Source organism: Olsenella uli, from assembly GCF_016900775.1.
GTDB lineage: Bacteria > Actinomycetota > Coriobacteriia > Coriobacteriales > Atopobiaceae > Thermophilibacter > Thermophilibacter uli_A.
The window spans coordinates 56,370-112,305 of the sequence record NZ_JACJKN010000002.1 but is presented as its reverse complement, the minus strand read 5'-3'; the positions used below and the strand labels follow the sequence as shown (position 1 = coordinate 112,305).

Below are 55,936 nucleotides of genomic sequence, written 5' to 3'. Positions count from 1 at the left end.
GTCGTAGACCTCCTTCTTCTGGTCCGCGATCTCCAGGAAGCGCTGGTAGACCTCATCGAACTCCTCGTCGGCGAAGGTGTAGCCGAGCTCGGCCAGGCGGTGGCGCAGCGCGGCGTGGCCGGAGCGGGCGGAGAGGATGATCTCGGAGCCGGCGGCGCCCACGTCGGCGGGGTCGATGATCTCGTAGGTGTTGCGGGCCTTGAGGACGCCGTCCTGGTGGATGCCCGAGGAGTGCGCGAAGGCGTTGGCGCCCACGATGGCCTTGTTGGCCTGGACGCTCATGCCCGTGATGCGGCTGACGAGGTGGCTCGCGCGCGTGAGCTCCTGGGTCACGATGTCGGTGTGGGCGTCCAGCTCCTCGCCGTGCATCTTGATCGCCATGACGACCTCCTCGAGCGCGGTGTTGCCGGCGCGCTCGCCCAGGCCGTTGATCGTGCACTCGATCTGGCGGGCGCCGTTCTTGACGCCCTGGAGGGCAAGCGCCGTGGCCATGCCCAGGTCGTTGTGCGTGTGCACGGAGATGATGACGTCCTCGATGCCGATGACGTTGTCCGCGAGGCCCTTGATGCGCTGTCCGAAGTCCTCGGGCAGCTGGTAGCCCGTGGTGTCCGGGATGTTCACGACGGTGGCGCCGGCCTTCACGACGGCCTGGATCACGCGCTCGAGGAAGGCCTGGTCGGCGCGGCCCGCGTCCTCGGCGTAGAACTCGACGTCCTCGACGTAGCGCTTGGCGTACTCCACGCAGTGGATGGCGCGCTCCACGCACTCGTCCTCGGTGATGCGCAGCTTGTCGCGCAGGTGGGAGGGCGAGACGCCGATGCCGGTGTGGATGCGCGGGCGCTTGGCGCACTTGAGCGCCTCGGCCGCGCGGTCGATGTCCTTCTCCACGGCGCGCGTGAGGCCGCAGACCACGCAGTCGTCGCCCGCCAGCCGGCCGATCTCCTGCACGGAGCGGAAGTCGCCCGGGCTGGAGATGGGGAAGCCCGCCTCGATGACGTCCACGCCCATGCGGATGAGCTGCTGGGCAATGACGAGCTTCTCCTCGGTGTTCATGGAGGCGCCGGGGCTCTGCTCGCCGTCGCGCAGGGTGGTGTCAAAGATGTGAATCTTCCTGGTCATGTGGGTGCCTTTCTCCTATGCCTTCGTGGGGAGGGCCGCGGGGCGGCGGGGCGGCGCACAAAAAGTGCCCCGTCCCCCTCAGGGCGACGGCGGCACGGCGGGCGCGCGCAGGGGTGTGCTAACCCTAGCGCGCGCTGGTTAGGTCGAGTAGGTTGGCCTTGGCAAGCAGGAGGTCCCGGCTGCCGAGAAGCACGAGCGCGGACGTGCGCTCGGTGACTCGAATGACAGCAGCCCCATGCCGTACCATTGCCGGACCCCCTTGACGGTCGCGCACCCCCAGCGGGTGCGATACGCCGCACTATGCCACAGATGACCCTACGGCCCCCAGAAGGATTCGGAGCCGAAACAATTGATTCCGCGGGCGGCGCGCGGCGGCGGACGGGCGGCGGGTTCTTCTCGCCATGCGCGCCGCTCCCCTCCCCTCTCTCAAGGTTGTGCGAACACACGCGGCGGGGCTCGCCATCTGACGCCAGACGGAGTACCCTGAGCGGGTCAGGACACCCCTGCCAGGGAGGAACCCATGTATCGCCTCATCGCCGCCGACCTCGACGAGACGCTGCTCGACTCCGGCCATCACGTGCCCGAGCGCGTCCGCGCCGCCATCTCCGCCGCCCGCGAGCGCGGGGCGCGCTTCGTCCCCGCGACGGGACGCCCCTTCGCCTCGGTGTCCGGGACGCTCGAGGAGCTGGGGCTGCTCGGTGCGCCCGGAGAGTACGTCCTCTCCTTCAACGGCGGCGTCATCACCGAGAACTCGCAGCTCAGGCCCCTTACCAGCTGCGGCCTTGACCCGGTGCGCGCCGAGGAGCTCTACCGCTACGGCGTCCAGAGCGGCTTCTGCATGCACCTCTACACGCTCGACCACGTCTACGTGCGCAACTTCCTCCCCGAGGAGCGCGCCTACATCGAGGGGCGCATGAACATCGTGGAGACGGACGAGAAGGACCTGGGCTTTCTCTCCCAGACCGGGGAGAGCGTCGTCAAGCTCCTCTTCATGAGCCTCGACATGGACCTCCTTCGCCAGACCGAGCGCGAGCTCGCGGAGATGGGGCTCACCGAGGGGCTTGAGGTCGTCTACTCGTCAAACCGCTACCTTGAGTTCAACGCCCCAGGCATCAGCAAGGGCATCGGGCTTCTCGAGCTCGCGCGGATGCTCGGCGTCCCTCCCGAGGAGACGATGGCCATCGGCGACAGCTCGAACGACATATCGATGATTCGCGCCGCGGGGCTCGGCGTCGCCGTGGCAAACGCGACGGACGAGGCCAAGGCGGCCGCAGACTACGTTTGCCGAGACGACAACGATGCAGGTGGCGTGGCCGAGGCGATCGAGAAGTTCATCCTTCGCGCAGGGCTATAGTTCAGGGACACGCCCCCGGAGCCTGCCAGCGCTCACTTTTCTGGCGCGCGCCGCCCCGTCAGCTGCCGGTATTCTGCCCCCCTATCCCCTCTTTGTGGGAGGGGGGCATCCCCTTTTCTCCTCCCCGTGTGGGACTTAACATCATTTTGTTAATTGTTTGCTCATCTTGATTATTTAAGTTTCCATAGCTTTTATACCGTTAACAGAAAACTACTTAAATCCATATATTGCATCTGTATCATATACAGCGCTACATAGAGCGCGAACGGAGGAGGGGTCATGCGACTTGCCGCCCATGCCGAGCTCTTCTCGCTGGGAGGTATTCCCCTCGTGGGGAACCTCAGCACGGGAGGCGTCATCGGGCTGACCGCCGCCGGGGAGGCGCTCTGCAGGGAGCTGGCGGTTCGCGAGGTGGACGCTGGCGAGGTGCCCGCCGAGTGCGCGGTGCTCGCGGAGCGCCTGCGGCACGGGGGATACCTCCTCCCCGGAGGGCCTCTCGCGCCGGGGCGCGCACGCGTACGGTCCGCATACCTGCACGTGACGCAACGCTGCAACCTCCGCTGCCGGTTCTGCTACTCGGAGGGCGACGACAGGAACCTCCTGCCCGACCCGCCGGCCGAGAGCCTGGCCCGGGCGATTGGCCTTCTCGCCTCCCTCGGCGTGGCACGCCTCGTCATCTCGGGGGGCGAGCCCTTCCTCCGGGACGACCTGCCCGGCATCGCCGGCGCCGCCAGCTCCGCGGGAATCGGGGAGGTCATCGTCCTTACCAACGGACTCCTCGTTACCGAGAAGAACGTCGAGCCGCTCGCGGGGACCGTGAGCTGCATCGGCGTCGCGTTCGACGGGTGCTCGCAGGGCTCCGTCGCCCACCTGCGCGGGCGGCAGAGCTTCGAGCGCCTCGCGTCCGCGGTCGAGACGATTCGCGCCGCGGGAATTGCGGCCCGGGTCCTCCCAACAATTCACGGGAGAAACCTCGACGACATGGATAGCTACCGAGACGTTGCCCGCAGGCTGGACGCAAGCGTTGGGTTCAGCCTGCTCACCGCCCCTTCAGAGGAGCTCGGCGACTACGCGATCGGCGATGCCCGCCTCGCCGAGCTGGGGAGAGCCGCCGCCGACACGGGGTTCGACTACGGGGACGACCTGCCAGGGGGCGGCGCGCTTGGCGTCCGCAGGTCCTGCGGGGCGGGCGTGCGCACGCTCAGCGTGGCCGCGGACGGGACGGCCTACCCCTGTCACCTGCTGCACGACCGCCGGCTGGCCATGGGCAACGCCTACGCGGACGACGCCGAGAAGATCCTGGGCGGAAAGGTCGCGCGCCTGTTTGCCGAGCTTGACGCCAGGGCCTTCGATCGCTGTGACGCCTGCAGCCGGCGCCCGACGTGCGGCGGAGGGTGCCGCGCGCGGGCGCTCATGTCCACGGGGAGCCTTACCGGGTGCGACCCGTACTGCGCGCTCTCGAGCGCGTACTACGACCGCCTCGGCGAGCACCTGCGGCAACGATTCTCCGAGGGGAGGTGATGCGGATGCTGTTTGAGATCGAGGGGCGCAATGGTTTCTGTGTTGATATCAATGGAATCGTAATTGGCATTTAGGAGTAATGACATGCCTGAAAGAATCAAGAGAGAGTACCGGCTGGCGCGCATTTTCTCAACAGTCGGAGCGGTCTTCCTATATCTACTCTTCATATATTGTCTAATCGCCCTTATACTGTTAGCCGCGGTTTTGGCATTGCATCACCCGACGACCCCCACCCGGAGCCTGTTTCCAGCACTAGCCCTGATGTCCCATGTCTCAACCGCGGGCGCCGTGCTGTTCATGGCAGAGTTCCTGCGGAGATTCCGAAAGGCAGGGTCTCCCTTCAGCTCCAGGCAATCGCTCAGGTTGTCGGGCGCGGCCGCATTGCTCGTGGTGAGGACTCTCATTGACCAGCTCGTGCCTACGTTTGATCCAATTGCCACTTCCGCTGGCGCCGTGATAGTCCCTCAATCGGGGCTTGACCTCAAGGTCATCGTGATGATTGTCTTTCTCATCTGCCTTGCGATGGTTGTTCGGTATGGAGATGCCCTCAAGGAAGACTCCGACGCTTTCGTTTGATATCCTTAGACGAAATGAATGCCGTTCCGGAGGTGAAAGTTGCCTATTGTCATGAGGCTCGATCGGGTCATGGCCGAGAGAAAGATCACGTCGACGGAGCTTGCCAAGAGAGTTGGCACCTCCACCGTCAACCTTTCCAACATCAAGAACGGCCACATCAGGGGTATGCGCTTCTCCACGCTCGAAGCCCTCTGCCAGGTCCTCAACTGCAAGCCGGGAGACATCATCGACTACATGACCCCCGAGGAGGAGCAGGCCGAGCGCACCCTCGGCGAGATTCGCGAGAGAAACTACGAGAAGCGAGGCTAGCGGTCAGCCACCCTCCTTGCTCCGGCATGCCACGCACCGCACCGCGCCGCTCGCACACCCTCGGCGAGCGAACGCGGTGCGGCACTTCGTTCTTCTCGGCAGCCCCTCTGCGGGCCGACGCGGCGCCTACTCCCAGGCAGCCCGCCCCATGAGGCGGAAGCGCTCGATCATCTCGCCCGTCATGCTCGCGCGGTCGCCCGTGCGCTCCGGCGGAATCTCGTCGCGCCTGAACCAGCGGGCCTCCTTGAGCTCAGAGTGGTCCACACGCAGCGCGTCGTCGCCGTCCACCTCGCACCAGAAGCCCGCCATGAGCGTATCGGTGAAGCTCCAGGGCTGGCTCTTGTAGAAGCGCAGGTTCTTGACGGAGAGCCCGACCTCCTCCCTGACCTCGCGCCGCACGGTGTCCTCGAGCGGCTCGCCTATCTCGGTGAATCCCGCGACGAGCGCCCAGAGCGCGGTCGTGCGCCCGGCATAGCGCGTGAGCACGATCCGGTCGTCCGCGGGCTCCGCGCCCCGGCTCACCACGGCGCAGATGACGCCCGGGCAGATCTTGGGGTACACGATCCGGGCGCACGCGGGGCACACGATCTCCCGGCTTTTTGGCGCGAGCTCCGTCGGCGCGCCGCAGCGGCCGCAGTAGCGGTTCTCGCGATACCAGCGGTCCAGCTGGGAGGCCGTCGCCGCGGCAAAGAGCAGGTGCTGGGGCTCCGCGCGGCGCAGCCAGTTGACGGACTCGTACGTGAAGCCCGCCGGCGCCGCCACCCGCTCGTCAAGGGCCAGGAAGAACCGCTCGTCGCCAAGCGAGAAGAGATACGTCATGTGGGAGGGCCTGCGCGGGTAGTCGCCCAGGCGCGGGAGCTCTATCTCCTCCCCCGCGTCGCCCGCATCGGCGTCGGTGCCGCCCACGTGGGTGACGCGCGTGAGGCAGCCGCCCTCGCGGAAGTGCAGGACGTAGGAGTCCCCCTCCGGCTCGTGCGGCTCGAAGTGGTTGTCGTAGGCGTGCTCGGCGCCAAACTCCTGGATCATGGGCCCTCCCGTCGCTCGCGGACGCGTACAGGATAGCCCTGGCGCGCGTCGAGAAAAACGGGGTTGTGGCAGCCGACGGCGAATCCACGTTGTCGATGTGGGGGCTATGGCAGCGGCGACGGGACGCGACCTGCGGTTCTTCTCGCCCCTGTTGTGGAAAAGGGGGTCATGGCAGCGCAAAAACTGCCATGACCCCGCATTTGGCAACGCGATTCCTCGCGCTCCTGCCAGAACCCCGCAAGGCGCAACGCACGCTGCGCCCCGGCGTCATCCCTGCGCGCGACGCCTCACGCCGAGCTCGCTCACGAGCACGGCCACGAAGATCGTGCCAAAGCCGAGCGCGATCCGCGGCGTCACGAGCTCGCCGTAGAAGAGCACGCTCGCCACCACGGCAAAGACGCTCTCCAGCGAGAGCAGGAGCGACGCCTGCGCGGGCGGCACGTGCGCCTGCCCGAGGTTCTGGAACACCATGCACACGCACGACGACAGCAGCACTAGGTACGCGAGCGAGAACCAGGTGTCCGGGGAGGCAAAGACCGCCGGCGCGGGCGGCGCCTCGAGCGCGAGCGCCGTTCCGAGCGCGACCACGGCGCTCACGGCGAGCTGCACCACCGTGAGCGTCATCACGTCGTGCGCGGACGAGAAGCGCGCCACGAGCACGATGTGCACGGCGAAGAGCACCGCCGCCACGAGCGTCATCCAGTCGCCGCCGCTCATGATGAGCGAGAGGTCGTCGCCGAGCGCGACCAGCCCCACGCCCACGATGGCGAGGACCGCCGCGAGCACGTTGCCCCCGTCGGGTCGCCGGCGCGTGACCAGCCAGTTGATGAACGGCGTCATCACGCAATAGATGGCCGTGAGGAAGGCGTTTCTGCCCGGCGTGGTGTCATCGAGGCCGATGTTCTGCACCACGAAGGCGGCGCCGGACGCCAGGCCCAAGATCGCGCCCATGGCGAGGTGGCTGCCGTCGAGGTTGTCCCGCAGGCGCCGCCAGAAGAGCGCGCCCACGATGACGGCCGACGCGGCAAAGCGTATGCCCATGAGCCACGCGGGCGGGATGCTGTCCAGCGTGTCCTTCATCACCACGAACGAGCCGCCCCAGATGGCGGCGCAGGCGGCGAGGGAGAGCTTCCAGGCCCACTGGGGCACCGCGGCCTCCCCATGCCGCGCGCCCGGGCCGATGTTCTTCTCGGTATCCATGGTGGGAAAGTATAGCGCCGCCCTCGCCGCTCGCGCCGTCGCGCTCACCAAGTGGAAACGGATAGGATCGTGCGATTCTGGTTATACATATAACGATGTCCATACTACAAAGGAGCTACAGATGACCAGCTATGCCATTCGCGTCGACGAGGACCTTAAGGCCGGGGCCTCCGAGGTCGCCAAGAGCTTCGGCCTGGACCTCGCGTCGGTGACGCGCGCGTTCTGGACCTACATGGTCCGCACCGGGTCCATCCCCATCACCTTTGACGGCGAGCAGCCCAACGAGGAGTCCCTCGAGGCCATCCGCGAGACGGAGGAGATCTTTGCGGCCCACGCACGCGGGGAGATCAAGGGCTACGACTCTGCGGCCGAGATGTTCGCGGCGCTGGAGGCTTAGATGGCTCAGCTGCGACCCGACTACACTCCCAAGTTCCAGCGGGACTACAAGCGACTCCTCAAGAGTGGAACGGGCATGGCGCCGCTGAAGGAGGTCATCGACCTCATCCTCTCCAACACCCTCGCCGCGCGGCAGGAGCTCGTCCGCAGGCACAACATGCACCGGCTCGCCGGGCAGTGGGCGGGCTCCAACGAGTGCCACGTCTGCAACGCCGGGGACTGGCTGCTCGTATGGGCCGTGCAGGGCAACCTCGCCGTCTTCCAGCGCACGGGCACGCACCGGGAGATCTTCCGCTAGGCGCCCGCACGCGGCGGGAGGGCGCGCGGGGCGAGAAGAACGTCCGCCCGCGGCAGATTCGTGACGCTGCGCTCCTCTCGCCCTGCCGTTTTGCCGTAAACTTAGGTACGGGCTGCCCATTGGGCCGCCGCATGGCTCTGGCCGGTCTGAGGGGACCGGTTCGTTCGCGCCGGGGCATGGCACCGGCAGGAGATTCATGGAGAGGAGCACTACATGCAGTATTCCGCAGAAGTCGAGAATATGTGCCCCGTTGCCAAGGGCGCATATCACGGCCCCGCGCCCATTCCCGAGGAGGGCAAGTGGGTCCAGGCCAAGGAGATCAAGGACATCTCCGGCCTCACGCACGGCGTGGGCTGGTGCGCGCCCCAGCAGGGTGCCTGCAAGCTCACCCTTAACGTCAAGGAGGGCGTCATCGAGGAGTGCCTCGTCGAGACCCTCGGCTGCTCCGGCATGACCCACTCCGCCGCCATGGCCTCCGAGATCCTCCCCGGCAAGACCATCCTCGAGGCCCTGAACACCGACCTCGTCTGCGACGCCATCAACGTCGCCATGCGCGAGCTCTTCCTCCAGATCGTCTACGGCCGCTCCCAGACCGCCTTCTCCGAGGACGGCCTGCCCGTGGGCGCCTCCCTCGACGACCTCGGCAAGGGCCTGCGCACGCAGGTCGGCACCATGTTCGGCACCAAGGCCAAGGGCGCCCGCTACCTCGAGCTCGCCCAGGGCTACGTCACCCGCATGGCGCTCAACGACAAGAACGAGATCATCGCCTTCGAGTTCCTGAACCTCGGCAAGTTCACCGAGGCCCTCAAGGCCGGCAAGACCCCCGAGGACGCCATCGCCGGCGCCATGGGCCACTACGGCCAGTGGGAGAACGCCGCCAAGTACATCGACCCCAGGACGGACGAGGAGACCCACACGGTCGCCAACGTCTTCCCCGTTCACGAGTAGAAAGGGAGGGAAAACCAAATGGCAGTTTCGTTTGAGGGCTATGAGCGCCGCATCGACAAGATCAACAAGGTGCTCGCTGAGAACGGCATCTCCTCCCTCGAGGAAGCCGAGCAGATCTGCCTCGACAAGGGCGTGAACCCGCGCGAGATCGTCGAGGGCGTCCAGTCCATCGCGTTCGAGAACGCCAAGTGGGCCTACGTCTGCGGCTGCGCCATCGCCATCAAGAAGGGCGCCAAGAGCGCCTCTGAGGCCGCCGCCATGATTGGCGAGGGCCTCCAGGCCTTCTGCGTCCCCGGCTCCGTGGCCGAGGACCGCAAGGTCGGCAAGGGCCACGGCGACCTGGGCGCCATGCTTCTCGGTGACGACACCGAGTGCTTCGCGTTCCTGGCCGGCCACGAGTCCTTCGCGGCCGCCGAGGGCGCCATCGGCATCGCGCTCAACGCCAACAAGGCCCGCAAGAAGCCGCTGCGCGTCATCCTGAACGGCCTCGGCAAGGATGCCGCCCAAATCATCGCCCGCATCAACGGCTTCACCTATGTGAAGACCCAGTTCGACTACTTCACCGGCGAGCTCAACATCGTCGAGAAGATCGCCTACTCCGACGGCCCGCGCGCCGAGGTCAACTGCTACGGCGCCGACGACGTCCGCGAGGGCGTGGCCATCATGTGGCACGAGAACGTCGACATCTCCATCACCGGCAACTCCACCAACCCGACGCGCTTCCAGCACCCCGTCGCTGGCACCTACTTCAAGGAGCGCGTGCTCGCCGGCAAGAAGTACTTCTCCGTCGCCTCCGGCGGCGGCACCGGCCGCACCCTGCACCCGGACAACATGGCCGCCGGCCCCGCCTCCTACGGCATGACCGACACCATGGGCCGCATGCACTCCAGCGCCCAGTTCGCCGGCTCCTCCTCGGTGCCCGCCCACGTGGACATGATGGGCCTCATCGGCATGGGCAACAACCCCATGGTCGGTGCGACCGTCGCCTGCGCCGTCGCCGTCAACGCCGCGCTCAACGAGTAGCCGACCTGACAAAGGTGACAGGGTAGTTTGTCACTTTTTCGGGCCGCTGTCCCCCGGGACAGCGGCCCGTTTCCTGACAAAGGTGACAGGGTCATTTGTCAGGTTCTTCTCGCCCGCTCGAGAGGACATAGGCTATGGTTCCGCGACCCACGCCCGTCAGGCGCTCAATCCTTCGTATTGAGAAGCCCCTCTCGCTCAGCAGCCTGATTGCCGCGTTTCTCCGCGCCCGCGAAAGCCCCTTAACGTCTCCCGGCGCCCCCAGGCCGGCCGCGGCAAGCACCTCCGTCGCAACGCGGAGCCCCGCGCCCTCGTCAAGCCCGCGGACATGCCCTGGCACATAGACCGAGCCGCCGCCATCCGCGCACAGCTCGATGAACCCCCTGGGGCCCTGGACCATCTCAAGCACCAGCTCCGTCCTCGCCAGGCCGGGCGTGCCCAGATATTCCCGATAGCTGCTCCATCGGTACTCCCCCGCGGCGCACACGCCCGCCCGCTCGGGGTTCAGGTGCACGTAGCGCACGGCGGCGAGCAGGTAGCCCTCGCTCTCTATCGGCTCGCTGTAGAAGCGCTCCTGAAAGACATGGCCGACATGCCCGGTCCGCTCGTTGAAGTAGCGCGCATAGCGGGCCAGCAGCGACCTCATGCCGTCGCTCAGCCCGCCCTCCGCGTCTTCGAGGATCAGATGGACATGGTTTTCCATGAGGCACCAGGCAATGACGCCCATGCCAACCGCCGCCGTGCTTTCGCCGAGCATGCGGACAAACACAGAGCGATCGTCATCGCCCTCAAAGATGATCTGCTTGCCGTTGCCTCGCGCAACAACGTGGTAGTACCCCGACTCCGATCCCATCCGCGGCGGCCTCATGGCGGCTCTCCCTCCCCTTTGAGATGGAGCCATCATCACATGAGATGCACCATGTGAATTAAATTCGCAGTGTTTATTATTAAAACTCTATGCAGCTTTCTGTCAGCTCACCGTCAGTTTCCTGACAAATTCCCCTGACACCTTTGTCAGGTGGTATCGATTTCGGTGAACGGCGTTGCGGGGGCCGGCCGTTGTGGTACAGTACCCGCTTGATCTGAATTCACCCACGGACTTGGGAGGATTGAAGACATGGACGCAACCGATCTCGACCTCGCTCGCGCGTTGCTCATCGCCAACAAGGACGCCACGCTCGTGGCCGTTCGCAGGGATGACATCATCGTCTGCCGCGAGCGCGGCGTGAAGCCGCTCCTCAAGATGATCGCCGATGGCCGCAGCCTCAGGGGCTTCTCCGTCGCCGACAAGGTCGTGGGCAAGGCCCCGGCGCTGCTCTACGCCGTGCTCGGCCCGGAGGCCGTCTTCTCCCCCGTCATGTCCTGGACCGGCCGCGCCGTCCTTCTCGCCGCGGGCATCTTCATCAGCCATGACGTCCTCGTGCCCCACATCAGCAACCGTGCCAAGAGCGGCCAGTGCCCCATGGACGAGTCCGTCACCAACGTCTGGGAGCCCTACGAGGCCGTCAGCGTGCTCGAGGAGCGGGCGCGCCAGATGGCGCTCACGGCGTAGCGGCCAGCACCCTCTAAAAACGCATGCGCGGGGCGAGAAGAACGGTCTTCTCGCCCCGCGTTTTATGACAAACGACCCTGACACCTTTGTCAGGTTAGAGGCCCATCTCGGCCTTGAGGCGGGCGAGCTCGTCGTCCACGGCGGCATCGTCGACAGCGCCGGCGTACTTCTCCGCAAGGCTCTCCGCGTCGTCTGCGGGCTCGGAGCTGAGCTCGGCCATGGCGTCCGCGGTGTCGAGCATGCGGTCGGCCTTCTCCTCCATGCGGTTGAAGGCCTCGATGGCGCTCTCGGCCCTGTCGGACCCGGAGGTGTAGCCGGCGACCTTCTCCTGGGTCTTGGCGACGGCCATCTTGGCCTTGATGGTCTCGCGGCGCGCCTTGAGGTCCTCGATGTCGCTCACGAGCTTGTCGTGCATCTGGCGCATCTTGTCCGCATTGGCCTTGGCCGCGTCGGCCGCCTTCGCAAGCTCGGCGCCGGTGGTCTCGAGCTTCTGCTTCTTGGCGAGAAACACGCGGGCGTCGTCCTCGTTGCCGGCCTTGAGCGCCTTCTTGGCAAGGCCCTCCATGCGGGCGACCTCCTCGGCGTTGGCGTCGACCGCGCGCCTGGTGCGGGCCTCCTCGGCCATGACGCCGGCGGTCTCGCGCTTGACGTCGGCGAGCGACTCCGTGAGGTCGACGAGGTACTGGTCGACCATCTTTGCGGGGTCCTCGGCCTTGTCCAGCAGCTCGTTGAGGTTGGCCTTCACGATGGTGGTGAAGCGGTCCAGAATGCCCATGGCGTTTCCCTTCTAGTCCTTGTCCTCGTACTTGTCCGCGAGGTCCTCGACGTCCTTATCCCCAAACTTCTCGAGCGGGGTGTTGAGGATGTCCTCCATCCTCTGTTTCTCCTCGGCCTCCCTGGCGCGGCGACGCCTGAGGACGTAGGCGACTCCCGCCCCCGCCGCCACGACCACGAGGACGCCGCCCACGATGAGCATCGTGGTCTCGCCCTCCTGCTCCTCCTCAGCGGCGGCCATGATGCGCTCCGCCGTCCGCGAGAAGGCGTCGGAGAAGACCTCCTCGTCGGTGCCGGCGTTGTTGTAGGCGTAGTTGAGCTCGTCCGCCAGAACGTCGAGCGCCTCGGAGTCCATTATCGCGGAGGCGGCCGTGCCGACCGTGTACCCGCAGTTGAAGGTGCCGTCGCCCGCGTCGCAGAAGACGAGGAGGAAGTGCCCCTCATCCTGGAAGAGCTCGCCGTAGAGCTGCTCCGCGCGCTCCGTCAGCTCATCTATGGAGGTGGTGGTGCCGTTGGGGAGGATGTAGACGTAGGGCTGGACGCCGGTCCGGTCATAGAACTCCTCGAGGCCCTTCGTGAGGCGCCCGGCGCTGTGAATCCAGTCGCCATCCGCGTCAGTGTAGAAGTCCGTGCGAGTGACCGCGTCCGGGGACAGCTTCTCGCGGACCGTGGCGGATGCCTGCCCCTGCGCCGAGGGGGAGAAGTACGAGCCGTGATAGCCTCCCCCGCAGGTGGAAAGCCCGCTCATGAGCGCTGCGATGAGCAGCGCGGCGAGGACGAGCCCCAGGATGCCCCCGAGGCAGCCACCGCAGCCGCCTCCCGCGGGAGCGCCGCCCCCCGTCACGACGACGGGCCGGCGAAAGCCGCCAAACCCGCCGAAGAACGGCATGCCCACGTGCACGTGCGGGCGCGGCATGGGCCCGCCTCCTGGCCGCGGGCCGCCCGCGGGCCGCGCGCTGCGACCGCCAAAGCCGCCGCCCGAGAAGCCACCCGAGCTTCGGCCCCCGCCCGAGAAGCCACCCGAGCGACCACCGCCGGAGAAGCCACCGCCACCTCCAGACCTTCCCATGCGCACCTCCTCGCTCGACCCCGCCGCCTAGAGTATGCCCCAACGCGACCCCGAAGGCTTTCTGGCAAGGGCGACCTGACAAAGGTGACAGGGCAAACTGTCATGAAAGGGTCATGACAGTTTGCCCTGTCACCTTTGTCAGGTCACCTTAGGACCAGAGGGCGAGAAGGACAACGATGACGAGGCCGAGCACCACCACGTAGACGCAGCCGATGGTGAGGCCCGCCTTGAGGGCGCCGAGCGCCATCCAGAGACGCTCCTTCGTGGTGAGCTCGACCCTGGGGCGACGGGGCGCCCGGGGCTCGACGTCTCGCCTGCGCTCGGGAACGTGCCCTAAGAGCGACGGCCGCTCCACCGCCGACATGTCGGCGATGACGCGGCCGTCGTCCTCGAAGTCGTCCTTCTCGCGGCGCCTTGCTGCCACGACGCCCCCTACTCGTCGTAGAGGTGGCAGGAGACAAAGTGGCCCGGCTCCAGCTCCTTCTGCTCGGGCGCCACCTCGCGGCAGCAGTCCTTGGCAAACGGGCAGCGCGTGTGGAACTTGCAGCCCTTGGGGGGGTTCGCCGGCGAGGGGATGGAGCCCTCGAGCACGATGCGGTTCTGCTTGGCCTTGGGGTCCGGGATGGGAATGGCCGAGAAGAGCGCCTTGGTGTAGGGGTGCAGCGGGTTCTTGAAGATGTCGGCCGTATAGCCGTACTCGACCATGCCGCCGAGGTACATGACGCCCACGGCGTCCGAGATGTGCTCGACGACGGAGAGGTCGTGACTGATGAAGAGGTAGGTGAGCCCGCGCTCCTCCTGCAGGTCGTGCAGGAGGTTGATGATCTGCGCCTGGATGGAGACGTCGAGTGCCGAGACGGGCTCGTCGCAGACGATGAACTCGGGGTTCAGGGCGAGGGCGCGAGCGATGCAGATGCGCTGGCGCTGGCCGCCGGAGAACTCGTGCGGGTAGCGCATCTTGTGGTACGGCTGCAGGCCGCACTCCTCCATCACCTTGTCGATGTAGTCGTCGAGCTCGTCCTTGGGCACGAGGTTGTGCTCGCGGACCGCCTCGCCCACGATCTCGGAGATCGGGAGGCGCGGCGAGAGGCTCGAGTACGGGTCCTGGAAGATGATCTGCATCTTGGTGCGGGCGTCGTGGAGCTCCTTGGCGTTGAGGCTGTAGACCTCGCGACCGTTGAAGAGCACGTCGCCGCCGGTCTTCTCGCCCGCGAGGCGCAGGATGGTGCGGCCGGTGGTGGACTTGCCGCAGCCGGACTCGCCCACAAGGCCCATCGTGTGGCCGCGGCGCAGCTTGAAGGAGACGCCGTCGACGGCCTTCACGTAGCCCTGCACGCGGTTGAACATGCCCCCCTTGATGGGGAAGTACTTCTTGAGGTCGTTGACCTCGAGGATGATGTCGTCGCTCTTGGCGGAGGCGTCGGTGGACGTGACGTCCACGGCCGTGTTCGCGGAAGCCATGCTACTTCTCCTCCCCCTTGGTGTCGGTGCCGGTGATGAGATTGTCGAGAACGGCGGCGGTCTCGTTGGCCGCCTCGGCCGTCGCGTTGTCGTAGTAGCGGTAGCAGCTCACCTCGTGCGTGGGCGAGAGGCGCACCATGTGCGGGTACTCGCCGGAGCACGCCTTGACGCAGAGCTCGCAGCGGTCCTTGAAGTAGCAGTAGTCCGGCATGTTGACCGGGTTGGGGACCTTGCCCGGGATGGAGTAGAGGCGCTCCACCTTCTTGCCCACGACGGGCTTGGAGGCCATGAGGCCGATGGTGTAGGGGTGCGCCGGGTGGTCGAAGATCTCCTCCGCGGTGCCGCGCTCCACGATGCGGCCGGCGTACATGACCACGACGTAGTCAGCCATCTCGGCGACGACGCCCAGGTCGTGCGTCACGAGGATGATCGAGGAGTTGATCTTCTCCTTGAGCGAGCGGAGCAGGTCGAGGATCTGCGCCTGGATGGTGACGTCGAGGGCCGTGGTGGGCTCGTCGGCGATGATGATGCGCGGGTTGCAGGCGAGCGCGATGGCGATCATGATGCGCTGGCGCATGCCGCCGGAGAGCTCGTGCGGGTACATCCCGTAGACGCCCTCGGAGTTGGCGATGCCCACGGTCTCGATCATCTCGATCGCACGGGCCTTGATCTGCTCCTTGGACCAGTCCTTGCCGTCGTGAAGGGCGATGACCTCCTCGATCTGCTCGCCCACCTTGAAGACCGGGTTGAGCGAGGTCATGGGCTCCTGGTAGATCATGGAGACCTCGGAGCCGCGGATTTTCTGCATGGCCTCCTCGGGGGCCTTGGTCACGTCGATGGCGTGGTCGCCGAGGTTGAGGCGGATGGAGCCGCCCGTGACCTGGCCCTGCGGGCGCTGCAGAAGCTGGATGAGCGAGAGGCACGTGACGGACTTGCCGCAGCCGGACTCGCCCACCACGCCCACGGTCTTGCCCACGGGCACGTCATAGGAGACGCCGTCGACGGACTTCACCACGCCGGTGTCGGTGAAGAAGTACGTGTGCACGTCGTCGAACTCGACCGCGTTGCCGGGGTTGCGCATCTCGCAGGCGTACTCGGACGGGTCCACGTTCTTGCGCTTGCGCTTCTTCTCGTACTCCTGCGTGATCTTGCGGTTTTCCTTGGAGATGCGGCGGGACTCCCTTGCGGAGAGGTAGCCCGCCTCCTTCTTCTTCTCGGATCCAAACATTGGCTGCCCCTCCCTAGCGATTCATCTTGGGGTCGAAGGCGTCGCGCAGGCCGTCGCCCACGAAGTTGAAGCCAAGGACCGCGAGCAGCAGGCAGATGCCGGCGGGAATCCAGATGAACCAGTAGTTGGTCATGACGAAGGCGTTGTTGACGTCGGAGATGATGTTGCCCCACGAGGCAAACGGGAACTTCACGCCCAGGCCGAGGAACGAGAGCGTGGCCTCGGTGATGATCGTGGAGCCGAGGCTCATGGTGCAGGAGACGATCAGCTGCGGCATGACGTTGGGGATGAGGTGCCGGATGATGCGGTGCGGAATCGAGATGCCCGTGGCCTCGGTGGCGAGCATGAACTCCTGCTCGCGCAGGGACAGAATCTGGCCGCGCACGAGGCGGGCGATGGAGGGCCAGGACAGGAAGCCGAGGATGAGCATGAGGTAGATCATGCGGATCCACGGGTCGAGGCGCATGGCGTCCATCGCCGATCCCAGGATGATGATGATCGGCATCGAGGGCAGGCAGTAGAAGACGTCGACGATGCGCATGATGAGGTTGTCCACCCAGCCGCCGAAGTAGCCGGATATGCCGCCCATGATGACGCCCAGGCCCGCGGCGATAAAGACGACGATGAAGCCGATGATGAGCGACACGCGGCCGCCGTACATGAGGCGCGTGAGCATGTCCATGCCGTTGCCGTCGGTGCCGAGCCAGTGCTCCGCGGAGGGGCTGGCATAGCGGTCGTAGACCAGGTTCTCCGTGGTCTCGGTGACGTTGTAGACCTTGGAGTAGGCGTCATAGGAGATCGTGTAGGTGTGCTCGGCGCCGTCGGCGTCGGTGTACGTGACGTCGCTCACGTCGGCGGAGACGGCGGTGAGCAGCGCCTCGCGCAGGTCGTCGGGAATGACGGTGTTGCCGTCGGAGGCAGACATGACAAACGGGCTCACCATGGCGACGGTGGCGCCGGAGGCGTCCATGACGTTGCCGGACTCGTCGAACGAGTAGGTCTGGCCGTCCGCCTCGAAGGTGTTACCGGCGGCCTGGGCCTCGGCAGCATCCTCCGCGGCGTTCTCCTCGCCGCTCTCGACCACGACGACGCCCTCCTCGCCCACCTCGGGGGCGGGGGCGGCGCTGCCGGCGGCGTTTGCGTTGGAGACGGCCGTGATGGCGGCGATCTGGAAGTCAAAGGAGGGCGTCGACGCGCCGGACGGGACGCTCACGACCTCGGTGGAGGCGTAGGCCACGACCTCGCCGCCCTGCTTGAACACATAGAGGTCGGATGCGGGCTGCTCGATCGTGTAGGTCACGCCGCTGCGCTCGAAGGACGTCGCGCCGGAGTTGATGGCCGAGTTGGCGCTGGACTGCACGAGGGCGCCGAAGTCCGCGTCGGGCGCGGCGGTGTAGCGCAGCGAGGTGGTCTCAGTGATGCCGGCGTACTGCGTGTTGAGCTTCGTCATCGTGGAGAAGGTCTGGTCCTGGCCGTAGGGGCTCACCAGGCCGCCGATGAACGAGAACACGAACATCACGACGAGGATGACAAGGCCGACGACGGCGAGGCGGTTGCGGAAGAAGCGCTTGGCGATAAGGGCGCCCGGGGAGAGCACCTTCACGCGACGGTCGTCGTTGAGGGAGTACTCCTGCGCATCGTCTTTCGCCTGGTCGTTCTTCTCGGCGGGCATGCCGTTCTTGGAATCGCTCATGAGTTACACCCGCCTTCCTAGGAGATGCGAACGCGGGGGTCGACCACCGCGTAGAGGATGTCGGTCAGGAGGTTGGAGAGCAGCGTGATGATGGCGATGAACGTGAGGAAGAACATCGTGTAGGGGATGTCGCCTCCGGTCATGGCCTGGTAGGACGTGTAGCCCGTGCCCGGGATCATGAAGAGCGTCTCGGTGATGAGCGCGCCGGAGAACAGGCCCGGGAGCGAACCGCCGATGACGGTCACGAGCGGGATGAGCGTGTTGCGGAAGGCGTGCTTGTAGATGACCTTGTGCTCGGGCAGGCCCTTGGTGCGCGCCGTGCGGATGTAGTCGGCGTTGAGCACCTCGAGCATGTTGGTGCGCGTGTAGCGCATGAGCGAGCCGATCTGGATCACCGTGAGCGTAACCACGGGCATGATCATGTGGTTCACCATGTCAAGCGCCTGGCCGACGGCGTCGAGCTGGGCGAAGTCACGCCCCATGAGGCCGTAGAGGTCAAACCAGCCCAGACCGACCGAGAAGATCAGCTTGAGCAGCGTCGCGAAGAAGAAGGTGGGCAGCGAGATGCCCGCAAGCGCGACGGCGGAGATGATGTAGTCGGCCTTGGAGTACTGGTGGGTGGCGGCGAGGATGCCGAGCGGCACGGCGATCGCCGTGGAGAGCACGAAGGCGATGCCGCCCATGGCAAACGAGATGCCGATGGTGTTCTGGAACTCGGTCAGGACCGGCACGTTGAACTTCCAGGAGTCACCGAAATTGCCGGTCATGAAGTCGCCGAGCCAGGTGACATATCCGATGGGCACCGGCTGGTCGAGGCCATACTGGGCGTTGAGCTGGGCCATCCACTCCTCGAAGGACTTGGCGCCCGGCGCCTGAGAGAGCTGCATCGCCATGGTCTCCACGTAGGAGGACGGCAGCGCGCGCATCAGGCCATAGATGATGAAGGTCACGCACAGCAGGATGATGACCGAGATTCCGATGCGCTTGACGATATAGGTTCTCACGTCGCAAACGCTCCTCTCACTTGTGCCCGCCCATTCGCGGGCAGAAGAGACCCCGTTTCTGCGCTGGAAGGCGCAGCCTCTCTGTCTTCCAGCACGGGAAGGAGGTCTCTCAATCCAACAGGGGACCAGCCCCTAGCGATGGCGCGGGGCGCGACGGCACTCTGCCGTCGCGCCCAACGCGTTCAACTCGGGAAAGGGACCTACTTGAGCTCGAGCTTCTCGATCTCGTCCTTCCAGGTCCAGTACGGGGTCTGGTCCTGGACGACGGAGTCGATGTTCACGCGCTCAGAGGAAACGAGGGTGCACTCGCTGCGCTGGTAGACGGGCAGCTCGACGCCCCAGTCGAGGATGATGTCCATGGCCTCCTTGTAGATGGCCTTGCGGCTCTCGGTCTCGAGCGTCTGGCGGCCGGCCTCGATGAGCTCGTCGAGGTCAGCGTCGTTGATGCAGTAGTAGTTCGTGGAGCCCTGGCTGTGATAGAGCTGGTACATGTCGGGATCGGCCGTGGACTGCCAGGCGGCGCACCACATCTCGGCCTCGCCAGACTGGTAGGAGGCAAAGAGGTCGGAGGCGTTGGCGATGTCGTTCACGATGAAGTTCATGCCAATCTCGGAGAAGGCGTTCTTGGCCTCCTGCAGAATCATGAAGGTGGGGTGGTCGCCCTGGCCGCCACCGCCGATGTTGCACTGGTACTCGAGCTTGGCGCCCTCGGGGGCAGCGGTGAGCATGCCGTCGGCGACGGTGTAGCCAGCTGCCTCGAACCAGGTGAGCGCGCCGGCCTTGGCGGCCTCGATGCGCTCGTCATCGCTCATGCCCTGGGTATAGAGCGGGTTGCCGGAGGCGTCGGTGGAGTAGCACTCCGCGTAGCCCGGGTCGGTCTCGTTGGGGGACGCCCAGGAGGACGTGGAGATCGGGTAGTTGAGGACCGACGCGGTGTCGCCGTAGTAGGAGGCGATGCCGGACGCGCGGAACGGAGAGATCAGGGTGCAGATGGCCTTGCGCAGGGCCTTGGAGGCATCGGAGGCCGGGTCGCCCGCGACGTTCACTTTGTTGGCGGAGATGGCCAGGTAGCCATAGCCGCGGTAGTCGTGCAGGAAGGTGGTGATGACGTCGCCGTTCACGGAGTCATTGCCGTTGATCTCCTTGATCTGGCCCTCGACCTCCATGGAGTAGGAAGGCTGGGAGATGTCGAGCGTGCCGGCCTGGACGCCGGTCACCATGTCGGCCTCCTGCGACTCAACGAGGTTGAGGTGCTGGGTCTTGGGCGCGCCCTTGTAGTACTCCTCGTTGGCGGACATGTGGACGGTGCCGGAGGTGTAGTCGTCGAACTTGAAGGCGCCGGAGCCCATGGGCTGGCCGTTGAGGCCACGGGCCTTGGAGAGGTCGCCCTTGTTGAAGCCGAAGGAGTTGTTCTCGTAGTCGTAGAGCGACTCGTCGCCGTAGTACTTCATCGAGCACGGGGCGATGGAGAGCTGGTAGATCATCGTGGCGTCGACGCCGTTGGTGACGACGGACATGTTGTAGTCGTCGACCTTGACGATGCCCGCAACGTTCGGCGCGGCCTCGCCGGTCTCGACGCCCTGGGTGCCCATGTTGTAGACATCCTCGGGGATGAGCTCGGAGAGGGCGGTGCCGGCGGTCTCGGCCTCCATCAGCGAGAAGTTCCAGTCGTAGTTGGCGGCGATGGCCTCGAAGAAGGTGGTGGCGGTGGCGTCGGCCGGAAGGTCGGAGTAGCCCCAGTTGGCGGCAGCGTCGGCCACGCTCAGCGGGTCGGAGCCCTCCTCGACGACGCCGTTGGCAGGATCGTTGACGTAGTCGACGATCTCCTGGGCGAACTTAGTGCCGCCGTCGTCGACGGCCGCCCAGAAGGCATCCTGCTGCTCCTGGGTGAAGTAGGTGAAGTCGGTGTTCTCGCGACCGGCGTTGCCGATGAGCGAGGCAAGCGTGGCCATGCCGGAGCGGTACTCGGCCAGGCCCTGGATGTCGTTGGAGTAGAGGGTGGCCGACCCGTCGTAGGTGGGGTCGAAGTAGGAGTAGAAAGTGAAGATGATGTCGTCCACCGTCATGTTGGAGCCGTCGTGGAACTTGAGGTCGTCACGGAGCTGGATGTTGTAGTTGACGGTGCCGTCGGCGTTCTCGACCATCTCGATGTTGGCCGGGCCGGTGTAGGTGTACTCGGTGCCGTTGTACTCCTTGGTCTCGCCCTCGATGCCGTTGTAGATCGGCTCGGCCATGCGGTCGGTGGCGAGGAGCGCGATGTTGTTGAAGCTCACGACGTCCTGGTCGGCCGCAGAGGCGGTGAACAGCGGGCAGAACTTGCCCTCAAGACCGCTGGTGGACGCAACGAGGGTGCCGGCGTGGTCGGACGCGGCCTCGCCGCCGTTGCTGGCCTCGCCGCCGTTGCCGTTGCAGGCGGCAAGGGCGAGCGCGCCCATCGTGGCTGCGGAGAGCCCGAGCATCCTTCTTCTGGTTACGAGCATCTTTCCCTACCTTCCTCCCATGTGGGGATCGTCTTCAACCGGCGCACTTCCCCGAGCGCGTCCGGCGTAGAGCCTCGGTACAGGATACCTAGTATCTCATACTCCGGGTGAATGTTACTTTTTGGAAATCTTAAAAGAGACCGCGGCGGTAACGCTTTCACGCACTGGTTACAAACTGGTTTCGTCAGACGCGAACCTGCAATGGCCCGGCAATCGGCGGCGGCGCCCCATCACCGGGCCCGGGCGCGCCACTCTTCCTCGAGAATTGCCATGAGGACGTCGTCGCAGCGGGCGCCGTCAGGCAGGAGTATGGCATCGCGCCGGACGCCCTCGCGCCGGAAGCCGGCCTTGGCGTAGACGTGCTCCGCGCGCGGGTTGACGGAGAAGACGTCCAGCTCAAGGCGGTGCAGGCCCAGGTCGGCAAAGGCATGGTCGCGCGTGAGGGCCACGGCCCAGGAGCCGAGCCCCCGGTCGCGGCCCGCCGCGCCGAAGATGCAGATCCTGAAGTTGGCGCTTCTCGCCCGCCAGTCGATCTCGTTCACGACGCTCTCCCCCAGCACGGCGCCGTCGGGCGAGAAGATCAGCAGGTCGCGGCGGTCCGGATCTCCCACGCAGCGCAGGAAGAAGCCCGTGGCCTCGTCCCTCTCATACTGGTCCCCGCTGCCCGTGAGATACGCGGCCTCCGCGTCGAGCGTCGAGAGCCCCGCCCAGTACGCATCCGCGTCCTCGGCGCGAGCGAGCCTGAGCACGTGCCCGTCCTCGCGCTTCCAGCAGACGTCCGCCTTCTTCATGACCCTGCACCCCCTCTCTCGTCTGTCCTCTCGGGCCGTTCTCGCCCGGCCCCGTGCACTCCCCATGCCCTCGCCGCCGTCACCAACTGGGGACTGTAAATTGGGGACTGTCCCCAATTAGCAGGACTCCCACTCGGTGGCGAGGCAGAGGCGGCGCAGCGTCACGAGCGCCACGACCGAGACCGCCTCGCAGGCAAGAAACGCGAAGTCCGCCGCGGCCGGCGCCGACCCGCCCGTAGCGAGAAGGGCGACCTCCCCCACCACGGCCACGAGCCCGAGCGCCGCCGCGACGACCGCGCGCCGCGGCAGCGCGCCCACGGTCTCGTCCCGCACGTAGGCGCGCACGCGCTCGCCGGCAACGGAGAACCTGCCCATGCCCCAGAGCACCGACACCATCGCCACGAACTGCGCGACATACGGAAGCACCACGTAGGGGCAGCCGGAGAGCCCCGCCGGGTTGGCGAGCGAGGCCCCCAGCACGGACATCGCGCCCACGCCGCACGCCGCCCACAGCGCGGCGGCGAGTCGGCGCCGGTCCTGCCCCGCGACCAGGCGGACGTGGTCGCCGAGGTAGGCCATCTTCCCGTTGTCGTCCGGCCCGAAGTCCTTGAGCCGCTCGCGGGCCTTCTTTCTCACGCTCTTCTCGCTTTCATGACAAACGACCCGGTCACCTTTGTCAGGTTAGGCAATGCCGGTAAGGTCGTAGGACTCGAGCCAGGCGGTGGCGCGCTCGCAGATGCCCTTGAGGCAGCCCTCGTCGAAGGGCGAGCGCATGCCGGCGTGCGCGAGCAGATCCGTGAAGGCGCGCGTGCCTCCCTGGCGCGTGTATGCCATGTAGTGCTCCCAGGCGGCCTTGAAGTCGTCCTGTGACATGGCCCAGAACTCGAGCGAGACCGTCTGCGCGAGGCAGTAGTCGATGTAGTAGAGCGGGTTCTCGTAGATGTGGTGCTGGCGCTGCCAGCCCTCGCCGTCAGCGTAGAAGGGGATCTCGCCGTCGAGGCGCATCCACGGCATGTAGACGCCGAGCAGGCGCTTCCAGGTGGCATGGCGCTCGGCGGGCGTCATCTCGGGACGCTCGTAGACCTCGTGCTGGAAGTGGTCGACCAACGTGCCGTACGGAATGAAGGTGATGGCGCCGGCCAGGTGCGCATAGCGGTACTTGCGCGCGTCGTCGCCGAAGAACTCCTCGACCCAGGGCCAGGCCATGAACTCCATGGACATGGAGTGGACCTCGCAGGCCTCCGTCGAGGGCATGGAGAGGCCGATGGGCGTCTTGTCGGTGTTCATGTAGTAGGAGAACGCGTGGCCGGCCTCGTGCGTGACCACCTCGACGTCGCCCTGCGTGCCGTTGAAGTTGGCAAAGATGAAGGGCACGTCGTAGTCAGGAATCTGCGTCATGTAGCCGCCGCCGGCCTTGCCCTCGGTGGAGAGCACGTCCATGAGGCCGCGGTCGAGCATCATGTCGAAGAAGGCGCCGGTCTCGGGGCTGAGCGCGTGGTAGAAGGTGCGACCGGCCTCGAGCACGTCGTCGGCGCCCCCGCGCGGCGCGGGGTTGCCGGAGCGGAAGGAGAGCGCCTCGTCGGCAAAGGAGAGCGGGTAGGCCACGCCTAGGCGCTCGGCCTGCGCGCGGTAGATCTTGTCGGCCAGCGGCACCACGTAGGTGCGCACGGCCTCGCGGAAGCGCTCCACGTCCTTACGGCCGTAGGAGAGGCGTTCCATGCGGTCGTAGCCAAGCGGCAGGTAGTTCTTATAGCCGAGCTTCTTGCCCATGGCGTCGCGCACGTGGGTGAGCTCGTCGTAGATGCGGTCGAGGTCCGCCTGGTGCTCCTTGTACCAGGCTCCCTCCGCCTTCCAGGCCGCCAGGCGCTGGGCGTCGTCGGCCGACTTCTTGAACGGGGTGAGCTGGGAGAGCGTGTAGGTGCCGCCCTCAAAGGGGATCTGCGCGGAGGCGATGAGCTTCACGTACTCCTGCGTGAGGGCGTTCTCGCGCTTCATGTCCTCCACAATCTCCGGCTTGATGGTGCGGCGCTGCTGCTCTGCCTGGGCAAAGAGGAGCTCGCCGTACTTCTCGGCAAGGCGCGCGCGGAAGGGCGTGGAGAGAAGCGCGGCCTTGAAGGCGTCCTCTGCCTGCTCGAGCTCGGGCATGGCCTCGTCCCAGAAGGTGGACTCGGCATCGTAGAACGCGTCGCGCGTGTCGATGGTGTGACGGATGTAGACAAGCTCGTAGGCCGTCTGCGTGTGGCGGTCGAGCTGGTCCTTCTCGAGAAACGCGGTCTCGGCGGCCTCGAAGGTCTCGGCGTCGGCCAGCGCCTTGGCGAGGCGCGCGTACTCGGCCTTCACGGCCTCCAGGTCCGGGCGCTCGTAGGGCATATCCTCGAACTTCACGGCATCGCTCATGCGGGTTCTCCCTCCGGGAAAGCCTCCGGCGCAGGGTGCGCGGGGGCGAGTTCGGCTATGATTCGAGTTGGTATTGTACCCGTCAGAGGAGTCTTCCATGCCCAGCTACGTTCTCAGCTGCTGCTCCACTGCCGACGTCACCCGAGAGTGGCTCGAGGAGCACGACATCGCGTACCTCTACTTCAACTACTACCTCAACGGCGAGATGTGCAAGGACGACTTCGGGGCCACCAACTCCCCGGCCGAGCTCTATGCCAAGATGCTCGCCGGCGCCGAGGCCAAGACCTCGCAGATCAGCGCCGGCGACTACATGGCCCACTTCGAGAAGTACCTCGCCGCAGGGACGGACGTACTGCACGTGACGCTCTCCTCCGGCATCTCCGGCACCTACAACTCCGCGTGCGCGGCGCGCGACCAGCTGGCCGAGAAGTACCCCGACCGCAAGGTCTACGTCATCGACTCGCTCGCCGCGTCCGCCGGCTATGGCCTGCTCATGGAGCGCCTCGCGGGGCTTCGCGATACGGGGATGGGCATCGACGAACTCGCCGCCTGGGCCGAGGAGCACAAGCACGAGGTCCAGCACTGGTTCTTCTCGTCCGACCTCACGTTCTTCGTGCGCGGCGGCCGCATCTCCAAGGCCGCGGGGCTCGTAGGCGGCATGCTCAAGATCTGCCCCGTGATGGACGTGGAACCCGACGGCTCGCTCGCCGTCAAGGAGAAGATCCGCACCAAGGCCAAGGCGATCGGCCGCGTGGTGGAGAAGATGGCCGAGCTCGCCGAGGGCGGGCGCGACTACTCCGGCAAGTGCTTCATCAGCCAGTCCGAGTGCCTTGACGACGCCCAGGAGGTCGCGCGCCGCATCGAGGAGACGTTCCCCAAGCTCGACGGCAAGGTGGAGATCTTCCCCATCGGCGCCACCATCGGCGTGCACACCGGCCCGGGCACCGTGGCCACGTTCTTCTGGGGCCAGCGGAGGGAGTAGGCTCCGGGCATTCGATATCTTACGGGCGGCTGCGGCCGCCCTTTTTTGTCGTACAGGCGTGTCGCGCAGACCGCTGCTAGCCACCGTTCCACTTCTAGGTGTTTTTCCGAAGACTGCGGAGTATCCCGCCCTCCTCAAACCGCAAAACAGCAGTTCATTAAATGCTACCAATAAAGTAGTGCTTCAGCATCGCGCGAAAAAACACCTAGAAACGGAATCACGCCTACAGCGGGAGCGAGAAAAACCTCCCATAGAGGGCAATCTCCTCAGGAGTGTCCAGGCTCGAGGCAAAGTCGACGTGGCCGACGCGGTCCCGGGAGGAGAGGAGCCCCTCCTCGGCGAGACGCTTGCGCAGCTGGCGCGCCGTCCCGGCGCCGCCGTCAAAGAAGCGGACGCCCTGCCCCACGACCTCGGCAATCTGCCGACGCACGAAGGGGTAGTGCGTGCAGCCGAGCACCACGGCGTCGACCGTCCCGGCATAGGCGCCCACAAAGCCGCGAATCATCGCGGTGAGGTCCGGCGCGTCGAGGTCGCCCTGCTCGATGCGGGCGGCAAGCCCCGGGCACGGCACCGAGATGACCTCGCACTCCCCTCCCCAGGCGCGCGCGAGCTCGTGGTACTTCTCCAGCCGCAGCGTCACCTCCGTGGCCATCACGAGGATGCGGCCATGCGGGAGGGCCTTGGCGGCCGGCTTGAGCGCGGGCTCTATCCCCACGATCGGGACCGCGGGATGCGCGGCCCTCAGGCGCGCGGCGGCAACGGACGTGGCCGTGTTGCAGGCGATGACGACGGCCTTCGCGCCGTCCGCGAGAAAGCGCTCCACGATGGAGCGGGTGAGCACGAAGACCTCGTCCTCGGCCTTCTCGCCATAGGGCGCGTTGGCGGAGTCGCCAAAGAAGCGAAAGTCCTCCTGCGGCAGCTCCTCCACGAGCGAGCGGAGCACGCTGATGCCGCCCACGCCGGAGTCGAGGACCCCCACGAAGCCGCCCATGCGCACCCCCTCTCCTACGTCGCCTCTGACCACTATAGGATACCCAATGTGACAGGGGCGCGCCCCTCGGGCATACTTAGCCTGACAAACGACCCGGTCACCTTTGTCAGGAGAGGAGCAGGGATGCCCCAGGGACAGAGCCCCTTCGACCAGATCTTCGCCGAGGCGCTCCGCAGCCGGCAGTCGGGCGGCGGCGCGCCGGGCAAAGACCCGTTCGAGTCGCTCGCGCAGTGGAGCCGCCGGGCGCTCATCGTGCTTGCCGTCGTGCTCGTCATTGTGCTCGCGGCCTGCTACTGGTGGTTCCACCCGGCCATCAACCTCGGCAGCGTGCAGGTGTGGACCTGGATCATCGCCGTCGCGGCGATCGTTGCGGCAAGCCTCTGGGTGGCCTCGCTGCGCTCCTCGCGCCGCCGCACGCTCCTGCGCCGCCTCATGGTGATCCCGGCGAGCGTCGTCGCCGCCTTCGCGCTGGGCGTCCTCTTTGGCCAGCCCTTCATCCCGGGCAACGCCGAGCGCTACGCCTCCGTCCTCCAGACCACGGAGGGGACCTTCGCCGAGGACATCGAGGAGGTGGACTACTCCGAGGTCCCCGTCATTGACCGGGAGTCGGCCATTCTCCTCGGCAACCGCGCGATGGGCTCCATCCCCGAGTACGTGAGCCAGTTCGAGATCGCGGACACCTACAGCCAGATCAACTACCGGGGCCGCCCTGTGCGCGTGAGCCCGCTCGCCTACGCCGACCTCTTCAAGTGGCTCTCAAACCGCGACACGGGCATCCCGGCCTACGTGCTCGTTGACATGGCCTCGCAGGAGACCCAGGTCGTGCGCCTCGAGCAGCCGATAATGTACTCGGACTCCGAGCCGCTCCTGCGCAACGTGGACCGCCACGTGCAGCTGCGCTACCCCACCTACCTCTTCGACCAGAAGTCCTTCGAGCTCGACGAGGACGGCAACCCCTGGTGGGTCTACCCCGTCCAGCGTCGCACGATCGGCCTTTTTGACGGCACCACCATCGCGCGCGTGGTACTCGTGAACGCCTGCACCGGCGAGACCCAGGACTACGCGATCGAGGACTGCCCCACGTGGGTCGACCGCGCCTACCCCGCCGACCTCGTCATCGAGCAGTACAACTGGAGCGGCGCCTACTCCGGTGGCTGGCTCAACTCGTGGCTCGGCCAGCAGGGCGTGGTGCGCACCACCCCGGGCACCAACGGCGAGCTCGGCTACAACTACCTCGCCCAGGGCGAGGACATCTACCTCTACTCCGGCGTGAGCTCGGTCACGGCCGACAGCTCCAACGTGGGCTTCATCCTCGTGAACCAGCGCACGGGCGAGTCCCACTACTACCCCGTGGCCGGCGCGACGGAGGACTCCGCGATGGCCTCGGCCGAGGGCCAGGTCCAGAACCTCGGCTACCAGTCCACATTCCCGCTCCTGCTCAACGTGGCGGGCCAGCCCACGTACTTCATGAGCCTCAAGGACGACGCCGGCCTCGTGAAGATGTACGCGATGATCAACGTGGAGCAGTACCAGAGCGTGGCCACGGGCTCCACGGTGGCCGAGTGCCAGGAGGCCTACCTCGACATGATGGCGGGCGCGGGCGTCCTCGGCGAGGACGAGGCCGCGGCGGCCTCCAGCGAGCGGCGGGTCGAGGGCGTGGTGGAGACGATCGCCCAGGCCGTTGTGGACGGCAACTCCCACTTCTACGTCACGCTCGCGGGCGACGACGCCATCTACGACTTCGCGCTGCCCGGCATGCTGGAGATCGTCACGTACCAGCCGGGGGACGCGATCTCGTTCACCTGCACCGAGTCCGACCGCGTGATGACGGCCACGTCGTTGGACGAGAAGAGCGAGGCGGACGCCCCCGCGTCCCCTGGCGGGCCGTCCGCCGGGGATGTGGCGGAGACACCGCCCCAGGAGGGGCAGGAGGGCTAGGACGCGGCGCCCCGGCTTTGGTCGGGGCGCCGTTTTTCTCGCCGCCGCTCGCCTCTGTATCCTCGCCGTTCACGGTATATCGTATATCAGTGTACTATGTCTATCGAAGTAGTACGCTAGACTAAGCTCAGAGACGGACGAGGAGGTGACCCATGGCAGGCAGGGACGCGGAGAGCGACCTCATCAGGGGCAACATCGACGCCATCGTGCTCAACGCCCTCACCGGCGGCGACTCCTACGGATACGAGATCCTGAAGGGCGTGGCGCACGCGAGCGAGGGCGCCTACGAGATGAAGGAGCCTTCGCTGTACACGAGCCTCAAGCGCCTCGAGGGTCAGGGGCTCGTGGAGAGCTACTGGGGCAGCGAGTCCCAGGGGGCGCGTCGCAAGTACTACCACATCACCGAGGGCGGGCGCGGGGAGCTCGCCGAGGCCACGGCGCGGTGGGTCCGCGCCCGGACCATCATCGACCGACTACTCAGCCAGGACGGAGGCGCCAGATGAGCGGCATCAGCGACATCAGGATGTACGTCGAGCACCTCTTCGAGGGACGCACGCTCGACGCGGAGATCATCGAGCTCAAGGAGGAGATATACGGCAACCTCGTGGCGCGCTACGAGGACTACCTCGCGCAGGGCATGGGCGAGGCAGAGGCGTATCGTCGCACCTGCGAGGCCGTGACGAGCGTCGAGGACGTCATGGGCAAGAAGGACGGCGATGCCGCGGCCGAGCCCACGGTCGTGGCGCCTGCGGTCGCCGCCGCGGAGGAGACGGGCGCCAGGGAGGACATCCCGCCCGCGCCCACGGCGGAGGCGGACGCCCCGCAGAAGAGGCGCTGGTCGACGGGCAAGATCGTCGCCGCCGTGGCGGGCGGCTTTGTGGCCGTGGCGATTCTGGGCGCCCTCGGGTTCAACGCCCTCTTCGGGGCGGAGACGATGCAGACGTCAACGGATGACGTCACGGTCATTGCCGGCGAGCCCTCCACCCAGGCAGGGCCGGAAGCGGCGCCGCAGGGCGAGGGGCAGACCGCACAGACTGATGGATCCGCACAGCAGAGCGCGCCGCAGGACGGGGCGGGCGGTCGTTACGGCGCCCCAGAGGGAAGCGGGACCGGCCTCACTGCCGAGGTCGAGGCCGTGAGCCCCGAGGGCCTCGCCGCCTATGCCGGGACAGCCGTGACGGACGCCCCTCGCATCGAGGAGCTCGCCCGGACGCTGCCCGTGAGCGACTATCTCCTCGGCGTTTCCGGCGCGGAGAGCTCAGGCACCGTGACGCTCTCCTACCAGTATGAGGACCGCGACCTCCTCGCCCGCGACGACGACCACGTGGACCGCGCGCTCGTCTTTGACGCAGCGGCCCTCATGTGCGCCGTTGACGGACTGGACTCGCTCGTGATCGTGGAGACGGAGGACGACGGCCGGGACTACGATCAGGATCTCCACGTCATTGAGCGCGCGATGATGGAGGAGGTGCTCGGCGTCACGCTTGACTCCGGGCAGCTCACGGCAGATGCCTGGCCGGCGCTGCGCGACCAGCTCCTGACCGAGCGCGTCTGGGACCGCATCTGGGACCGCGCCGACCGCGACTAGGGCACAGCCGCACCGAGGGCGATCGCGCATACCCCCCTCTTTGCCCCAGATAAGCGCGATGAGGGGCGGATACGCACACCGCCCCAAGCACGACCTCTCCCGTTCTGTCACAATCAGGGGTCGGAACTGGCCCAGACAGAACGGGAGAACCATGAGCAACGAGGGCAAGAAGGTCAAGGTCCACTACGTCGGCACGCTCGACGACGGCACGAAGTTCGACTCCTCGCGCGACCGCGGCGAGCCGCTCGCCTTCACCTGCATGGCCGGCCAGATGATCAAGGGTTTCGACGAGGCCGTGCGCGAGATGGAGGTCGGTCAGGTCGTCGACGTGCGCCTCGAGCCTGCCGAGGCCTATGGCGAGCGCGACGAGCGCCTCATCCAGACCGTCCCCGTGTCCGCCATGCCCGGCGCGGAGACCCTCTCCGCCGGCGACCGCGTCATGCTCACCGCGCCGACCGGCCAGCCCTTCCCCGCCGTGGTGACGACCGTGGAGAACGGCAACATCACCTTTGACATGAACCACGAGATGGCCGGCAAGGCGCTCAACTTCAACATCGAGCTCATCGAGGTTGAAGGCTAAATCAGGCACCCGTGCAGCACTGGCCCGTGACGTCGCAGGCGTCACGGGCCCTTCTTTTCCTGTTGACTAGAACATTTGTTTGTAATATGGTTGTGCCCTAGCCCGCGAAGGAATGCGGGGAGGCGCGCGACGGCAGGTTGCGGCCACAGCGGCGCGCGCATTGGACGGGCCGCCGAATCCGAACGCCCAGGTAGCGGCCATCTCACACGAACAACCCAATCTGATTCTCCCGTTTCTAGGGAGCCATTGGCTCTTGTGCAATATAGGGGAAAGGTTATAGTATGAGGTGGAAGGTGCAGACGGAATTAATTCGAAGCTGGCTCGATTCGCTTGATGAACCCATTGCGCTACGCGTTGCGGAAGCCCCGGAAGCACTTGCTGCAGACGGCCCCGCGCTCGGACGTCCTCTCGTGGATGCCATCCACGGATCTTCGATTCACAACCTAAAGGAGCTGAGGCCAAGATCAACCGGAAGGAGCGAGATAAGGATTCTCTTCGTCTTTGATGAAGACAGAAACGCCGTGACGCTTTTGGCAGGAGATAAGGCTGGCTTCCTCAAGCGAGGGCCGAAGTGGGGCAAGTGGTACAAGAAGGCAATACCAGAGGCAGAGCGACGCTATAGACGCTATCTCGAATGGAAGGATAACGGTGGACGCGCTTGACGACTTTATTGCCCGTAGGGGCTTTGACCGGGAGGAGATTCACCGGGAGGCGCTCAGGCTCATAGCCGAGTGCCGCGCCTACGAGCTGCAGGAGGCGCGCAAGGCGGAGCATCTTACGCAGACGGACGTCGCCGAGCGCATGGGCATCAGCCAGGCGCGCGTCTCGGAGGTCGAGAGCGGTGACATCGGCTCGCTCAAGGTGAGCACGCTCATGCGCTATGCCGAGGCGCTCGGCGGCACCTTCGAGGCCCTTATCCAGATTGGCGACAAGACCATCCGGCTCGCGTGACAGAGGGACGGAGCGGCGACAGCTCCTCCGTCCCCCCGTCACGCCTACTCCCAGGAGACCAGGTAGCTGAGCTCGTAGTCCTCGCGGCAGTCAAAGCGATACTCCGGACGCGTGGCGGGGCCGCAGCTCCCCGTGCCGACGCCCATCTGAAAGGCCTGGATGGTCACATAGGTGCCCGTGCGGACCTCGTCGCCGCAATGGCGCATGGCGCGCAGCTCGGCGTCGGAGTAGGGCTTGACCCCCAGCTCAAAGGGTCTGCCGACGGCAGTGAACTGCACGTGCCGATCGCCGTCCGAGAGCCGGACGTACTGGCAGTCCATGCGGTTGCCGCTCTCCTGGGGACGGATGTTGGGCTCGGTCATGTCCCCCACATGACAGCGCACGCGCTCGACCTGCGCCTGCTCGCACATGTCCCGGTAGGACTCGCCGTTGCGCCCGAGGTAGTCGACCTCGTCCCAGGAGGGGTCAAGCCGATAGCACATCCCAAAGCGCGGCAGGTCGCCATGCCCGCGCTCGCAGTGGAGCCGCGAGGTCACGAGCACGCCCGCCGCCACCGCCTCATAGGTGGTCGTGCAGAGGAACCGGTGGTGGCGAAGCGCGAGACGCGCCACGACGGCGGCGCTCCTCCTGCCGCGCATGACGCTCACGACCTCACGCCGGACGTCGGAGAACTCCTCGAGCGGGCAGTTGCCCAGAAGGTCGCGGTCGTTGTCCGTGGGGGCGCGCGTGAGGAGGACGGGCTCGGCGGCCGGGCGCACGAGGCCCGGCAGGGTGAGCCCTCCGCCGGTGATCTCGCACCGCTCGGGAAGCGCCGCGCCCCGCTCGAGGCAGGCGGCGTCCAGCGGGGCCAGCTCGGAGAGAATCACCTGCTCGCGGGCCACCTCCTCGCCTGTCGCGCGCCGGACGGTCGTCACCGTGACCCACCTCATCCGGTTGCGGCGCAGGCCCTCGCCCTCGTCCGTCGGCACGCGTGAGGCGGGCCGCACCAGGAAGGACTGCTGGCGCAGCGGGTCGACGTCGCACACGAGCTCCGCCACGCCCCCGTCGCTCCACGCAAAGCGCAGGAGGAACGCCTCGCCCGGCGTGAAGGACGTGGCGTTGAACACCATGAAGAAGTCGCCGCCCACATGGCGCACGCGTAGGGGCCGGTAGGCGTGGCGCACCACGCGCGCCCCCGTGGAGGGCGTGCGGTCGGGATAGAAGATGCCGTCGCAGCAGAAGTTGCCGTCGTGCTCCCACTCGCCGTGGTCGCCGCCGTAGGTGTAGCTCCCGTCCGGATGCAGCGCCGCATGGTCGACCATCTCCCACACGCAGCCGCCCGCAAGCGCCTCGTAGGCATAGATCTGCCCCCAGTAGTCCTCGATGCCGCCGGGCCCCACGCCCATGGCATGCGCGTACTCGCAGAGCACGTAGGGGCGGTCGTTGAGCTGCCGCACGCTCGAGCGGCCCTCCCCCACCGAGGCCACGCGCTCGACCGTGGGATACATTTCGCTTCCCACGTCGTACGCGCGCCGGCGCGAGTGAATGGCGCCCTCGTAGTGCACCGGCAGGGCCGAGCGAGAGCGCACGAGCTCGTACATCGCGTCGGCGTTGCAGCCGCCGCCCGACTCGTTGCCCAGGCTCCACATGACCACGCAGGGATGCAGCTTGTCCCGCTCGAGGAGGCGCTCGGCGCGGTCGAGATAGCGCTCCTGCCAGCGGGCGTCGCGCGTGAGCCAGCCATAGCTCGGCGGGACCCTCCCCGCGAGCGCGCCGTGGGTCTCGAGGTCCGCCTCGTCGATCACGTAGACGCCCAGCTCGTCGCAGAGCTCCAGGAGCAGGGGGTCGGGCGGGTAGTGCGAGGTCCGGATGGTGTCGATGTTGTGCGCCCTGCAGAGCCGCACGTCGCGCTCGATCTCCGCGGGGGTCATCGCGTAGCCCGCCGTGGGCGTGGTGTCGTGATGGTTGACGCCGTGGAGCTTGACCGGCCGCCCGTTCACGAGCAGCCGCCTGCCGTCCACGCGCACCTCGCGAAAGCCCACGCGGCAGCGGACGCACTCGGTCGCCGTCTCCACGTAGAGGTCGTAGAGAACGGGCGTCTCGGCGGTCCACTCGCGCACGTCGAGCCCGTCGAAGGAGATCTCGAGCCGCCGGTCGTCCGCGGCGGCGACGGCCGTCCGCTCGACCCCATGGCCCCGCAGCGTGACGCGCGCCTCCCCGTCGTCGAGAAGGGTCACGCCGGCGCACAGGCGATAGCGCACGCGACCCGCCCGTTCTTCTCGCCTCGTGGTGACGGAGACGTCCCAGACGCTCGAGAGGGTCAGCTCGCGCAGCAGCACGTCGCGGAAGATGCCGTTGTTGCGGAACATGTCCTGGCACTCGAGGTAGCTCCCCGTGCACCAGCGCCGCACCACCACGACAAGCTCGTTCTCGCCGGCGCGCTGGAACGGGGTGAGGTTGAACTCCGCGGTGTTGTGCGATCCCTCCGCGTAGCCCACGCGCTCGCCGTTGCAGTAGAGGTCCACGCAGCTCGCCACGCCGAGGAAGGAGATGACGTGCCCCGCCGCCATCTCACGCGGCGCGAGCTCGAAGACGGTCCGGTACACGCCGACGAAGTTGTACTCGCCAGCGGGATGGTACACACGCGGGCCGACGCTCCCCTCGCCCATGAGCGAGAAGACCGGCCCCACCGGGTCCGTCGTGGGGATGCGCGGCGGGTCGAAGGGGAACTGGTAGCGGAGGTTCACGTAGAACGGACGGTCATAGCCCTGGAACTGCCAGCAGCCGGGCACGGCGACGCGGTCCCACGCCACGGCGTCCGTGTCCAGCACGTCCGGCAGCTCGGCGGGGCGCGGGTAGAAGCGGAAGTCCCACTCCCCGCTCAGGCACCGCACGAGCGGGGAGCCGTAGCGGCGGCGCACCGCATCGACGGCATCGGCCGAGGCGCGGTCAGGATACGGAACGAAGTAGCTGCGCCCTGGCAGGCGGTTGACCTCCAGGACTCGAGCGTCGGCATAGTCGATCTTGTCGAGCTCGTATCTCATCGCGCTCCCACCCCTCCGGTAAAGACGCCACCACATCTGGGCGACCGGAGGCCGCAGGGACCCTTCTCCGCGCGCAGTTTTTGCAAAGCAAACTGTCTGAGCACGGAGAAGGGGCCCTGCGGCCTCCGGCCCCACCCCTAAATCGCGGCGAGCGCCTGCTCGATGTCGGCGATAAGGTCCTCGGTGCCCTCGAGGCCGCACGAGAAGCGCACCATGGCGGGCGAGATGCCGGCCGCGGCCAGCTCCTCGTCAGTCATCTGGCGGTGCGTGGAGGACGCCGGGTGCAGGCAGCAGGTGCGGGCGTCGGCCACGTGCGTCTCGATGGCGGCGAGGCGCAGGGCGGCCATGAACTTCTCGGCAGCCGCGCGGCCGCCGGCCAGCTCAAAGGAGACCACGCCCGAGCCGCCCTCGGGCAGGTACTTCTGTGCGAGGGCATGGTACGGGTCGGACGCGAGATGCGGGAAGCGCACGGAGACGACCTTGTCGCTCCCCTCGAGGTACTCCGCCACGGCGAGGCCGTTCTTGAAGTGCTGCGGCATGCGCACGTGCAGGCTCTCGAGGCCCATGTTGAGGTAGAACGCGTTCTGCGGGCTCTGGATGGAGCCGAGGTCGCGCATGAGCTGCGAGGTGGCCTTGGTGATGAAGGCGCCCGCCCGGCCGAACTTCTCGGCGTAGACGATGCCGTGGTAGGACTCGTCGGGCGTGGTGAGGCCGGGGAACTTCTCGGCGTGCGCCATCCAGTCGAAGTTGCCGGAGTCCACGATGGCGCCGCCCACGCCCACGCCGTGGCCGTCCATGTACTTGGTGGTGGAGTGGGTCACGATGTCGACTCCCCACTCGATGGGGCGGCAGAAGACCGGCGTGGCAAAGGTGTTGTCCACAATCAGCGGCACGCCGTGATCGTGCGCGGCCTTGGCAAAGCGCTCGATGTCGAGCACGTCGAGCGCGGGGTTGGCGATGGTCTCGCCGAAGACGGCGCGCGTGTTGGGGCGGAAGGCCGCCGCGAGCTCCTCCTCCGTCGCCGTGGGCGAGACGAACGTCGACTCGACGCCCATCTTGGCCATGGTGTGGGCGATGAGGTTATACGTGCCGCCGTAGATGGCCGAGCTCGCCACGATGTGGCTGCCCGCCTCGCAGACGTTGAAGAGCGCGAAGAAGTTGGCTGCCTGGCCGGAGCTCGTGAGCATGCCGGCGGCACCGCCCTCGAGCGCCGCTATCTTGCCCGCCACGGCGTCGTTGGTGGGGTTCTGCAGGCGCGTGTAGAAGTAGCCGGAGGCCTCGAGGTCAAAGAGCTGGCCCATGTGCTCGGAGGTCTCGTACTTGAAGGTGGTGGACTGGACGATGGGAATCTGGCGCGGCTCGCCGTCGCCGGGCGTGTAGCCGGCCTGGACGCAGCGAGTCGCGATGCTCTGGTCTGCCATGGGACTCCTCTCGGGTAGATGCCGCGGTCGCGGCACTCCCATGATATTCCCAGTTGCCTGCTTGCGTTTCACGCGGCGGCAAAGTGGAAACACGCGCAGGGCACCTGACAAAGGTGACAGGGTCATCTGTCATGATTTTTCATGACAGATGACCCTGTCACCTTTGTCAGGTCGTCTCTGCCGGGCCGGCACTACACCATCTGCTCGGGATGGAAGACCTCGTCGAAGCGCTCGGGGGCGAGAAGTCCCAGCGCCACGCAGGCCTCCTTGAGCGACGTCCCCTCGGCGAAGGCCTTCTTGGCCACGCGCGCGGCGTTGTCGTAGCCGATATGGGGGTTGAGGCTCGTCACCAGCATGAGCGAGCGGTGGAGGTTCTCGTCCATCTTCTCGCGGTTGGCCGTGATGCCGGAGACGCAGCGCTCGTCGAAGGAGAGAATCGCGTCCGCGAGCAGGCGCACGGACTGCAGGTAGTTGTAGGCGATCACGGGCATGAAGACGTTGAGCTCGAAGTTGCCCTGCGAGGCCGCCATGCCAATCGCGGCGTCGTTGCCCATGACCTGCACGGCCACCATCGTCACGGCCTCGCACTGGGTGGGGTTCACCTTGCCCGGCATGATGGAGCTGCCCGGCTCGTTGGCCGGAATCTGGATCTCCCCCAGGCCGAGGCGCGGGCCACTCGCGAGCCAGCGCACGTCGTTGGCAATCTTCATCAGGTTGGCCGCGAGCCCCTTCACGGCGCCGTGGGAGAACACGAGCGCGTCCTTGCCCGTGAGCGCGCGGAACTTGTTGGGATCGGTCACGAAGGGCAGGCCGGTGAGGCCTGCGAGCTCCGCGGCCACCGCCTCGTCAAAGCCCGCCGGCGCGTTGAGGCCCGTGCCCACGGCCGTGCCGCCGAGCGCCAGGCGGTAGAGCCCCGGCATGGCGGCGAGCAGCTCCTCGCGCGAGCCCTCGAGAAGCCCGCGCCAGCCGGAGATCTCCTGGGAGAAGGAGATGGGCACCGCGTCCTGCAGGTGGGTGCGGCCGCTCTTGACCACGCCCGCGTTCTCCGCCTCCAGGCGACGCAGCGTGCCCACGAGCTGGTCGATCGCGGGAAGCAGGCGCCCCGTCACCGCAAGCGCCGCCGCCACGTGCATGGCCGTGGGGAAGGTGTCGTTGGAGGACTGGCTCATGTTGACCGAGTCGTTGGGGTGGAGCGGCCGCTCCAGCGCCACGTCCTTCTCGGCCGCGAGCTGGTTGCCGCGGTTGGCCAGCACCTCGTTCATGTTCATGTTGGACTGCGTGCCGGAGCCCGTCTGCCACACCACCAGGGGGAAGTCGGCATCGTGCTCGCCGGCGAGCACCTCGTCGGCGGCCTCGCAGATGAGGTCGCGCGCCTCGGGGGAAAGGCGGCCCAGGCGGCAGTTCGCCCGCGCCGCGGCCTGCTTCACCAGCGCGAAGGCGCGCACGATCTCCTCCGGCATGCGCTCGGTGCCAATGGGGAAGTTCTCATGGCTGCGCTCGGTCTGCGCGCCCCAGAGTGCGTCCGCCGGCACGAGCATCTCGCCCATCGAGTCGCGCTCGACGCGCCACCCCTCGTTCTTCTCGGCCACGCGCTAGTCCTCCTGGTCCTTCTCGCCCTCGTCGTCTCTGGCCTCGCCGGAGCGGCTGTCGGCCTCCATGCGCTCGAGGCCCGAGGTGATCGCGGAGACGATCTCCGCCTGGTCGCGGCCGACCACGCCGAGGTCGGCGCGGACGCCGCGGAAGCGCGGGCTCTTGGAGTACTCGTCGGCGAGGCGGCGGTTGCCCCAGGCGTCCGAGAGGGCCCCCAGCTCGCGCTGGATCTCATCCATGTACTCGCTCATGACCGCGCGGTCCGGGCCGAGCACGGCGCCCAGGCGCTCCGCGACGTAGTGCATCTCCTTGGCGTCCCGGCGGGCGGAGTAGACCGCGTCGCCGTCGCGCAGGTCAAGGCCGAAGAGGTCCTCGTCGAGCTCGGCGAACTCGGCGTCGAAGTGGCGACGCAGGTCGTCGGCCGAGAGGCCGCGCTCGGAGACCTTGGACTTCCAGCTCACGTGCGCGAGGTCCTTGGCGATCTTGGCGAGCTGCTTGCCGGAGTGGCGCTTGCGCATGAGGGTCACGAGCGAGGCGCACTCGAGCGAGCGCTCCTTGGCGCACGCCATCGGCAGGAGGCTGTTGTCGCCGAGCTCGCCGCTCTCCACGAGGCCGTCGACGCTCTGGGAGAGGATGTCGAGCGCGCGCAGGTGCGCGGAGGCCACCTGCAGCTCCTTGAGGACGTGCTCGCAGCGGCGGTTCTGCTTCTTCGTCTGCCACGGGGCGATGAACTGCAGGAGCGACCTCATGCGCCTGAGCCCGATCCTGAAGCGCAGCAGCCCCTCCGGGTCCTCCGGCCTGGCGAGAAACGCGTCGGAGAGGGCCACGAGGTCGCGCGCCGCGCCCCCGATCTCATGCTCGACGATGGCGAGCTCGTCCCACGTCCGGGTCTCGGGACCGGCGACGAACCACAGGAGCCTGCCCGTGCCCGAGAAGCCCTCCGGCAGCGCGATGGCCGCGGAGGCCCCCTTGCCAAAACCGGGCGAGCCGCCCAGAAGGCGCGTTGCGAGCTGGTCGACGAAGGGCGCGTGTCCCACGGCGATCACGACGGGTGCCTCGGCCTCGGAGAGCTCGGCGAGAAACGCCGCGACGTCCTGCGCGTAGAGCGAGTCGTGCACCTCGATGTCCTCGGTGTCGATGGCATCCGCCACGATCTGGGCGGTCTCGAGGGCGCGGATCGCGGGGCTGCTCCACAGGGCCGCCTCGACGTCATCCCCGAGCAGGGCAAAGGTGCGCGGATAGGCCATCTTGAGCGAGCGCGCCCCCGACGCCGTGAGCCTGCGGTCGAGGTCCGCACCCGAGGACGACGTCGCCTCGGGGTCTCCGTGCCGAACGAGAACCAGCGTCTTGACCATGTGTCCCCCGTCCCTCGCTGCTAACGACTTTCCAGAATAGCCCTTAGCCGCTCGCCGAGTTCTCGGCTTCGGGGAGCGGTTTTCAGAGATGTGACACTCCCGGCGGCCCGCGAGGGGCGCTGCGCGAAGCGGGGCTATGGCAGAAGGCCAAGGGCGGGCGTTGACGGAAATGGGGTTGTGGCAGCCTGACGGCTGCCACAACCCCATCTACCGCAACACCGCCCGACAAACGCGCAGGATGATCTCTCCGGGCTCTGCCATAAGCCCGGATTTCCCAACGCCCGGCGAAGTGAGGTTGCCACGAGCCCCGATCCCGCGACGCCGGCGCGCGAGGACGGCAGGCCTACATCAGCTCGCAGACCTGGGAGGCAAAGGCCACGGGGTCCTCGGGTAGGATGCCCTCGACGAGCAGGGCCTGGTTGTAGAGGAGGCCCGCGTAGAGCTTGACCCTCTCGGCGTCGCCCGCCTCCCGCGCGGCGCGCAGCTTCTCGAAGACCGGGTGCTTGGCGTTGACCTCGAGCACGCGCGTGGCCTTGGGCGCCTGCTCCGCCTCGGGCCCGGCCGCGAGGACCTTCTCCATCTCAAGGCTGAGCGGGCCCTCGGAGGTGATCACGGCCGGCGCCCCGTCGGCGGCGAGACGCGTGGACACCGCGACCTTCTCGACCTGGCCGTCCAGCGCGTCCTTCATGGTCTCGAACAGGCCCTCGTTGGCCTTGGTGGCCTCCTCGGCCTCCTTCTTCTCCTCGTCGGAGGCAAGGTCCAGGTCGCCGGAGGTCACGTTCTTGAGCTCCACGGTGCGGTCCTCGACCTCGGGCTCGGCGCCGTCGGCCACGGCCTTCTCGGCCGCCTCGCGCGCGGCGTCATCGGCGTAGGTCTTGGGCAGGCCCTTGGCCGTGAAGTCGCGCATGGCCTGGAAGCAGAACTCGTCCACGTCCTGCGTGCAGAGGAGCACATCGTAGCCCTTGGCGAGCACGGCCTCCACCACGGGCATCTTGGCCAGGCGCTCGCGGTCGTCGCCGGCGGCGTAGTAGATCGCCTTCTGGCCGTCCGCCATGGCGGCCACGTACTCCTGGAGCGTGACCATCTTCTGCTCGCGCGCGCTCCAGAAGAGGAGCAGGCCCGCGAGCTCGTCCTTCTTCATGCCGTAGCTGGAGTAGATGCCGTACTTGAGGCCGCGGCCGAAGTTCTCGAAGAACTTCTCGTAGGCCTCGCGGTCGTCGTTGCGCATGGCCTCGAGCTCGCCCGTGATCTTCTTCTCGATGCGGCGCGCCATGGCCTGGAGCTGGCGGGTCTGCTGGAGCGTCTCGCGGGAGATGTTGAGCGAGACGTCGGCGGAGTCCACGACGCCGCGGACGAAGTTGTAGTAGTCGGGCAGGAGGTCTGCGCACTTCTCCATGATGAGGACGTTGGAGCTGTAAAGCTCGAGGCCCTTCTCGTAGTCACGGCTGTAGAGGTCAAAGGGGGCTTGGCCGGGGATGAAGAGCAGCGCGTCGTACTCGAGCGTGCCCTCGGCGTGCAGGCTGAAGGTGCGCGCGGGGTCCACCCAGTCGTGGAAGGTGGACTTGTAGAACTCCGCGTACTCCTCGTCCGTGACCTCGGAGCCGCGCTTCTTCCAGATGGGCGTCATCGAGTTCACGGTCTCGAGCTCGGTGTAGTCCTCCCACTCCGGCTTGTAGTCGTCGCCGGCGTCGGCGGGCTTCTCCTTCTCGCGGCTCTTGGTCACGAGCATCTGGACGGGATAGCGCACGTAGTTGCTGTAGCGGCGGATGAGCTCCTTGAGCTTCCACTCGCTCAGGAACTCGTCGTAGTTGGCCTCCTCAGCGTTCTCCTTGAGGGTCATGACGACGGAGGTCCCGGGCTCGGCGCGCCAGGCGGGGTCGTCGGTGGCAACGGGCTCGATCGTGTAGCCCTCGATGCCGTCCGAGGTCCAGCGGTTGCACTCGTCGGAGCCGTACGCGCGGCTGATGACGGAGACCTCGCGCGCCACCATGAAGGCGGAGTAGAAGCCCACGCCAAAGCGGCCGATGATGTCCACGGCGTCGCCCTGGGCCTCGGCGTTGGCGGCCTTGAACTCCTCGGAGCCGGAGTGGGCAATGGTGCCGAGGTTCTTCTCCAGCTCCTCGGCCGTCATGCCGATGCCGTTGTCGGAGACGGTGATGGTGCGGGCGTCCTTGTCAAAGGCCACGTTGATAGCAAGGTTGGCCTGGTCAACGGCCACGGAGCTGTCCGTGAGGCTCTTGAGGTAGAGCTTGTCGATCGCGTCCGAGGCATTGGAGATCAGCTCGCGGAGGAAGATCTCGCGGTTGGTGTAGATGGAGTTGATCATGAGGTCGAGCAGCTTCTTGCTCTCTGTCTTGAACTTGCGCATGCGGCGCTCCCCTTTCGTGCTGCCTTGTTGAACGAGGGGTAGTGTACCCGTTTTTAGATAATCTCAGTCGGAGACGCTTAGATACACGGCGGCCCCACCGGGCGAGCCGTCCGCTCAGTCAAGGAGGACCGGGCCGAGGAAGTCCGCATCGTAGAGGATGGCGTCCGACAGGCCGAGAGGCCCATCGGACGCCGCGACGAGGTAGTTGTCCTCCCCCGCGTGGTCGTCGTCCGTGGCGAGCGCCACCTCCACGTGCGAGAAGGCCGTGAGCGACGTGGCCACGAAGGAGCGCAGGAAGCTGATGTCGGAGCCACCGTCACGCGAGACCACGTTGGCGAGAAGGACGCCGCCGGGGGCCAGCGCGCGACGCGCCGAGCGCAGGGCGTCAACCGTGGCGAGCGAGCGCACCGGCTCCGCGCCGACAAAGGCGTCGAGCACCACCGCATCGTAGGGGCCCGATGCCCGCTTGAGAAAAGCGCGGCCGTCATCGCAGATGACGCGCAGGCCCCCGCCGCCTGCGCGCGCGAGCGCGATGGCCTCGTCGAGAAAGAACCACCTGCGCGCGGCGTCGATGACCGCGGGGTCGATCTCCACCACGTCGGTCCGCGCCCCCGGGTGCCCGGAGGCGACCATCTTGGGGAAGGCGAAGCCGCCCCCGCCTATGACGAGGAGGCTCCGGGCATCCGGCCGCAGGTCAAAGAGCCTCCCGAAGGCGCGATAGTACTCGAAGGCCGGCTCCATCCTGCGGTCGCCGAGATACGTCGCAGACTGGTAGACGCCGCCCGCGCGCAGGACGCGAACGCGGGCGCCGGCGGCGTCGCGGATGTTGTAGACGAGCGCGGGGCCGTCCATCGTTCGGACGAGATGCGCGTCGAGCAGCCGCATCCGGACGGCCGCGCCGAGTGCCGCCACCGCGCCGAGCGCCGCCGCGACGATCCCCGCGCGCCCCCATCCAGCCATAGGCCCTCCTCCTCGATGCGCCGTGCGACCATGATAGGCCGCACGGCTCGCCGCTGCTAGAATCTCACCGAAACGCAAATCCCGCCAGGAGAAGCCATGACGCTCAGGATCATCACCTCCCCCGCGAAGAAGATGCGCGTCATCGATGCGCCCCCGCTCCCCCGGAGCGCGCCAGCCTTTCTCAAGAGGACCGAGCGCCTCCTGGACGCCCTCCGGCAGCTCTCCCTCGCTGAGGCGCAGTCGCTCTGGAACTGCAGCGACCGGCTCGCCGCGCTCAACTACGACCGGCTGTGCTCCATGGACCTCGGGCACGACCTTACGGCGGCCGTCATCTCATACGAGGGGATTCAGTACCGCCACATGGCGCCCGAGGTCATGACCGTGGACGAGCTCTCCTGGCTCGATGACCACCTGCGCATCCTCTCGGGTTTCTACGGCATGCTCCGCCCACTCGACGGCGTGACGCCCTACCGGCTGGAGATGCAGGCGCGCCTGGCGGTCGACGGCGCTCGCGGGCTCTACGAGTTCTGGGGCTCGACGCTCTATGACGCGCTCGCCGAGGAGTGCGACCTCATCGTCAACGTAGCCTCGGTCGAGTACGCGCGGGCCGTCACGCCCTGGGTGCGGCCGAACGGCCCACGGGCGCTGACCTGCCTCTTCTGCGTAGAGCGCGACGGGCGCCTCCGCCAGCCGGCAACGGAGGCCAAGGCGGCGCGCGGCACCTTCATCCGCTGGTGCGCCGAGCGGGGCGCCGGCACGCCTGACGACCTGCGGGGCTTTCGGGAGCGAGGATACCGGATCGATGACGAGGCCTCCGACGAGGACACGCTTGTGTTTGTCAGGGAGCCGTAGACAGGCACCTCGCGCCGGGCCGCTCTGCGCAATTTGCCCCTTGGTGCGAAGAAAGGGCGCTGCCCTGCGCAGTCAACGCCTTGGTGCGAAGACAATTTGAGAGGCGCTTGACTCCGTCTCAGCAAAACCCCAGATAAATTCATTCAGTAATTGATGCGTTAGGCGCTCATTTCCAAATAGGGCCGAAAAGGTCTTCGCACCAAGGGGCTGATTGCGCAGCAAACCGACCGAACTTCGCACCAAGGAGCTGATTGCGCACGCCCAGCCTCCTCGGCAGGGGGGGCTCGGGCCCGACGCGCGTATGATGAGTTGTGATCGAGACGAGACGGAGGTGCCGTGACGGACGTTGACGCACTCATCCAGCAGATCATCGCGGCAAGCCGTGCGAAGGGCGGGCATGCCTTCTCAAGCTCAAGGACGTACTCCGACGAGCCCATCCTGATGCGCGGATCCCAGCTCAGGAGCTACGTCCCCGACGAGATTCGTCAGATGCGCGCGCTCGCGCGACGCCCCGAGGCCCGCTCGTGGTCGGACGCGCGCCTCTTTGTGGAACAGGCGCGCCTCATGGCCGACTACGAGGACGACTGCCCCTACGCGGGCACGTTCTCAAGCTATTTCCCCACCTACGATGCGATGGACGACCGACAGCTCAGGGGCTACTTCACCTGGCGGGCGCACGTGCGCAGGGGGGACATCCAGCAGACTTCGACCTCGTTTGCGTTCGTGTACCTCTACGAGCTCCTGAACGGCATCGGCGTCGTGCCCGGCGCGAGGGGCTTCCAGGCCATCGAGGCCTTTTGGAAGGCCTATCGAGAGCTTGACCCGAGCCTCGACCGCTACGTCCGGCCCTGGCTCGTCGACTATGCAGTCTATCATGGGCTTGATCAGCGCCTTGCCCTCCCCTATGCCAATGCCCAGCACGACGAGGCCGTCATGGTGCTCGCGCGCGCCGAGGAAGAGGCCCTTGCCCACGTCCCCGAGCGAGGCCGCCGACGGGCCCCCATGCGCTTCCCACTCGACCCCACCGCCGACCAAGGCCTCTTTGCCGCCCTCGACCAGCTCTCGACCTACCGCCCCGCAGGCAGCCGGCTCTATCGCGACAGCCCGGACGACCTCCGCGCGGTCACGTGCGCCGTTTTTCGGCAGCTCGCGCGCTACTATCACGGCAGCCGCAAGCAGGACCTCGTCGAGTCCCTCTTCGGCACGCGCCAGACGATGCCCCACCTCATGTTCGCCTCGGCGGTGTTCTACCCCGACGGCAGGCATGCGGACTGCGTCTACGAGCTTGGGGAGACCCGGCGCTACGAGTGCAGAAACGGCCTCTGGACCTGCAGCGCCCTTCATGACGGCGGCGGGCGGAGCGCCAAGCTCGGCCAGATCCTGAGGGCCGCGGACCGCCAGCTGCGCGCCGCGCTCGAGTACCCCCACCCCCTCAAGGAGCACGGCGACCCCAAGTACCTCGTCTCGCTCATCGACCGCGTTGTCGCAGACTACCTTGACTGGAAGCGGACGCACGCGCCACGCCGCGTTGAGATAGACCTCTCCAAGCTCGCGGGCATTCGCGCGACGGCCGCCGTGACCAGGGAGTCCCTGCTCGTTGACGAGGAGCGCATGGAGGAGCCGGCGCCCCCGCTGCCGCAGACCACGCAGGCCGCCGAGAAGCGCGAAGGCCCCAGCCTCACGCAAGAGGAGGACGCGCTCCTCCGGGGACTTCTCGACGGGCACGCCCCCTCGGCCCAGAACGCCGACCTTCTCGTGGACGCCATCAACGAGAAGCTCTTTGACCTCGTGGGGGACACGGTGCTGGAGCTTGACGCGTCAGGCGCGCCCTCGCTCGTTGAGGACTACGCCGATGACGTGCGCGCAGTACTCGGATAGGCCCCGGAGCAGAAGATGGCGTCATGCGTGATGCGGACGGCCTCCTCGTCCGGACGGCACGCGAGCAGATAGACGGGGACCTCCCGGACGAGTGCGTCGAGCGTTTCGAGCGAGGCCGCAGTGGCCCCCTCGTCCCAGAAGGGGTAGCGCACGTTGTTATAGAGGCGGGCCATGACCTCAGCGGCGCCGAGGCGGCGGATTCGGTTCTCCGGCGCCTGCTCAAGCACCACCACGGCAGCCAGTGGCGCCCTGACGTTCCTGACGTAAGGGGAAGAGCCCGCCCACGGCGAGCCGTACGCACGCCACTCCCCGTCAAAGCGACGGGCAAACGCGCGGTCCCCGTTCATGATCTCCGCGCCCAGATGCTCATGCCAGAGGTCGGCCTGCGTGGACTTGCCGGTCCCGGAGGATGCCGTAAAGGCCACGGCACGGCCTTTGTACTCCACGAGCGACGCATGCAGGAGCTGCCCGTTGTTGCGCGCAACAACGGGCAGGAAAGGACTGCGGACGTTTTCTTGTACATCCTACACCGCGTAGCCCAGCAGCCTCCGGTTCTCGTCCGGGGTGCGCCACCCGAGCGACTCCGAGATGCGCCCCGAGCGGAACCAGTGGAGCCACCGGTTGAGCTCGACCATGAAGCCGCCGAGGTCCGCGCCCCGCCAGTCACGCGCGTGGAAGAACTCGCTCTTGAGCGTCCCGAAGAAGCCCTCCATGCGGGCGTTGTCGCAGCTGCGGCCCTTGCGCGACATGCTCCTGACGAGGCGGCCGCGCCGGCACACCTCGGCCCAGCCCGGCCAGCGGTAGTGCCCGCCGCGGTCGGAGTGGACGACGGGCCGCTCCCCGGGCGCGAGCGTCGCGCAGGCGCCCTCGAGCGACGAGTTCGCGAGCCGGGCGGTGGGGGGAGGCCCCGATCGACCAGGAGACGGGGCGCCCGCCGAAGCAGTCGAGGACGGCGGAGAGGTGGGCCTTCGAGCCGCAGGGCAGCCTGAACTCGGTGATGTCGGTGACCCAGAGCAGGTTCGGGGCGGGCGCGGAGAAGTCGTGCGTCCCGTCGGGGCGCAGCGGGAGGTTCGGTGGCGCCGGGGAGGCCTCGCCAGCGTAGGAGCTCCACGCCCGGCGCCGGCGCCTGGCCGCGCTGAGCCCCCGCTCGCGCATGAGCCTCCTCACGACCTTCTCCGAGACCCGCGTCCCGCGCCGCCCCAGCTCGGCGTGCACGGCGCGGTAGCCGCGCCCGCCGCCCATGGAGCGGAAGAGGGCCTCGACCTCGTCGCGCGGCGCGGCGTACTTGTCGCGGCCGAGCCTAGCGCGGTGGTAGGCGTAGGAGCTCCTCGAGATCCCCAAGAAACGGGTGATCTCTCGGAGGGGCAGGCCGGTCGCCGCGCGCAATCTCTCGCCAAGCTCGACCCTTCTCCTCCTCGAGATCGAACGGGGGTCGGAGCCCGCCGCTTTTAGGTCGTCCAACACCGCCCTGAGCAGCATGTTCTCGGTCATCGCGGCCTCGTAGGCCTCCCTCTCGGCTCCCGTCACGGCGTGCCCCTCCCGTCTCGTCGCGGCCGGCCTCGGCTTCGGCTTCGGCTTCGGCTTCGGCTTCGGGGGAATCTTAGCGCGGGCGGGCCCGGAGCGCGGGTGGGGCCGGCGGCCGGCGGCCCACCTCCTCACCGTCTCCCTCCCGGCGCCGACCAGCTCGCCGGCCTCGCGGGGCGTCATCCCCTCCTCCAGCGCGAGCAGCGCCAGCTCAACGTCTTCGGGGTCGAACATGCGGACCTCCCGTCCGGACCATCTGGTCCAACTTTTCGTCCGCAGTCCCGAATCGGCTCGTCTACCCCGAGGAACATGAGATTGGTAAGCAGGGTCTTCATGCCGTCCTGCGCATTGCGGACCGTCTCGGTGACCTCCCCTTCGGAGCCGCGGCCCGCTCCGCCGAAAGCGGGAATAATCTCCAGCGCGGAAATGCCCGAGATGTCCTCGGCCGTCTTGGGGTCACGGACGCGCGTGTCAAACAGGCTGGAGAGAACGACCACCGCAAACGTAGCAAAGAGACCCCCGAGCGCCGCGAGAAGGACATAGAGCTTACGGCTGGGCCCGCTCGGGGTGGACGGCTTCTCGGCGCGGTCGAGCACGTTGACGCTCTGGACGTTCATGACCTCCTGCGCCACGTCGGAGGAGACCTCGGCAACGGCGTTTGCCACCTCCGCCACGCCCGCGGGGCTGGGACCTCTGACGAGGGCCCTCACCACGCGAGAGCCCTCGCTGCTCGCCACCGAGATGCCGTAGTCCGCGATCGAGCTCCACCCGAGCGTCTTGGCGGCATCCGCACGTACGCGCTCGCTCGTTATGAGCTGGGAGATGTCGGTTGCAATCTGCTGGCTCACGCTGAAGTTGCTGGAGAGCGACGAATACGACTCGCCTTGAGCGGTCTCCTCGGAAACGAGAACGTAGAGCGTAGCACTCGTCGTGTAGGCGTTCCGCACCATGGCGTAGCAATACGCAGCCGCAATAAGCGCACAGGCAACGGGAACGACAATGAGCCACTTGAGGTGCTTCCTCAGCAGGCCGAGCAGCTCGAACAGCGTCATCCAGTCCCCTTCCCGAGGCGGCCCCGAGACACCTCGGGCCGCCGGCAGCATTCTCGTAGCCCTCCACGATACCGACTCGCTCGCCAGCCCCCTCAGAAAACGCCGTTCATTCCCCAGCCCCCGCCTTTGGTTCGGCCAACCCATCCCTCGCTCCTCTCGGAACGAAAATGGCCCACACGCACACGGACGTCCCGAGAGGAGGAACCTATGGCGCCTGACCCAGAGCAGGCTCCCTGCAAGGGGGACCTTCTCTGGCTTGCCGCGCGCATCGTCACCGCCTACTACCGGAAGGACTACGACACCGTCCTCGGGCACCTCGCCTCGGACTGCCTGTTCATCGGGGCGGGGTCGGACATCACGTGGGGCCTGCGCGACCTCGCGAAGGCCATGTCGGACGCATCCGAGATGCCCTCCTTCCTCGTGCGGGACGCCCGCTTTCACGTCGTGGAGGCGGGGTCGCCGTCAGAGGCCGTCATAGCCGGGTTCTACACCATCTACTCCGACGCGGACCACCAGATGCTCTCGTCCGAGCGGCAGCGCATCACCATCAACTGCCGCCATCAGGGCGGCGCCTGGAGGCCTACCTCGTCCACACCTCGAACGAGTGGGGGCCGCTCGACGGCGACATCCCCTTCCCCGTCAGGGTGAGCCGCCAGACCTACCGCTACGTCCAGGACATCCTCCGCGCGAGCAGGATTCGGGACGAGGGCTACGAGGAGAGCATCGCGCTGCCCGTCGAGGGGGGCACGGCCTTTATAAGCCCCTCCCGGATCGTCTATGCCGGGGCATGCGCCAAGCGGACGGTCATCCATCTCGTCGACCGCACCATCACGGTCAAGCTGCTGCTCGCCAACGTCTTCGAGCTGCTCCCCCGCCAGTTTGCGCGCGTGCACCGGAGCTATGTCGTGAACCGCGGCCACATCACCGCGCTCTCGGGCTGCGAGATCACCATGAGCAACGGCGACCGCATCCCCATCCTCAAGCGTCGGCGACTCGAGGTGGAGCTCGAGCTGTCAAGACGGACGGCCTAGCCGCAACGGGCACCGAACGGTCGCCAGCGACGCCGAGCGGTCTCTTTTCTGCGCGTCACCTATCCCTCGGGTATGCTACAACGTTTCTCGCGCGGTTCGTCCCCATTGGAAGACGGCCGCTCGCGCGGGGACGCGCCGCCTTGCGGGAAATCGGCATCCCGCACTCTTCGGACGAAGACCGGTGCCGCACGTCGCTGGGAGGGGCGGCCCCGGATGGAGGCCAGGCCTCTCGACATACGGTCAATGAGCAGGGGGGGGGGCAGCATGAAAGAGAACGGGAACCAGGGCGGCAGACAGCTCGCCGAGCGTGTAAAGCAGAGCATCCTCGGAATCTTTGTCAACGAGCGCTCCGCCTTTCTCGAGCTTCTCGACGAGCAGAGCGTGCTCGTCTCGGCGGGGTCCAAGGTCTTCCACGGGCGTACGGCATACGCAAGCTGGCCGCTCAACCCTCCCGGCGTCGTCGCGCGCAACGTGACCTTTCACTCCCTCTACACCAACAAGCCCGACGACGCGATCGTCGTCGGAACCTATCTTCTGAGCGGCCCGTGCGTGGACGGGACCGTCAACCAGCGGGTGACCGTCAGCCTGCATCGGAAGGAGGGGAGGTGGAAGATCACCCTCGCCCACTTCTCCAACGAGTGGCCGAGCAGATGGGCGAAGGACCCGGCCGACCTCAGAAGGCCCGATGACGGAGGCGCGCCCCGACGCCTGCAGCTCCCCTCCGAGGACGGCATCGTGTTCGCCGACCCGGAGGAGATCGTCTACGCCGAGTCTGCGGGCAAGCGTTGCATCGTGCACCTCAGCGACCGCACCGTGACCGTGAGCGTGCTGCTGCGCGAGCTCTGCGACCTCCTGCCCGCCCAGTTCGTGAGAACGAACCGCTTCTACGTGGTGAACGTGCGCTACGTCCAGGGCGTCGGGCGCGACGGCATCCTCTTCGTCTCCGGCGAGCGAATCCCCATCCCCGCGCGCAGGGTGAAGGAGATCCAGCTCAGCATCGCGAGCGCCGTGACCCGCAACTTCGGCTGACCTGACAAAGGTGACCGGGTCGTTTGTCAGGTTTTCTGTCGAACACCTGTGCTAGAATTGCTCTTCCCCGGAGGAGAGGAGCGGCATGGCGGACGCACCGAGGGTTCCCAAGCGCATAGCGGCGGTCATCATCAACTCGCTCAAGGGCGGTGTCGTACCCCGCATCGGGCTTCCCTACATCACCGTGGGGCGCGAACGCGAGATTCAGGCGCTCCTGCACGACCTCGAGCTCGTGGCGGACGGCGGGGCGAGCTTCCGCTTCCTCGTGGGCCGCTACGGCGCGGGCAAGAGTTTCCTCCTGCAGACCATCCGCACGCATGCCATGGGCAACGGCTTTGTGGTGGCAGACGCCGACCTCTCGCCCGAGCGGCGCCTTCAGGGCGGGCAGGGCCAGGGCCTTGCCACCTACCGCGAGCTCATCCGAAACCTCTCCACCAAGACGCGGCCCGAGGGCGGCGCGCTCGCGCTCGTGCTCGACCGCTGGGTGACGGCGCTTCGCGAGCGGCCAGATGCCGAGGAGGCGCTCGCCGAGCAGCTCTCCCCCATCCAGGAGCTCGTCTGCGGGTTCGACTTCACCCAGGTCCTGCGCCTCTACTATCGGGCCAGCCTCGAGGGGGATGACGTCCGGCGCGCCGGCGTGGTCAAGTGGCTGCGCGGCGAGTTCCGCACCAAGACCGAGGCGCGCGGCGAGCTGGGCGTCAACGCCTGCATCTCGGACGACAACTGGTACGAGTACCTCAAGCTCTTCGCGCAGTTCCTCGTGGGCGCGGGCTACCAGGGGCTTCTCGTGCTCATAGACGAGCTCGTGAACCTCTACAAGATCCCCAACGCCACCTCGCGCCAGTATAACTACGAGAAAATCCTCACCATGTACAACGACACGCTCCAGGGCAAGGCACGCCACCTGGGGATCATCATGGGCGGCACGCCGCAGTCCATCGAGGACCGCCGGCGCGGCGTCTTCTCCTACGAGGCGCTGCGCAGCCGCCTCACGCAGGGACGCTTTGCGGGGGCGGGTCTCGCGGACATGCTCGCCCCGGTCATCCACCTGGAGCCCCTCACCTACGAGGAGCTGCTCGTGCTCATCGAGAAGCTCGCAGACATTCACGCGGGGTACTTCGGCTACGAGCGCGCGCTCACGGAGACGCAGCTCGTGAGCTTTCTCAAGGTGGAGTTCGGTCGCGTGGGCGCGGACACCCACCTCACGCCGCGCGAGGTCATCCGCGACTTCATCGAGCTTCTGGACATCGTCTGCCAGAACCCCGGGACGGACGTCGACGCCTTGCTCAGGACCGACGCGTTTGCCGGTGCCGTCACGGCCCCGGCAGTGGCGGCAGGCGAGAAGGACGTGGACGCCGCCTTCGCGGAGTTCACGATCTAGGCGCCGTCGTCATCCCACACCTTCCTGACCACGTCGCGCTCGCCCACCACATACGCGGAGTAGATGGGGTCATCCGAGGTGGCCGCGCTGACCCTGAGGTAGCGAGGCTCGCCGTCCTCCTCGGGCAGCTCGTAGTAGACGACGCCGTCACCCGTCCACGAGACGCAGCAGGGCCGACCAAAGCGTTCCTCGAAGTCGTCGACGGTCCTCTCGCCCTCGTCGAGAAACGCCGCGACCCCGGCGGTGTCCGAGATGACGTCCCCTCCCTCGTAACGCAGCGGGTCATCATACACGAGGCGCGTCTCCCACTCCAAGGGGTAGTCCAGCCGAAGGTTCAGGCCCGTCCCCTCGGGCCACGCCGCCCCCCGGGCGTCGTAGAGCATCGCCGAGTACGCCTCCTCGGACCACACGATGATCGTGGAGACGCCAACCTCCGCCTCGTCGAAGTCGTTCTCGCTCACGAGCGTCATGAAGCACCAGTAGTTCTCGCCGCCGAGGGCAAACGAGAAGCCAGCCGAGAGCTCGACGCGACGCCTGCCGTCATCGACCCTCTCGGACTCCTGAGGCATCGTCACCGAATGGGCGTCCAGATACTCGACATGGCCGGAGCAGCTTGCCACCAGCTCGTCGGCCCGCCCCTCAAGGTCATCGGAGCTCGCCCGGACCTCGGGCGAGAAGAGCCCGACGATCGCGTCCCCGTCCCCCGTCTCGAGCGCATCGAGAAGGCCCTCGGCCGCGTCAAGGCACGCCTGCCCGCGCGGACTCACGTACTCCTCCCCCGTCACGCGGCTGCCAACAAGGCGGGCCAGGGCGTCGATGCGCTCCGAGCACCCTGCGCACGGGGCGGCAACGGCCAAGGCGAGGACGCACGCCGCAAGACGCCGGGCGCGCCTTGGCCCCCTTCCGCCCATGGGACCCTCCCCCTCTGCCTGAGACATATCGAGTACAGTACCTATGTTAGCAAACGACCCTTTGGCCAGACGTTTTGCCGGGATGCGGAACGCGCCGTCAGGACCTGCCGGCCAACCCATAGGACCCATCATGACGGACGTCTTCATCCGCAACACCATCGGCCTGCTCGTGCAGATCGTGCCCTGCGCAGTCCTGTGCCTCCTGCCGTTTGAGGGGCGCTTTCGCGCGGGCGCCCGCCGCGCCTGGCTCAGAGCCGCGGCGATCATCGCGCTGGGGCTCGTGCCGTTTCTCCTCGTTGCCACGTTGGAGCCCCCTGCCATGGCGCAGGACTGGGTCTCGACGAGAAAAACGCTGCAGAACCTCGTGTTTCTCGCCATCGTAGCGGCGCTGCTCGCGCTCCACGCCCATGAGGTGGATGCCGAGCGCGCCCACAGGGGCTTCGTCTTTTCGCTCGTGATGCTCTACGGCTTTCTGGTGACGCTCACCTCGTCCAACGTCTCGGCGCTGCTGCCCCCTTCCGCGCGGGCCGACGACTATCTGTACGCACCCCGGTTCCTCATGGTGCTCACCGCCGTGAACGCCGCCCTTCTCGCCGCCATGATGCCCGTCATGCGGGCGCTCAGACAGGCGTTTGCCGCGCGCATCTCGACTTCCATCTGGTGGCGCATGACGGCGCTTCTCGCCTTGCTCACCGTGACGCTGCTCGTGGGCGGATGGCTTCCCCCGCTTGGGTTCGAGGGCCTCTACTTCTCCCTGAGCCTTGTCATCACCGCCGACAGCATCGTCCTCATATGGTGGCTGCTCCGCATGGTGCGCGACGCGAGCGTGCAGGCGGACCGGGAGCGGATGCTAAAAGAGGCGCTCAAGGCACGCCTGCGTGAGCGGGAGGCGCTGTCGGACGAGCTGGAGCAGGTACGCGAGCGTGTGGCGGAGCTCGAGCGGCAGGCCGCCCCCGACGCGGAGGAGACCCCGGTCGTGCTCTCCACGCCCGCCCAGGCGGTGAGCTTCCTGCCCGACGACGGCACCACCCTGCCCGTGAGCCGCCGGCGCGCAGCCGAGCTGCGCGAGGCGCTGAGCGGCATCTGAGCCCGCCGTTCGAACGACCATTCGGCCTTCAGATCGACCGCCGCGCGCACGATCCCAACTCCGCCGGAGACCGGCGAGAAATCGCGGTGCTCGGCACCGGCACTGCCTGGAGGAGGCGTTCTTCTCGCCACGCCGCGCAACCCAAGCCCCCGGCACACTCAATCACGACCACCCGCACAGCGGGCGGTCGTGATTTCATCTTGCTTTGACAAACATTTGTTCGTATACTGGCAACGAGGAGGTTGCCGTGGGCATCTTTGACCGATATGCACCGTTCGTACAGGACTTCATCTACGCGCACGAGTGGGAGAGCCTGCGCGGCATCCAGGTGGCCGCAGGCGAGGCCATCTTCGATACGGATGACCACGTGCTTCTCTGCGCCTCCACGGCCTCGGGCAAGACGGAGGCGGCCTTCTTCCCCATCCTGACCGAGTTCTGGGAGAGCCCGCCCGCGTCGGTGGGGGCCCTCTACATCGGGCCCACCAAGGCTCTCATCAACGACCAGTTCTATCGCCTCACCGACCTCTGCGAGGAGGCGGGGATCCCCGTCTGGCACTGGCATGGGGACGTCTCATCCTCGCACAAGGCCAAGCTCATGAAGCGGCCCTCGGGCATCCTGCAGATCACGCCCGAGTCCCTCGAGGCGCTCCTCATGCGTCGTCACGCCGCCGTCTCGAAACTCTTCTGCAACCTGCGCTATGTTGTCATCGACGAGGTTCACGCGCTCCTGCGCCAGGATCGCGGGGGGCAGTGCCTCTGCCTCATCGAGCGGCTGGCGAGAATCGCGGGCGTGCGCCCGCGGCGCATCGGCCTGTCCGCCACCATCGGGGACCCGGAGGCCGTGGGCGCGTTTCTCGCCGCCGGCACGGGCCGCAACACCATCATCCCCCGCATCGAGGAACCCCCGCGCACCTGGCGCATCTCTATGGAGCACTTCTACAACACCGACCCTCAGGCAGATGAGGGCCGGGCAATTAATGCAGGCGATAGCCTCGATGCTGACGTCGTTGCGCTGGAATCGGTCACGATGCCTCCGGAGGGGCGGGCGTTACCTCCGCGCGCAGTTCTGCAGTCCGAAGGGCGAAGCTGTCTGAGCACGGCGATAGTCCCCGGCCCTCCCGAGACGCCCACAGACTCGGCACCCGCGAACGCCGACCCCGGCATCGGCTACATCTTCGAGCACACGCGCGGACGCAAGTGCCTGATCTTCTCCAACTCGCGCGAGGAGGCCGAGGAGGTCTGCACCACGCTGCGCGCGTACTGCGAGTTCAACGGGGAGCCAGACCGCTTCTTGATTCACCACGGCAACCTCTCTGCCGCCATCCGCGAGTCGGCCGAGGAGCAGATGCGCGACGACGCCTCGGACGTGAGCATCGTCGCCACGTCCACGCTCGAGCTGGGGGTGGACGTCGGGCGCCTGGAGCGGGCGTTTCAGATCGACGCCCCCTTCACCGTGTCAAGCTTCCTGCAGCGCATGGGGCGCACGGGGCGCCGAGAGCGGCCGCCCGAGATGTGGTTCGTCATGCGGGAGGATCAGCCCGAGCCCCGCACGCTCCTGCCGGAGACCATCCCCTGGAAGCTCCTGCAGGGCATCGCCCTCGTGCAGCTCTATCGAGAAGAGCGCTGGGTGGAGCCGCCGCGGCTGGACCGGCTGCCCTACAGCCTGCTCTGTCACCAGACGCTCGCGACCCTCGCCTCGGAGGGCGAGCTCTCCCCCGCACAGCTCGCAAGCCGCGTGCTCACGCTCACGTACTTTCACCGCGTGACCGCGGACGACTTCCGCGAGCTCCTGCGCCACCTCATCCGCAACGACTTCGTCGAGCAGACGGAGACGGGCGGCCTCATCGTGGGCCTTGCCGGAGAGCGCGTCACGAGCTCCTACAAGTTCTTCGCGGTCTTCCAGGAGAACGTCGAGTACACGGTGCGGTGCGACTCCACGGAGATCGGGACCCTCTGCGCGCCGCCCCCGCCCGGCGAGAAGGTCGCCATAGCCGGACACGTGTGGATCGTCGACGAGGTGGACCACGAGCGCCACCTCCTCTACGTGACGCAGGTCAAGGGGAAGGTACCCGCCTACTTTGGCGAGGTCGCCGGAGACGTGAGCACCCGCGTGCTCGAGCGGATGCGCCAGGCGCTGGAGGAGCACGCCGCCTATCCCTACCTCATGCCCCACGCCCGCGCCCGCCTGCGCCAGGCGCGCCACGTTGCGGGGGCGTCCCACCTCACCACAGGCCCGCTCGTCTGCCTGGGCGAGAACGAGCGCGAGCAGACCATGTGGTGCCTGCTGCCGTGGCTGGGAAGCTACGCGTTTCTCGCCCTCGAACGCCTCATCAAGATCAAGTGCGCCGAGGAGCTGGGCATCAAGGCGTTCAGTTCGTCACGCCCCTACTTCATCACGTTCGTGATGGAGGCGGACGAGCGCACGTTCTTCTCGGTGGTCCGCGACGCGGCGGAGCGGCTCGATGACCCGATGGAGCTCCTCTACCCCGCCGAGGTCCCGTACTTCGAGAAGTACGACGAGCTCGTGCCGGAGAGCCTCATCCGCAAGGGCTTTGCCGAGGGCGTGCTCGACGTGGAGGGCATGAGGGCCCGCGTCGCGCGGTGGCCCCTCGCATGAGCCAGAGGCGGCTGTGCCCTTTGGCTCACAGTTGCACAAGAGAGGGCCCGAGCCGCGGGGGTAGACGGCTCGGGCCCGAGCGCGGAAAAGGGACGGTCCCTTTTCCGCGTTAATGCATGGACCAGGCGTGGTGGTCGGTGTGGAGGAGCTCCTCGGCGCGCTCGGAGTTGGGCTCGCCCAGGTAGTCGCGGTAGATGGCCACGATGGAGGGGTTCTCGTAGGAGTTGCGGAGCTTGGCCCTGCGGTCGAGGCCCCAGAGGACGTCGCCGCGGACGCCGGCGAGCTCCTCGCCGTCGTGGATGGGCTGGCCACCGCCGCCCGCGCAGCCGCCGGGGCAGGCCATGACCTCGACGAAGTCGTACTCAACGGCACCCTCGGCAAGGGCGTCGAGCAGAAACGCCGTATTGGCGAGGCCATGGACCACGGCCACGCGCACCGGCGTGCCGGCGAGGTCGAACGTGGCCTCCTTCCAGCCGTCCTGGCCGCGGACCTCGGAGAAGGCGTCCGGGCGCGGGGTCTCTCCGGTCACCACGTGGTACGCGGTACGCAGCGCCGCCTCCATGACGCCGCCGGTGGCGCCGAAGATGACGCCGGCTCCGGTGGCGGTGCCG

The 55,936-nt window shown here is 67.1% G+C and carries 53 protein-coding genes (2 of these 53 only partly in view); 24 read left to right on the top strand and 29 right to left on the bottom strand.

The window, feature by feature from the left end; genetic code table 11:
* Both H6A23_RS02080 and H6A23_RS11400 read right to left on the bottom strand, forming a co-directional pair.
* Positions 1-1,119: the 5' portion of a 2-isopropylmalate synthase gene (locus tag H6A23_RS02080; RefSeq protein ID WP_204830544.1), read on the bottom strand. 417 nt of this gene lie to the left of the window's left edge; only the first 1,119 of its 1,536 coding nucleotides appear in the window; it begins with the start codon at positions 1,117-1,119; its stop codon lies off the left edge, out of view.
* Between the two features lie 124 nt (positions 1,120-1,243).
* A complete protein-coding gene (locus tag H6A23_RS11400; RefSeq protein WP_286165749.1) occupies positions 1,244-1,366 on the bottom strand; it encodes a hypothetical protein in 123 nt (40 codons plus the stop codon).
* 273 nt (positions 1,367-1,639) lie between these two features.
* On the opposite strand from H6A23_RS11400, the gene H6A23_RS02075 reads away from it, so the two are divergent.
* The 4 genes from H6A23_RS02075 (at position 1,640) to H6A23_RS02060 (ending at position 4,879) form a co-directional block, all read left to right on the top strand.
* Complete coding sequence (locus H6A23_RS02075) at positions 1,640-2,473, top strand: Cof-type HAD-IIB family hydrolase (RefSeq protein WP_204830543.1); 834 nt, start codon at positions 1,640-1,642, stop codon at positions 2,471-2,473.
* Between the two features lie 279 nt (positions 2,474-2,752).
* A complete protein-coding gene (locus tag H6A23_RS02070; protein WP_204830542.1) occupies positions 2,753-3,994 on the top strand; it encodes a radical SAM/SPASM domain-containing protein in 1,242 nt (413 codons plus the stop codon).
* Positions 3,995-4,078: 84 nt separating this feature from the next.
* The gene (locus tag H6A23_RS02065) at positions 4,079-4,570 is read left to right on the top strand and encodes a hypothetical protein (protein WP_204830541.1); all 492 of its coding nucleotides are present in this window, start codon (positions 4,079-4,081) and stop codon (positions 4,568-4,570) included.
* 51 nt (positions 4,571-4,621) lie between these two features.
* Complete coding sequence (locus H6A23_RS02060; RefSeq protein WP_286163280.1) at positions 4,622-4,879, top strand: helix-turn-helix domain-containing protein; 258 nt, start codon at positions 4,622-4,624, stop codon at positions 4,877-4,879.
* 126 nt (positions 4,880-5,005) lie between these two features.
* Here H6A23_RS02060 and nudC read toward each other — a convergent pair whose 3' ends face one another.
* Together nudC and H6A23_RS02050 are read right to left on the bottom strand one after the other, a co-directional pair.
* Positions 5,006-5,905, bottom strand: coding sequence for an NAD(+) diphosphatase (gene nudC, locus H6A23_RS02055; RefSeq protein WP_204830540.1), 900 nt, complete (start codon positions 5,903-5,905; stop codon positions 5,006-5,008).
* Between the two features lie 267 nt (positions 5,906-6,172).
* Positions 6,173-7,054: a DMT family transporter gene (locus H6A23_RS02050; protein WP_204830539.1), complete on the bottom strand. Its 882-nt coding sequence runs from the start codon at positions 7,052-7,054 to the stop codon at positions 6,173-6,175.
* A 172-nt stretch (positions 7,055-7,226) separates the two neighbouring features.
* Here H6A23_RS02050 and H6A23_RS02045 point away from each other — a divergent pair, with 172 nt between their 5' ends.
* The 4 genes from H6A23_RS02045 to H6A23_RS02030 all read left to right on the top strand — a co-directional run bounded on the left by H6A23_RS02045 (position 7,227) and on the right by H6A23_RS02030 (position 9,770).
* Complete coding sequence (locus H6A23_RS02045) at positions 7,227-7,502, top strand: type II toxin-antitoxin system RelB/DinJ family antitoxin (protein ID WP_204830538.1); 276 nt, start codon at positions 7,227-7,229, stop codon at positions 7,500-7,502.
* Positions 7,503-7,799: a type II toxin-antitoxin system RelE/ParE family toxin gene (locus tag H6A23_RS02040; protein WP_204830537.1), complete on the top strand. Its 297-nt coding sequence runs from the start codon at positions 7,503-7,505 to the stop codon at positions 7,797-7,799.
* Between the two features lie 213 nt (positions 7,800-8,012).
* Positions 8,013-8,747, top strand: a complete 735-nt coding sequence (locus tag H6A23_RS02035; RefSeq protein ID WP_087322365.1) for an iron-sulfur cluster assembly scaffold protein — start codon at positions 8,013-8,015, stop codon at positions 8,745-8,747.
* An 18-nt stretch (positions 8,748-8,765) separates the two neighbouring features.
* Positions 8,766-9,770 carry a GGGtGRT protein gene (locus H6A23_RS02030; protein ID WP_204830536.1) on the top strand — a complete coding sequence of 335 codons (1,005 nt, stop codon included), beginning with the start codon at positions 8,766-8,768 and terminating at the stop codon, positions 9,768-9,770.
* A gap of 91 nt (positions 9,771-9,861) precedes the next feature.
* On the opposite strand, the gene H6A23_RS02025 is transcribed toward H6A23_RS02030, so the two are convergent.
* The gene (locus tag H6A23_RS02025) at positions 9,862-10,635 is read right to left on the bottom strand and encodes a transposase (protein ID WP_204830535.1); all 774 of its coding nucleotides are present in this window, start codon (positions 10,633-10,635) and stop codon (positions 9,862-9,864) included.
* 249 nt (positions 10,636-10,884) lie between these two features.
* On the opposite strand from H6A23_RS02025, the gene H6A23_RS02020 reads away from it, so the two are divergent.
* Positions 10,885-11,319, top strand: coding sequence for a DUF1893 domain-containing protein (locus tag H6A23_RS02020; protein ID WP_204830534.1), 435 nt, complete (start codon positions 10,885-10,887; stop codon positions 11,317-11,319).
* Between the two features lie 94 nt (positions 11,320-11,413).
* Here the strand turns inward: H6A23_RS02020 and H6A23_RS02015 are convergent, their stop codons facing one another.
* The 11 genes from H6A23_RS02015 to H6A23_RS01965 form a co-directional block, all read right to left on the bottom strand.
* The gene (locus H6A23_RS02015; RefSeq protein ID WP_204830533.1) at positions 11,414-12,094 is read right to left on the bottom strand and encodes a PspA/IM30 family protein; all 681 of its coding nucleotides are present in this window, start codon (positions 12,092-12,094) and stop codon (positions 11,414-11,416) included.
* A gap of 12 nt (positions 12,095-12,106) precedes the next feature.
* Positions 12,107-13,162, bottom strand: a complete 1,056-nt coding sequence (locus H6A23_RS02010; protein WP_204830532.1) for a hypothetical protein — start codon at positions 13,160-13,162, stop codon at positions 12,107-12,109.
* Positions 13,163-13,310: 148 nt separating this feature from the next.
* The gene (locus tag H6A23_RS02005) at positions 13,311-13,586 is read right to left on the bottom strand and encodes a hypothetical protein (protein ID WP_204830531.1); all 276 of its coding nucleotides are present in this window, start codon (positions 13,584-13,586) and stop codon (positions 13,311-13,313) included.
* Positions 13,587-13,594: 8 nt separating this feature from the next.
* The gene (locus H6A23_RS02000; RefSeq protein WP_204830530.1) at positions 13,595-14,623 is read right to left on the bottom strand and encodes an ABC transporter ATP-binding protein; all 1,029 of its coding nucleotides are present in this window, start codon (positions 14,621-14,623) and stop codon (positions 13,595-13,597) included.
* A 1-nt stretch (position 14,624) separates the two neighbouring features.
* Complete coding sequence (locus H6A23_RS01995; RefSeq protein ID WP_204830529.1) at positions 14,625-15,851, bottom strand: ABC transporter ATP-binding protein; 1,227 nt, start codon at positions 15,849-15,851, stop codon at positions 14,625-14,627.
* Positions 15,852-15,864: 13 nt separating this feature from the next.
* Positions 15,865-17,544 (bottom strand): ABC transporter permease, encoded by a 1,680-nt coding sequence (locus tag H6A23_RS01990; protein ID WP_204830528.1) that lies wholly within the window; start codon positions 17,542-17,544, stop codon positions 15,865-15,867.
* A 17-nt stretch (positions 17,545-17,561) separates the two neighbouring features.
* Positions 17,562-18,548, bottom strand: a complete 987-nt coding sequence (locus H6A23_RS01985) for an ABC transporter permease (RefSeq protein WP_204830527.1) — start codon at positions 18,546-18,548, stop codon at positions 17,562-17,564.
* A 200-nt stretch (positions 18,549-18,748) separates the two neighbouring features.
* The gene (locus H6A23_RS01980) at positions 18,749-21,028 is read right to left on the bottom strand and encodes an ABC transporter substrate-binding protein (RefSeq protein WP_204830526.1); all 2,280 of its coding nucleotides are present in this window, start codon (positions 21,026-21,028) and stop codon (positions 18,749-18,751) included.
* Positions 21,029-21,258: 230 nt separating this feature from the next.
* Positions 21,259-21,819 carry a GNAT family N-acetyltransferase gene (locus tag H6A23_RS01975; protein WP_204830525.1) on the bottom strand — a complete coding sequence of 187 codons (561 nt, stop codon included), beginning with the start codon at positions 21,817-21,819 and terminating at the stop codon, positions 21,259-21,261.
* A 117-nt stretch (positions 21,820-21,936) separates the two neighbouring features.
* Complete coding sequence (locus tag H6A23_RS01970; RefSeq protein ID WP_204830524.1) at positions 21,937-22,455, bottom strand: hypothetical protein; 519 nt, start codon at positions 22,453-22,455, stop codon at positions 21,937-21,939.
* Positions 22,456-22,500: 45 nt separating this feature from the next.
* Entirely contained in the window at positions 22,501-24,216 is a 1,716-nt protein-coding gene (locus tag H6A23_RS01965) for a M3 family oligoendopeptidase (RefSeq protein ID WP_204830523.1), read from the bottom strand.
* A 97-nt stretch (positions 24,217-24,313) separates the two neighbouring features.
* Between H6A23_RS01965 and H6A23_RS01960 the strand changes: the two genes are divergently transcribed.
* The gene (locus H6A23_RS01960) at positions 24,314-25,198 is read left to right on the top strand and encodes a DegV family protein (RefSeq protein WP_204830522.1); all 885 of its coding nucleotides are present in this window, start codon (positions 24,314-24,316) and stop codon (positions 25,196-25,198) included.
* A 223-nt stretch (positions 25,199-25,421) separates the two neighbouring features.
* Here the strand turns inward: H6A23_RS01960 and murI are convergent, their stop codons facing one another.
* Positions 25,422-26,189: a glutamate racemase gene (gene murI / locus H6A23_RS01955; protein WP_204830521.1), complete on the bottom strand. Its 768-nt coding sequence runs from the start codon at positions 26,187-26,189 to the stop codon at positions 25,422-25,424.
* Between the two features lie 123 nt (positions 26,190-26,312).
* On the opposite strand from murI, the gene H6A23_RS01950 reads away from it, so the two are divergent.
* The 6 genes from H6A23_RS01950 to H6A23_RS01925 all read left to right on the top strand — a co-directional run bounded on the left by H6A23_RS01950 (position 26,313) and on the right by H6A23_RS01925 (position 31,246).
* Complete coding sequence (locus tag H6A23_RS01950; RefSeq protein ID WP_286165747.1) at positions 26,313-28,127, top strand: Tat pathway signal sequence; 1,815 nt, start codon at positions 26,313-26,315, stop codon at positions 28,125-28,127.
* 152 nt (positions 28,128-28,279) lie between these two features.
* Complete coding sequence (locus tag H6A23_RS01945; protein WP_204830520.1) at positions 28,280-28,630, top strand: PadR family transcriptional regulator; 351 nt, start codon at positions 28,280-28,282, stop codon at positions 28,628-28,630.
* Positions 28,627-29,715 carry a hypothetical protein gene (locus tag H6A23_RS01940; protein ID WP_204830519.1) on the top strand — a complete coding sequence of 363 codons (1,089 nt, stop codon included), beginning with the start codon at positions 28,627-28,629 and terminating at the stop codon, positions 29,713-29,715. Before H6A23_RS01945 ends, H6A23_RS01940 begins: the two co-directional genes overlap by 4 nt.
* A 151-nt stretch (positions 29,716-29,866) precedes the next feature.
* On the top strand, positions 29,867-30,295 hold the full coding sequence (locus H6A23_RS01935) for an FKBP-type peptidyl-prolyl cis-trans isomerase (RefSeq protein WP_204830518.1): 429 nt from the start codon (positions 29,867-29,869) through the stop codon (positions 30,293-30,295).
* 281 nt (positions 30,296-30,576) lie between these two features.
* The gene (locus H6A23_RS01930; RefSeq protein ID WP_204830517.1) at positions 30,577-30,957 is read left to right on the top strand and encodes a type II toxin-antitoxin system RelE/ParE family toxin; all 381 of its coding nucleotides are present in this window, start codon (positions 30,577-30,579) and stop codon (positions 30,955-30,957) included.
* The gene (locus H6A23_RS01925; protein WP_204830516.1) at positions 30,944-31,246 is read left to right on the top strand and encodes a helix-turn-helix domain-containing protein; all 303 of its coding nucleotides are present in this window, start codon (positions 30,944-30,946) and stop codon (positions 31,244-31,246) included. The genes H6A23_RS01930 and H6A23_RS01925 overlap by 14 nt, the downstream gene beginning before the upstream one ends.
* A 44-nt stretch (positions 31,247-31,290) precedes the next feature.
* On the opposite strand, the gene H6A23_RS01920 is transcribed toward H6A23_RS01925, so the two are convergent.
* The 6 genes from H6A23_RS01920 to H6A23_RS01895 all read right to left on the bottom strand — a co-directional run bounded on the left by H6A23_RS01920 (position 31,291) and on the right by H6A23_RS01895 (position 41,963).
* Entirely contained in the window at positions 31,291-34,269 is a 2,979-nt protein-coding gene (locus H6A23_RS01920) for a glycoside hydrolase family 2 TIM barrel-domain containing protein (protein WP_204830515.1), read from the bottom strand.
* 137 nt (positions 34,270-34,406) lie between these two features.
* Entirely contained in the window at positions 34,407-35,690 is a 1,284-nt protein-coding gene (locus H6A23_RS01915; RefSeq protein WP_204830514.1) for an O-acetylhomoserine aminocarboxypropyltransferase/cysteine synthase family protein, read from the bottom strand.
* A gap of 191 nt (positions 35,691-35,881) precedes the next feature.
* Positions 35,882-37,279 (bottom strand): class II fumarate hydratase, encoded by a 1,398-nt coding sequence (gene fumC / locus H6A23_RS01910; RefSeq protein WP_353652993.1) that lies wholly within the window; start codon positions 37,277-37,279, stop codon positions 35,882-35,884.
* Between the two features lie 3 nt (positions 37,280-37,282).
* Entirely contained in the window at positions 37,283-38,635 is a 1,353-nt protein-coding gene (locus H6A23_RS01905; protein ID WP_204830513.1) for a CHAD domain-containing protein, read from the bottom strand.
* Positions 38,636-38,978: 343 nt separating this feature from the next.
* Positions 38,979-41,003: a molecular chaperone HtpG gene (gene htpG / locus H6A23_RS01900; RefSeq protein ID WP_204830512.1), complete on the bottom strand. Its 2,025-nt coding sequence runs from the start codon at positions 41,001-41,003 to the stop codon at positions 38,979-38,981.
* A gap of 114 nt (positions 41,004-41,117) precedes the next feature.
* Positions 41,118-41,963: a spermidine synthase gene (locus H6A23_RS01895; protein ID WP_204830511.1), complete on the bottom strand. Its 846-nt coding sequence runs from the start codon at positions 41,961-41,963 to the stop codon at positions 41,118-41,120.
* A gap of 96 nt (positions 41,964-42,059) precedes the next feature.
* Here H6A23_RS01895 and yaaA point away from each other — a divergent pair, with 96 nt between their 5' ends.
* A complete protein-coding gene (yaaA, locus tag H6A23_RS01890; protein WP_204830510.1) occupies positions 42,060-42,815 on the top strand; it encodes a peroxide stress protein YaaA in 756 nt (251 codons plus the stop codon).
* A gap of 336 nt (positions 42,816-43,151) precedes the next feature.
* A complete protein-coding gene (locus tag H6A23_RS01885) occupies positions 43,152-44,693 on the top strand; it encodes a TerB N-terminal domain-containing protein (protein ID WP_353652992.1) in 1,542 nt (513 codons plus the stop codon).
* Here the strand turns inward: H6A23_RS01885 and H6A23_RS01880 are convergent.
* From H6A23_RS01880 to H6A23_RS01865, 4 genes are all read right to left on the bottom strand, one after another.
* Positions 44,660-45,118: a hypothetical protein gene (locus H6A23_RS01880; protein WP_204830509.1), complete on the bottom strand. Its 459-nt coding sequence runs from the start codon at positions 45,116-45,118 to the stop codon at positions 44,660-44,662. The genes H6A23_RS01885 and H6A23_RS01880 overlap by 34 nt on opposite strands.
* A gap of 99 nt (positions 45,119-45,217) precedes the next feature.
* Positions 45,218-45,406 (bottom strand): hypothetical protein, encoded by a 189-nt coding sequence (locus H6A23_RS01875; RefSeq protein WP_204830508.1) that lies wholly within the window; start codon positions 45,404-45,406, stop codon positions 45,218-45,220.
* A complete protein-coding gene (locus tag H6A23_RS01870; RefSeq protein WP_204830507.1) occupies positions 45,357-46,451 on the bottom strand; it encodes an IS3 family transposase in 1,095 nt (364 codons plus the stop codon). Before H6A23_RS01870 ends, H6A23_RS01875 begins: the two co-directional genes overlap by 50 nt.
* Positions 46,397-47,269 carry a YveK family protein gene (locus tag H6A23_RS01865; protein WP_204830506.1) on the bottom strand — a complete coding sequence of 291 codons (873 nt, stop codon included), beginning with the start codon at positions 47,267-47,269 and terminating at the stop codon, positions 46,397-46,399. The genes H6A23_RS01870 and H6A23_RS01865 overlap by 55 nt, the downstream gene beginning before the upstream one ends.
* 207 nt (positions 47,270-47,476) lie before the next feature.
* Here H6A23_RS01865 and H6A23_RS01860 point away from each other — a divergent pair, with 207 nt between their 5' ends.
* The 4 genes from H6A23_RS01860 (at position 47,477) to H6A23_RS01845 (ending at position 50,710) form a co-directional block, all read left to right on the top strand.
* On the top strand, positions 47,477-47,917 hold the full coding sequence (locus H6A23_RS01860) for a nuclear transport factor 2 family protein (protein WP_204830505.1): 441 nt from the start codon (positions 47,477-47,479) through the stop codon (positions 47,915-47,917).
* Complete coding sequence (locus H6A23_RS01855) at positions 47,914-48,300, top strand: LytR/AlgR family response regulator transcription factor (protein WP_204830504.1); 387 nt, start codon at positions 47,914-47,916, stop codon at positions 48,298-48,300. The genes H6A23_RS01860 and H6A23_RS01855 overlap by 4 nt, the downstream gene beginning before the upstream one ends.
* Positions 48,301-48,564: 264 nt before the next feature.
* Positions 48,565-49,329 carry a LytTR family DNA-binding domain-containing protein gene (locus H6A23_RS01850; protein ID WP_204830503.1) on the top strand — a complete coding sequence of 255 codons (765 nt, stop codon included), beginning with the start codon at positions 48,565-48,567 and terminating at the stop codon, positions 49,327-49,329.
* Positions 49,330-49,414: 85 nt separating this feature from the next.
* Positions 49,415-50,710 carry an ATP-binding protein gene (locus H6A23_RS01845; protein WP_204830502.1) on the top strand — a complete coding sequence of 432 codons (1,296 nt, stop codon included), beginning with the start codon at positions 49,415-49,417 and terminating at the stop codon, positions 50,708-50,710.
* Here H6A23_RS01845 and H6A23_RS01840 read toward each other — a convergent pair.
* Positions 50,707-51,621 (bottom strand): DUF5104 domain-containing protein, encoded by a 915-nt coding sequence (locus H6A23_RS01840; RefSeq protein ID WP_204830501.1) that lies wholly within the window; start codon positions 51,619-51,621, stop codon positions 50,707-50,709. The genes H6A23_RS01845 and H6A23_RS01840 overlap by 4 nt on opposite strands.
* Before the next feature lie 130 nt (positions 51,622-51,751).
* Here H6A23_RS01840 and H6A23_RS01835 point away from each other — a divergent pair, with 130 nt between their 5' ends.
* Together H6A23_RS01835 and H6A23_RS01830 are read left to right on the top strand one after the other, a co-directional pair.
* Complete coding sequence (locus tag H6A23_RS01835) at positions 51,752-52,708, top strand: hypothetical protein (RefSeq protein ID WP_204830500.1); 957 nt, start codon at positions 51,752-51,754, stop codon at positions 52,706-52,708.
* Positions 52,709-52,955: 247 nt separating this feature from the next.
* Positions 52,956-55,325, top strand: a complete 2,370-nt coding sequence (locus H6A23_RS01830) for a DEAD/DEAH box helicase (protein ID WP_204830499.1) — start codon at positions 52,956-52,958, stop codon at positions 55,323-55,325.
* 109 nt (positions 55,326-55,434) lie between these two features.
* On the opposite strand, the gene H6A23_RS01825 is transcribed toward H6A23_RS01830, so the two are convergent.
* Positions 55,435-55,936, bottom strand: partial view of an NADH-dependent [FeFe] hydrogenase, group A6 gene (locus H6A23_RS01825; RefSeq protein ID WP_204830498.1) — the 3' end only. The gene runs 1,241 nt beyond the window's last position; 502 of the gene's 1,743 nt are visible here — the last part of the coding sequence; the start codon falls outside the window, past its right edge — the gene reads right to left on this strand; it ends in the stop codon at positions 55,435-55,437.

What these genes read in the sequence shown, in the direction of transcription:
- H6A23_RS02060 (WP_286163280.1), top strand. Translation starts at nt 4,622, where the DNA reads ATGAGGCTCGATCGGGTCATGGCCGAGAGAAAGATCACGTCGACGGAG.
- H6A23_RS01980 (WP_204830526.1), bottom strand. Translation starts at nt 21,028, where the DNA reads ATGCTCGTAACCAGAAGAAGGATGCTCGGGCTCTCCGCAGCCACGATG.
- H6A23_RS01915 (WP_204830514.1), bottom strand. Translation starts at nt 35,690, where the DNA reads ATGGCAGACCAGAGCATCGCGACTCGCTGCGTCCAGGCCGGCTACACG.
- H6A23_RS02030 (WP_204830536.1), top strand. Translation starts at nt 8,766, where the DNA reads ATGGCAGTTTCGTTTGAGGGCTATGAGCGCCGCATCGACAAGATCAAC.
- H6A23_RS01835 (WP_204830500.1), top strand. Translation starts at nt 51,752, where the DNA reads ATGACGGACGTCTTCATCCGCAACACCATCGGCCTGCTCGTGCAGATC.
- htpG (WP_204830512.1), bottom strand. Translation starts at nt 41,003, where the DNA reads ATGCGCAAGTTCAAGACAGAGAGCAAGAAGCTGCTCGACCTCATGATC.
- H6A23_RS02015 (WP_204830533.1), bottom strand. Translation starts at nt 12,094, where the DNA reads ATGGGCATTCTGGACCGCTTCACCACCATCGTGAAGGCCAACCTCAAC.
- H6A23_RS02045 (WP_204830538.1), top strand. Translation starts at nt 7,227, where the DNA reads ATGACCAGCTATGCCATTCGCGTCGACGAGGACCTTAAGGCCGGGGCC.
- H6A23_RS01920 (WP_204830515.1), bottom strand. Translation starts at nt 34,269, where the DNA reads ATGAGATACGAGCTCGACAAGATCGACTATGCCGACGCTCGAGTCCTG.
- H6A23_RS02070 (WP_204830542.1), top strand. Translation starts at nt 2,753, where the DNA reads ATGCGACTTGCCGCCCATGCCGAGCTCTTCTCGCTGGGAGGTATTCCC.
- H6A23_RS01965 (WP_204830523.1), bottom strand. Translation starts at nt 24,216, where the DNA reads ATGAGCGATGCCGTGAAGTTCGAGGATATGCCCTACGAGCGCCCGGAC.
- nudC (WP_204830540.1), bottom strand. Translation starts at nt 5,905, where the DNA reads ATGATCCAGGAGTTTGGCGCCGAGCACGCCTACGACAACCACTTCGAG.
- H6A23_RS01995 (WP_204830529.1), bottom strand. Translation starts at nt 15,851, where the DNA reads ATGTTTGGATCCGAGAAGAAGAAGGAGGCGGGCTACCTCTCCGCAAGG.
- H6A23_RS01860 (WP_204830505.1), top strand. Translation starts at nt 47,477, where the DNA reads ATGGCGCCTGACCCAGAGCAGGCTCCCTGCAAGGGGGACCTTCTCTGG.
- H6A23_RS01875 (WP_204830508.1), bottom strand. Translation starts at nt 45,406, where the DNA reads ATGGAGGGCTTCTTCGGGACGCTCAAGAGCGAGTTCTTCCACGCGCGT.
- H6A23_RS01840 (WP_204830501.1), bottom strand. Translation starts at nt 51,621, where the DNA reads ATGGGCGGAAGGGGGCCAAGGCGCGCCCGGCGTCTTGCGGCGTGCGTC.
- yaaA (WP_204830510.1), top strand. Translation starts at nt 42,060, where the DNA reads ATGACGCTCAGGATCATCACCTCCCCCGCGAAGAAGATGCGCGTCATC.
- H6A23_RS01975 (WP_204830525.1), bottom strand. Translation starts at nt 21,819, where the DNA reads ATGAAGAAGGCGGACGTCTGCTGGAAGCGCGAGGACGGGCACGTGCTC.
- H6A23_RS02025 (WP_204830535.1), bottom strand. Translation starts at nt 10,635, where the DNA reads ATGAGGCCGCCGCGGATGGGATCGGAGTCGGGGTACTACCACGTTGTT.
- H6A23_RS01870 (WP_204830507.1), bottom strand. Translation starts at nt 46,451, where the DNA reads ATGTTCGACCCCGAAGACGTTGAGCTGGCGCTGCTCGCGCTGGAGGAG.
- H6A23_RS01905 (WP_204830513.1), bottom strand. Translation starts at nt 38,635, where the DNA reads ATGGTCAAGACGCTGGTTCTCGTTCGGCACGGAGACCCCGAGGCGACG.
- H6A23_RS01845 (WP_204830502.1), top strand. Translation starts at nt 49,415, where the DNA reads ATGGCGGACGCACCGAGGGTTCCCAAGCGCATAGCGGCGGTCATCATC.
- H6A23_RS01940 (WP_204830519.1), top strand. Translation starts at nt 28,627, where the DNA reads ATGAGCGGCATCAGCGACATCAGGATGTACGTCGAGCACCTCTTCGAG.
- H6A23_RS02040 (WP_204830537.1), top strand. Translation starts at nt 7,503, where the DNA reads ATGGCTCAGCTGCGACCCGACTACACTCCCAAGTTCCAGCGGGACTAC.
- H6A23_RS01935 (WP_204830518.1), top strand. Translation starts at nt 29,867, where the DNA reads ATGAGCAACGAGGGCAAGAAGGTCAAGGTCCACTACGTCGGCACGCTC.
- H6A23_RS02035 (WP_087322365.1), top strand. Translation starts at nt 8,013, where the DNA reads ATGCAGTATTCCGCAGAAGTCGAGAATATGTGCCCCGTTGCCAAGGGC.
- H6A23_RS01950 (WP_286165747.1), top strand. Translation starts at nt 26,313, where the DNA reads ATGCCCCAGGGACAGAGCCCCTTCGACCAGATCTTCGCCGAGGCGCTC.
- H6A23_RS01960 (WP_204830522.1), top strand. Translation starts at nt 24,314, where the DNA reads ATGCCCAGCTACGTTCTCAGCTGCTGCTCCACTGCCGACGTCACCCGA.
- H6A23_RS01895 (WP_204830511.1), bottom strand. Translation starts at nt 41,963, where the DNA reads ATGGCTGGATGGGGGCGCGCGGGGATCGTCGCGGCGGCGCTCGGCGCG.
- H6A23_RS01945 (WP_204830520.1), top strand. Translation starts at nt 28,280, where the DNA reads ATGGCAGGCAGGGACGCGGAGAGCGACCTCATCAGGGGCAACATCGAC.
- H6A23_RS11400 (WP_286165749.1), bottom strand. Translation starts at nt 1,366, where the DNA reads ATGGTACGGCATGGGGCTGCTGTCATTCGAGTCACCGAGCGCACGTCC.
- H6A23_RS02000 (WP_204830530.1), bottom strand. Translation starts at nt 14,623, where the DNA reads ATGGCTTCCGCGAACACGGCCGTGGACGTCACGTCCACCGACGCCTCC.
- H6A23_RS02010 (WP_204830532.1), bottom strand. Translation starts at nt 13,162, where the DNA reads ATGGGAAGGTCTGGAGGTGGCGGTGGCTTCTCCGGCGGTGGTCGCTCG.
- H6A23_RS01930 (WP_204830517.1), top strand. Translation starts at nt 30,577, where the DNA reads ATGAGGTGGAAGGTGCAGACGGAATTAATTCGAAGCTGGCTCGATTCG.
- H6A23_RS02075 (WP_204830543.1), top strand. Translation starts at nt 1,640, where the DNA reads ATGTATCGCCTCATCGCCGCCGACCTCGACGAGACGCTGCTCGACTCC.
- murI (WP_204830521.1), bottom strand. Translation starts at nt 26,189, where the DNA reads ATGGGCGGCTTCGTGGGGGTCCTCGACTCCGGCGTGGGCGGCATCAGC.
- H6A23_RS01850 (WP_204830503.1), top strand. Translation starts at nt 48,565, where the DNA reads ATGAAAGAGAACGGGAACCAGGGCGGCAGACAGCTCGCCGAGCGTGTA.
- H6A23_RS01865 (WP_204830506.1), bottom strand. Translation starts at nt 47,269, where the DNA reads ATGACGCTGTTCGAGCTGCTCGGCCTGCTGAGGAAGCACCTCAAGTGG.
- H6A23_RS02020 (WP_204830534.1), top strand. Translation starts at nt 10,885, where the DNA reads ATGGACGCAACCGATCTCGACCTCGCTCGCGCGTTGCTCATCGCCAAC.
- H6A23_RS01990 (WP_204830528.1), bottom strand. Translation starts at nt 17,544, where the DNA reads ATGAGCGATTCCAAGAACGGCATGCCCGCCGAGAAGAACGACCAGGCG.
- H6A23_RS02065 (WP_204830541.1), top strand. Translation starts at nt 4,079, where the DNA reads ATGCCTGAAAGAATCAAGAGAGAGTACCGGCTGGCGCGCATTTTCTCA.